Raw genomic sequence first — 56,457 nt, forward strand, 5'->3', positions numbered from 1 at the left:
TTTCATCCTTCGTAGTTCAAAGTCGGGTGGTTGTCAAGATGATTTTTTTGGTTTGGTGTCGTCTTTTTTTAAGCTGCCGCATAACGGTTTGGCGCTTGGCGCAGTGGCGGATTTTGGAGCACAAAACTGTCAATACACCACAAAAGTTGATGCGAGGTAGAATGTTCAATTAACCACGTCACCCGCCATTGAGCCAAACGCCTGTTACCTGCTGGCATTCTTTTAAATTATATTCAAGTCTTTAAATACTTTTTTGGTAATTTCTTTTCTGCAACTTCCGAAATCAGACCTTTTCATTTTTCTGTCTTGTAAAAGTCTTGTTGCAAAAATATAAGTCCCATTTTTGGTCTCAATGTACCCTGTCCACCAACCTGTATTGATGTTATTTTCCCTTGTCCAACCTGTCTTAGCCCTTATAGTATATTCTTCATTTTGTTCCGTAATCATTACGTTTTTAACAATGTCAATATTTCGCTTAGAAAAGGGTAATTTTTCTTCATAAAAAGATTTTACAAATTCGACCTGATTTTTAGGCGAAATTGCAAAGTCTCCAAAATTCCAAAAATCGGCTTCAGTTTGGGATAAATTATTGTTTCCATACTTGCTCTCTGCGAGGTGTTTTCTATAGGTATCTTTTCCGATTTTCTTTGCAAGTTCTACAAAAACCCAACCTGCTGATAATTCAAAGGCTTCTTTGACTGGCATATCGTGATAAATTTCGGGTCTATAACCATACTTAACTGTATCTGTACTACCAACCCATTTTATTATTTCGTTTTCATCTTTGATAGTATTAGTTTCAAGAGCAATCAATAAATTTATAATCTTGAATGTAGATGCTGGAAGCGTTTCAATTTCTAATCCAACTGTGTCCGATACAATCCATTTATCATTTCTAATGTCATAAATAGCAATTGTGCCTTCAACTCCGCAACTGTCAAAATAATTTTGGAAGTCGCCCCGTATATTTATGTCGTTCTTAGCCAAAATATTTGATTTTCCATCTGCTTGTCTGTTAGACGAACATCCATAAATAAGGAAAAGTGTTACAATAAAAGAAAATAAACTTTTTGATTTCATTAGTTTCTTGAATTTACGGTTTGGTTTTTTATGCTTGCAGGTAACGTGCCGCGTATTGGCGATGGGCGGGATTTTTAGCACTGAACTTTAATCGAAGAACAGAAGTTGAATTTTGCACTTCCGTTGATACGAAGCCGTTCAGCCCGCCTATTGCCAATACGATGTTGTACGACGTAGTTATGTTTTGGGTTTTAGTCCAGCTAAATATTTTCGTATGTCATTTTCTAATTTATCCGGGTATTTGTACTCTAATTTTTTTGACAATTCAGTTCCTATTTCTGAAACTAAATCAGTCATTGAAAATAGAGCAGTCCAATTTTCCTTTATATCGCTCCCTGAAAATGTTTGTTCTGTTTTAGCCCACATTTCCTGGTTAAGATACTTTTTGAAAAGCCGTCCATATTTATTGGTCGTTATGTTCCAATTGTGTTCACTTGCAATGTGCCATTCAATTAAAGGAATTAAATATTCTGTGCGAATAACGGTTTCCGACATAAATTTCGCATAGAATATTTCATCTCTCACAAGACACTTTGCCACGTAAGTTGTGTCCCACCAAAAATCGTTTATTAGATTTTGAAACTCTTTTTCAGACGGTTTTTTGATAATGGAAATTTGATAAGTTGGTTTCAGCATTTGCTTTGTAATACCATCTTTATCAATTAAAATTTTATAACCAATATCCCAATCTTCTGGTAATTCTTTCTCTTGCGTTTCCTTTATAAATTTTGATTTGCTGTAAAGTTTAAAATCTACTTTCACACCGTCTTCATAAAGTAGCATTTTCATTGCGTGTTTATGGTTAAAACAACTTTCGTCTTCTTCAATCATAGCAATTGGATTTCCGAATTTAAGCGTCCAGCTTTTGTCTGAAATGTAATTTGTATTATCCTCAAAAACAAATTCAATGTCTAAATCACTAAATTCGTCAACAAGTGCTAAAGGATTTACAAGTGAACTTGTCAGAAGAAGAACTCTTACATCTTCGTTTTTCTCCGACCATTCTATAATTGTTCTTAACTTTTCTTCTCTGACTTTCATTTTGTTTGGTTCGGTTTTACTATGTCGTACAACGTCTTATTTACGCAACAAATATACAACATTCGTAAATACAAACCATATAACATTCGTAAACCGATTTGTGAGTAAAAGTGGAACTCCTTGATATGATATTGATAGAGAGAAGGATAAGCACGAAAATAAACATAGAATTATTTTGCATTTACGAATGTTTTGTTATCTTTGCCACTCACACTTATAACCGGAGGCATGGATGTTGACAGATTGATACTTGAATTTGAGCGGAAGCTCGTCTTGCAGCGCTACAGTGCGAACTCGATCGCTAACTACAAAAGCAGCGCGAGGAGCTTCCTTGATCTTGCGAAAAGGAAATTCTCGCATCCGGCTGAAATCGACGAGTTGGCGGTTGAGAAATATGTGCTGTGGAAAATCGAGAGGCACAGGATCGGCAGTTCTCACCAGCGCATGATAGTGGCGTCGATCGACAAGTTCTACAAGTCGATTTATGGCAGGGAGTTAAAGATAAAACACCTTTATCCGTCGAGGAGGACCTTTGCGTTGCCCAATTGTCTGAATATAGATGAAGTGAAAAGGATCATCGACGGCACCGAAAACATCAAGCACCGTTGCATGATCAAAATGCTTTATGGATCGGGGCTGCGATTGAGCGAACTGATCAATCTGGAGATAGCCGATATTGATTCTGCCAGGATGCTGATCCGCATCGTCAAGTCCAAGGGGAACAAAGACAGGGTTGTGACGCTCCCGGAATCCATTCTGACTGATCTTCGCACCTGTTACATCCTGCATAAGCCCGATGTATATCTGTTTGAAGGGCAGTGGGGCGGCCCATATTCGGCAAAGTCCGTGCAGATGGTTGTCAAGAACGCCGCGTCAAGAGCCGGAATCAGGAAGAGAGTCACGCCTGGATGCGTTCTGAATATTTTTCAACTCCCGACCTCCACCTCAAGTGGGCATCCGAGTCAAATGTCATAAAAAAAAGGGATTGCATTCGCATCGGAACACAAACCCTTTCGAGATAAAGAGAGAATGAAATTATCTTTTATTTTTGTCTGTCGCTCGTTGTGGCTACCACGCCCCTGAAATAACCGATGGATTCGGCAATTCCGATGAACGGATCCTTCATGTTGCGTTCGTGCTCCAAACTGACGACGCCGTCGTAGCCGGTTTTTCGGAGCATCCTCACGAATCCGGGGATATCAAGGATTCCCCGGCCGACCTCAACCGAATATCCCGCTTTTGAAGCTCCGGTGACATCTTTCAGGTGAATGTCGAACACGCGAGAGATGTATTTCTCCAAATCGGCGACCGGGTCTTTTCCGTTGCGTCTGTCATGACCGATATCCAGGCACATGCCGATGCGCGGGTCCAAATCCTTCACGTTTTCCCAAACGTCGTCGGCATCGGGATAGAGCGGCATGTCGGGGCCGTGCAGGTGGATGGCGTAATTGAAATCGTATTCCTTCACCTTTTTATCCAGATAAGGAAGCAGGTCGTAGTTTGGAACGCCGACGATCAGCTTCACTCCAACCCGTTTGGCATACTCGAATGCGTTGTCGATTTCCTGCTCCGTTTTCATGTAAATCGGTCCCACGGCATAACCGGTAACTCCCTTCGATTTCAATTTCTCGTGGAAATCGGCAATCTGTTGGTCGGTGCTGTTGAACGGCAGATGAAAATCCTTGATGCAGAGGTAGTGGACATCGCATTTTTCCAATGTCTGCAAGGTCTTGTCCAAATCGAAATTCACGAAAGTATAACCCGCCATTCCCACCTTGAATTTCTCGTAGGTGTCGGCAGCCGGTTGCGGATCGGGTCGATCTTGCGCGCTGATCATCATCGAAACGACGATTGCGGATAAGAAGAGGAGTAATTTTCTCATGACTTGCAAATGTTTTTACGTGTACGAACACAAATGTACGATTAAATATCATATGCAGGCAATGAATCAAATGTTTGTTATAGATATTTACCTTAATAAATTTAAAAATCACTTTTGTTCAATAAATCCCCGCTTTTTTCGTTACTTTGCATGCGGATTAAACGGATATGTCGGCATGATTGATTTCAATTCTCATCAATGGATCAAGTACGGTTTTGTTGCTTTTGCAGTGGCCATTGCATTGGCTTCTTTGTTGTTCTCCAACAAATTGGTGCGGGAACTGACCATCGAGGAGCGCAACAAGATTGAAATCTGGGCAAAAGCCACCGAGCATCTCGCCACCGAAACCGATAACAGCGACATGAACCTTGTGTTGCGGATCTTGCAGGGCAACACCACCATTCCGGTTATTTTGTACGACAAATCGAACCGAAGTTTCATTGTCAACAACATCAAACTTCCCGACAAAGGGCGGGACAGGTTTCTTCAAAAGAAAATGGAGGCATTTTCCAAAAAACGAAATGCCATTGAACTCACCGAACTCAATCAATCTCTTTATTACGATGATTCCTACACGCTCAAGCAGTTGCAGGTTTTTCCCTATGTGCAGCTGGCGGTGATAGCATTTTTCATCGCGCTGGTGTTCTTCGCCCTTCGCAATTCGTTGAAAGCGCAGCAGAACCGGGTGTGGGTGGGATTGTCCAAGGAGACGGCACACCAGTTGGGAACGCCGATTTCATCGTTGGTCGCGTGGATCGAGTTTTTGAAGCTGAAAGATATCGATCCCGCTCTATTGTCCGAAATCGACAAGGACGTGCATCGCTTGGAGATGATTGCCCGGCGTTTCTCGAAGATCGGTTCCGCCACGGATCTCCGGCAGGCAGATTTGCGCGAGGTTGTCCGCCGATCGTTAGGTTATATGGAAAAGCGGATTTCCGATAAAGTGCGGATCGATCTGGATTTTCCCGAACATGGGGTGACGGTTACCGTGAGCGAGCCGCTTTTCGATTGGGTGATCGAGAACCTGTTGAAAAATGCGGTGGATGCCATGGGCGGCGAGGGAACGGTTTTGTTCCATATTTCCGAAAGGCGGGGAAAGGTGCTTTTGGATATTTCCGATACTGGAAAAGGTGTCCCGAAATCACAGTTCAAAACCCTTTTTTATCCCGGATTCACCACCAAGGAGCGTGGTTGGGGACTTGGCCTGTCGCTTGTGAAGCGGATTGTGGAGGAATACCACAAAGGAAAGATTTTTGTGAAGGAATCGGAGCTTGGGAAAGGAACCACGTTCAGGATGGTGCTGAAATGATTATAATTAATACAAAACAAGAAGAAAATATGAACAAGCAATTCATTATCACGAATTTCGCCGCATTTGCTCTCATGCTGTTCCTGCCGACCGGATGCAGGCAGGCGGACGGCAAGCAGGATGCGGTGCAGAGTTATCGGGTCATAAAGGTCGCGGCAAGTCCGGTGGAAATCTCCGAGTCCTATTCCGCCGCCATACGCGGACGGCAGGATGTGGACATCCTGCCGCAAATATCCGGGCGCATTATCCGTCTGAAAGTGAAAGAGGGTGAACGGGTGAAGACCGGTCAAGTATTGGCTGTAATTGACCAAGTGCCCTATCGGGCGGCATTACGCACGGCGCAGGCCAATGTCAGCGCGGCACAGGCAAAAGTGGAAACGGCAAGAATCGAGCTGCGGGGCAAGCAGGCATTGTTTGACGAGAAGGTCATATCCGACTACGAGCTTTCTCTCGCCCGGAACCAACTGGCAGTGGCGTGTGCTGAACTCGAACAGGCAAAGGCACAAGAATCGGATGCACGCAACAATCTCTCCTATACGGAAATCAAAAGCCCGAGCAACGGAGTAGTAGGCACATTGCCCTATCGCATCGGTGCGCTTGTCGGTCCCAATATGGCACAGCCTTTCACGGTCGTGTCCGACAATGCGGAGATGTATGCCTATTTCTCCATTTCGGAGAATATGCTACGGCGATATTTGGCTCGCTATGGCTCGATTGACAGCATGATAGCCGGGATGCCGGAAGTGGGCCTGCAACTCAACGACGGCAGCCTGTACAAGGCGAAAGGACGTATTGAAACCGTAAGCGGCGTGGTGGATCCTGTTACCGGAACGGTACAAATCAAAGCCCTGTTCCCCAATCCCGACCGCGAACTGTTGAGTGGCAGCATCGGCAATGTCATCCTTCAAAACCCGAAAACGGAGGCCGTAACCATTCCCATGACCGCCACCGTGGAACTGCAGGACAAGATTATCGCTTACCGTCTGAAAAACGGACAGGCGGAAGCCGCCTATCTCACGGTGGACCGCCTGAACGACGGCAACCGGTTTATCGTAAAAGAAGGTCTTTCGGTCGGTGACACCATTGTCGCCGAAGGCGTGGGACTGGTGAGAGAAGGCATGAGCATAACCCCTAAAAACGAAACGAAATGAACCTGCGATTTTTTATAGACCGCCCGGTGTTTTCGGGCGTTATCTCGGTGGTGATTGTACTGTTGGGCATGATTTCCATGTTTTCCTTGCCGGTGGAACAATACCCCGACATCGCACCTCCGACCATCAACGTATTCGCAACTTATCCTGGAGCAAACGCTGAAACTGTGCAGAAGGCAGTGATAACCCCTCTGGAAGAAGCCATCAACGGCGTGGAAGACATGACCTATATGACTTCCACGGCATCGAATACGGGCGATGCTTCCATCAACATCTATTTCAAGCAGGGAACCAACGCGGACATGGCGGCGGTAAACGTGCAGAACCGCGTGAACGGCGCGCTGAGCCAGCTTCCGGCGGAAGCCACCAAGACCGGTGTCACCACTGAAAAGCAGCAGAATGCCGAACTGATGACTTTCGCGCTCTATTCGCCCGATGACCGCTTCGACCAGACCTTCCTGAACAATTACGTGAAAATCAATGTCGAGCCGAGGCTGAAACGTATCAGCGGCGTGGGAAAGGCACAGATGTTCGGTTCCAACTACAGCATGCGACTTTGGCTGCGTCCCGACAAGATGGCGCAATACGGGCTTATCCCCGATGACATATCCACCGTACTCGCACGACAGAACATCGAGGCCGCCACCGGCTCCTTCGGTGCCAATCATCCTACCGCCAATGAATACACGATGAAATACCGCGGACGCTTGTCCGGCGCGGAAGAGTTCGGTGAGTTGGTCATCAAGTCACTGCCGGGCGGCAATGTGCTTCGGCTGAAGGAGGTTGCCGATGTGGAACTGGGCGATGAATACTACAACTATTCCTCCGAAGTGAACGGGCATCCGGCAGCCATGATGCTCATCAACCAGAAAGCCGGGTCCAATGCTTCAAGCACCATCAAGGAGATTCACGAAGTGCTTGACGACCTCAGCCGGGACTTGCCCGAAGGGACGGAATTCGTGGTGCTTACCGATACCAACAAGTTCCTGTATGCTTCCATCAATTCTGTTATCCGGACACTTATTGAAGCGATACTTCTGGTTATCGTGGTGGTATATGTATTTTTGCAAGATATTAAGTCCACGCTTATTCCTACGATATCCATTTTCGTCTCCATTATCGGTACGTTCGCCGTGATGTCCATGATCGGCTTCTCCGTCAACCTGCTCACCCTGTTCGCGCTTGTGCTTGCCATCGGAACTGTGGTCGATGATGCCATTGTGGTGGTGGAAGCGGTGCAGGCGAAGTTCGACGAGGGCTATCAGTCTGCGGTTCTCGCGGCTGATGATGCCATGAAAGGCGTTTCGTCGGCTATCCTGACCTCTACCATCATCTTTATGGCAGTGTTTTTCCCCGTTGCCATGATGGGCGGGACTTCGGGAGCGTTCTACACGCAGTTCGGTATCACGATGGCTGTTGCCGTGGGAATCTCGGCAGTCAATGCCTTCACACTCTCACCGGCACTTTGCGCGCTGCTGCTGAAACCCTATATCGATGAGCAGGGCAACACCAAGAACAATTTTGCAGCCCGTTTCCGTAAAGCGTTCAATGCCGTCTTCGACCGTCTGAGCCGACGCTATGTACGTGGAGTGATGTTCATTATCCATCGCCGATGGCTGTTGTGGAGCATCATAGGCATTTCTTTCGGGTTGCTGGTGCTGCTGGTCAATGTCACAAAGACGGGACTTATTCCCGAAGAGGACACCGGGACGGTCATGGTGAGCATGAACACGAAGCCCGGCACATCCATGGCTCAGACAAGTAAGGTGATGGAGCGTATCAACAGCCGTCTCGACAGCATCGGCGAGATTGAATACAGCGGTGCGGTCGCCGGTTTCTCTTTCAGCGGTTCCGGTCCCTCGCAGGCGATGTATTTCGTGACACTCAAAGACTGGGAGCAGCGTAAGGGAGAGGGGCAGTCGGTCAATGATGTCATCGGAAAGATTTATGCCGCCACTTCGGATATTCCCGATGCCACGGTGTTCGCCATGTCGCCTCCGATGATTGCCGGGTACGGCATGGGAAACGGTTTCGAGCTTTATTTGCAGGACAAGGCGGGCGGAAACATCGCCGCCTTCAAGGAAGAGGCAGACAAGTTTGTCGAAGCCTTGTCGCAGCGACCCGAAATCGGCGAAGTCTATTCCTCCTTTGCCACGGATTATCCGCAATACTGGGTGGATATCGATGCCGCCAAATGCGAACAGTCGGGTGTGTCGCCCGCAGATGTGCTTTCCACATTGTCGGGCTATTATACCGGACAATATGTTTCCGACTTCAACCGGTTCTCCAAGCTCTACCATGTGACCATGCAGGCTCCGGCGGAATATCGTGTGAATGCGGAATCCCTGCACCACATGTATGTGCGTGCCACCGATGGCGGCATGTCGCCTTTGAGCCGGTTCGTGCGCCTGACCAAGACCAACGGCCCGTCAGACCTCACCCGTTTCAACCTGTTCAACGCCATCTCGATTAGCGGGTCTCCGGCTCAGGGCTACAGTTCGGGGCAGGTGCTCGAAGCCATCGGCGAGACGGCACGTGAAGTGCTTCCGTCAAATTACACATACGAGTTTGGCGGCATTTCGCGTGAGGAAAGCAAGACGACCAACAATGCCACGCTTATATTCCTGCTCTGCATGGTTCTGGTCTATCTGATTCTGTGCGCCTTGTATGAGAGCGTGTTCATACCCTTCGCGGTTCTGTTGTCGGTGCCTTGCGGACTGATGGGCAGTTTCCTGTTTGCGTGGCTCTTCGGTCTGGAGAACAACATCTACATGCAGACCGGACTTATCATGATTATAGGCCTGCTTGCCAAGACAGCGATCCTGCTTACCGAATACGCCGGTAAACGGCGGTCGGAAGGCATGACGCTGGCACAGGCGGCATACAGTGCGGCAAAAGTCCGCCTGCGCCCCATATTGATGACTGTGTTGTCCATGGTGTTCGGTCTTGTCCCGCTGATGATGGCGCACGGAGTGGGTGCCAACGGCAGCCGTTCGCTTGCCACAGGTGTAATCGGTGGAATGATTGTAGGTACTTTGGCTCTGTTGTTCCTTGTGCCGTCATTGTTTATTGTATTCCAATATATCCAAGAACGTGTTAAGCATAATTAAATGAAGAAGACAGTAATATATATCATATTGTCGGGATGGATGCTTGCCGGCTGTGGCACATACAGCCGGTATCATCGCCCTGACCTCTCAACGGAGAATCTGTATCGGGACATGCCGGCGGACATTGATACAATGACCATCGCGTCCCTGTCGTGGCGGGAAATGTTTACCGACCCGAAACTCCAGTCCTTGATTGAAACCGGACTTGAACGGAACGCAGACCTCAATGTGGCACGGTTACGCGTGGAAGCGGCAGAAGCCGTCCTGATGACTGCCAGACTATCATATCTTCCATCACTGGGACTGACTGCCGAAGGTAATGCCAATAAACATGACGGAGCAACGGCAAAGACATATAATGTGGGAGCGTCGGCAAGCTGGGAACTGGACATCTTCGGCAAACTTACGGCGGCAAAGCGTGGCGCAGCCGCCGCATTACAAGGAAGCCGTGCCTACCGGCAGGCCGTACAGACACAGCTTGTCGCCACTATTGCAGACAGTTACTACACCCTTGCCATGCTTGACGCACAAATGACAATAAGTAACCGGACTTTGGAGAACTGGCGGACTACCGTACGCACTCTTGAAGCGTTGAAAAAAGTGGGGAAATCAAACGAGGCTGGCGTATTGCAGGCAAAGGCGAACGTGATGCGACTCGAAGCATCCCTGTTATCCATACGCAAGAGTATTTCCGAAACAGAAAACGCCCTGTCTGCGATACTTGCCATGCCGTCACACTCGATTGGACGAAGTGATCTGGCCGAGGCTGCTTTCCCCGATACTGTCTCGATCGGAGTCCCTTTGCAACTGCTTTCCAACCGTCCCGACGTGCGTCAGGCTGAAATGGAACTGGCGCAAGCATTCTACGCCACCAATGCGGCCCGTGCCGCCTTCTATCCCAATATTACCCTCTCGGGAATTCTTGGATGGACTAATAACGGCGGTGGCGTAATCGTAAATCCCGGACAATGGTTACTTAATGCCATCGGTTCCCTGACACAGCCGTTATTCAACCGGGGCGTAAACATCGCCAACTTGAAGATAGCCAAAAGCCGTCAGGAAGAAGCCAAACTGTTGTTCCGGCAATCATTACTGAACGCAGGAAAGGAAGTGAACGATGCTCTGACCGCATGGCAGACGGCAAAATCGCAAATTGAAATCAATGCTCGGCAGGTTGAAACATTATGCGACGCTGTGCGAAAGACAGAATCGCTGATGCGTCATTCCAATACCACCTATCTGGAAGTGCTGACCGCCAAACAGTCTCTTCTCGAAGCGGAAGTGCAACAGTTACAAACTCGTTTTGAACGCATACAAAGTATAATTAAACTTTACCATGCGTTGGGAGGAGGAATGTAACTTTACAAGAATTATAACCTAATACTGAACCATGTTGTGTAATTTTTATATTTCAGTCGTCATAAACTTATAAATAAGTAATTTAGTATGCAAAAACAAATTAAAAAGTCTTCTCTTTTTTTGAAGAGAAGCAACACCTGACCCACTTCGCTACCGAACAGGATGTAGCAGAAGAATTGTTTGAGTTACTCTTAGAAGCGAGAGAACTCTATCTTCAGGATGTGATTTTGAATGGCAAGCGGTATGACCGCTATGTGGATGACTTCATCAACAGTCATCGGTATATCAACTGCAACAGTGCAATTTGCCGAAACTGCCACGAGATGAACATCCACATCGTCAAGGGACTGCTGAACGAATGCGCCCACCTTATCCAGCCTCTTTTTGAGGCATCCGACTTCTCCTTTGAGAAGTGTATGGAGTTACAAAGGAAGTATGACCGCTCGGAACCGTTGCCGCCATACAGTTGGCACGGAGCAAGGGGGCTTTTGTGTATGGCATCTGCAACGTCGTGGGTGCCTCTATCCCAAGAAATACGGATTCCGGGACATACATCCATGTAGGACCTGAGATAGGTGTGGCTTCTACCAAGGCTTTTACAGGACAGGTAACGGTGCTGATGCTGCTTGCCCTCTGCGTGGGACAGATGCGTGGTACTGTGGATGATGCAACCGTAGAGAGGATTGTCCGGGAGTTGAAGAACATGCCCCTATATATAAAAGATGTGTTGGGACTTGCTGACAAAATCAAGAACTTGTCGAAGATATACACCTATGCCCGCAACTTCCTTTATCTCGGTCGTGGGTACAACTACCCCACCGCCCTTGAAGGTGCGTTGAAGCTGAAAGAAATATCCTATATCCATGCGGAGGGTTATCCTGCTGCGGAAATGAAGCATGGACCGATTGCACTTGTAGATAGCGAGATGCCCACGGTGGTCATTGCTCCAACGGACTCGCTGTATGACAAGATAATCAGTAATGTAAGGCAGGTGAAGGCGCGTGGCGGTACGGTTGTCGCCATCATTACCAAGGGCAATGACGCAATGAAGGACATCGCCGACCATTGCCTTGAAGTGCCCGACGTACCCGAATGCCTTACACCTCTCGTTGTTTCCGTCCCATTGCAGTTGCTGGCCTATTACATCGCCATCAACAAGGATAGGAATGTTGACCAGCCAAGAAACCTTGCTAAATCAGTTACCGTAGAATGAATAGAATATTATCACTTATTGTTACCATCCTCTTTGCGTTGTGCATTGAGGCTGGCATCTTTATGCTTATTGCCCACTGGTGGGGCATGACTGCGGCCATTACCGTGATAGCCATTGAATGTGTGTTAGCCTTATGGACAGTTTACGAAATGAGACATGCGAGTGATGAACCAGTTGATGAATAACATTGCAGGCTGTGGTTAGAACGAAAAAGGCTAAAAACAAAAGGACGGGTCGATGATTCGTCCTATTTTTGTGTCTTTTTGGTGGCAAAATGTAGCGATTTAGCAAAATAAACATAAATTCCAGTGATATTCAGCATGAAAATTCGCCCATTTAAGTGAAAATGTGTAATTTTGCAACGCAAAATTGTGCCTAAGCATTTGCATCAAAACAACAATAGTTCAATCGAGGCTGATATGAAAGTAGAGATTAACAAGAAACGTTTAGAATACCTGCTGGCATTATACAAGATGTCGGTGGATGACTTGTTGTCTCTTCTGAACAAAGGCAGGAAACGGATAACAGGAGCCGCAGACATCAGTGGAGATTCTATTGATTTGGGGGTGTTGAAGCGTATAGGTGAGATATTCGACAAAGAAGTCAGTTTCTTTCAAGACTATTCTAAGTTGTCAACCAATGCAAGCAGCAGTATCTTCTTCCGCAAGACCTCATTCGGAACAGAGCTGAACTTGGAGTCGATCCGTACTGTAAACCGATTCGAGAGTCTGAAAAACGCTTTGGATGCATACAACAAACTGTCGCAACTGGATGTGAAGTTTGACATAGAACACTACACCCTACAAGATGACCCTAAGACAGTAGCCGTACGTGCAAGAGATTTTTTTTATCCCGGGGAAACTGTCAATCATAGGCAGTTTCTTGTGAAGATGATAGAAAAAATCGCCGATCATGGCATTTTTGTCTTTGAATACATAGAGACATGGAACAAGAAAGAGAAAACCAACATTGACGGTTTTTACCTTAAGCCCAATGTGATAGTGCTTAAGCATCATAAGCATTACAAGCGAGAAATATTCACTCTGGCGCATGAATTGGGGCATTGTCTATTGGGGATTGAAGAAGTGGAGTCGGTGGACATGATGGACATCTCGGCACAGACTTCATACAGTGATGTCGAAAGATGGTGCAATGATTTTGCATATCAGTTCATTATGGGACAAGAAGCAGAAACACTTGCTAACATAGCATGTGTAGATTCCCGTAACGACTACTGCATTGACCTCTTCAAGGCTATCAGTGCACGGACGCACATTAGCCGTCTTGCCTTATATACAAGGATGTATATCGACAGGAAAATCAGCTATTCGAGCTACAGCAATGTCAAGAGTGAATTGGCAGAGGAATACAGAAGAAGAGAGGAACAGGAAAAGTTGAAAAACTCTGAGAAGAGAGGCGGGCGAACACCAAAGCCCATCATTTCTCCGCTATTCTTGAAAACCATGCAATATGCCTATTTCAATGGAGTGGTCAACGAGACCACTTTCTGTTCGAGACTCAATGTCAAACCAGCAAATTTTGAGAGGGAGTTATGGCGATAGTTGTTGATACATGCTCATTGGTGATGATTGCCAAGAATTATCTTCCCTTGGATAAGGACGGACAGTTGTACTCATTCCTGGAAGAGGCGTTCTCCCGCAAGGATTTGATGCTACTTGATGTGATTCTGGATGAATCAAAACGCACCTCCAAAGGAATTGCAGTTGAAAAGATGCCTTTCCTCAAAGACAAGAAATTGGTCATTCCGACAAAGGATCTATTTCCATGTGCCCCAGAGAGATTCAGCAACATGATAGACAACAATTTCTGTGTAAGACTGAAGAAGCAGGAACTGACTGAAGAAGAATACATAGAGCAAAAGGAAGAATACCTTAAAACAGGTGATGCTAAGATTATCATTTATGCACTGAATGTACGACACTCGGACGCTATCCATCTGGAAGAGATGCAAGTAATGACGGAGGAAACAAGGCAGCAGAATGACGGTAAGTTGTTCAAGAAACTTCCTTTGTTGTGTGAGCAGATAGGGATTGGAACACTAACCGTTTCAGAATATCTGCATAGAAACGGGTTCTTTATTGACAAATAGCATAGATATTAGTATCATCTTATGACATCTTTCACGAAATCATATTATATTCGTGAATAAAACACTTGTTTTTCAAGAATAGAAATTGTTGAGGATTAGATATTTAAGACATTATTGCAATGCGGAAGGGGTGATGTGAACGACAAAAGACAAGGCGTTCTATTAGAGTGGATGCTTGATAAGATTGAGAAGAATGGACGGGTCGATGGCTCGTCCTTTTTTTGTGTCTTTGAGTGTGAGGTGCAGGTGGGGACCAGTACTGCGACCACTGTTGCCTGTCAGCGCGATGATGATGCCGGGACGGACGTGGGTGCCTTTGGTGACGAGAGTTTGGGAGAGGTGGCAATAGCTGACGGTGAAGTCGCCGTGACGGAGGGTGACATAGAGGCCTGAACGTTTGTCCTTGCCTACCTTGATGACCTCGCCGTGCATCATGGCGTATGTGGGTTCGTAATTTGCCTTCAAATCAAGCCCGTTGTGTAGGGCTTTTCTTTTTGTAAATGGGTCTCTGCGGTAGCCGAAAGGGCTGGTGACAGAGATATGACGGAGTGGACTGACAAGTGCCGTGTGGCGGTCGGTCTGCTCCGTTTGGGTTTGTAATGGGGCAAAGGCAAGAGAGTCTCGCCGCTGATGCGGCGAGCACGGAGGCAGTTGTTCGGATGTTGCGGACTGCGTCGTTTTTGGCACAGCCTTGCGGTGTACCTTAGTCTGTGTGACGGTATTGAACTGAGCGCATACTGTTGCTGATGAACAGAATATTGCTGCTATTGTGATGAGTAGAAATCGTTTCATGGTGCAAAAGTAACAAGCAATTCTTTGACTGGCATAAAGAACAAAGGGAAGACAAGAAGATTGTAACATAATATAGCAATCGAGTTTGATTTTTGAGCAGAAATCAAACTCAAATAATAATAATCGTCAAAAATAACACGCATTATCTTATGCAATTCTGCTTGTCTCTGAATAGGTATATAACTTTGCATGAGTTTAATTTCAAATTCAAAGTTAAAGTATGAAGCAAGTACGATTTGAAGAGAGCGAGGTGCCTTATCAGACACTGGCTCGTTTTGGTCTCACACAAGAGAAGATTGAAGACCTGCCCATGTGGGCGTTGGAAGATATTGGTCAGGGACGACGTTCACCGTTGCTGCCCATTCAGGTGAATAATGATGAGGGCGAGACATTGAAGAGCCGCACCCGATTTGCGTTGGTCCGTATGGAGGACGGCAAGGTGGATGTGGTCTTCTATCCGCAGTTGGAGAAATCACCATTGGAGGCTTTTACTCAGGAACAGCAGGAGGACTTGCTGGCTGGAAAGGCTATCCTTGCCGATGTTAAGGATGCTGATGGCAGGAGCAGCAAGGCTTTCGTGCAGATTGACACGGAGACCAATCAGGTGATGTCGGTACCTACGCCTGTCATCGGGCGCAACTTGGAGGTGCTGAAGGATGAACTGAAACTGAGTTCGGCAGAACTGACCGTGATGCAGAAGGGTGAGCCGCTCACGCTCATCATGGAGGACGAACAGGTGACGGTGGGTATTGACCTGAACGATAAGACCGGCATAAGGATTAATCAAGGCGACAGTCAGAAGTGGAAGGAGAACACCAAGCGAGAGTGGGACAAATACACCTTCGGGTGCTATGGCTGTTGGGTAATGGGCGATGACGGTAATCTTGACTATGTGCCTGAAGAGGAATACACGGAAGAACTTTGGAATGAGCAGAAGAAGAATGGAGAGCGCAACCGCGCCTCTTTTTCCATGCACAAATAATCTACACATAATATAATAAGTATATGGCATCAAATAAATATTATCCAGAGGATGTGCTCGTCGAGAAGATACAGAGCGGCGAGTACGGTTGGTTGGAGTATGTCAACCATCATTCTGCTGAATGGCAGGAAGAATATGAGAGCTATTGTCTGAACAACGGACTCTGCATTTGTGAAGAGAGTGCGGAGCAGTTTGTCCATCACAAAGATGAGGAACTGGAGAAGGCAATAGAGAACGGTGAAGCATGATAAATGAAGAGTGAAGAATGAAGAGTGAAGAATAAGTATGGCGATAAGAAAGAATACGAATCCCCAACAGATGGACCTGCAACCAGAGATGCGTGACTTGCTCATGCGCAATGGTATGCAGGCTCATGTGGTGAGTAATGGCAGCGGCTATCAGCTTGTGGTGCAAGGGCATGACAGTCCGCTGCTTACCTATAACATCACCGAGAAGCAGATGTTGGCTCTGACCGACTGGGGTACGAATCATGCCAACAAGTTAGCCTACAATACCTTTACGGGCATTGTGGGCAACGACTTCTATATGCCCAAGAACTTCGTTCATGCACGCAATGCCAACGGTCGTGTAGCTATGGGGCTGCACGGCTATCGTGTTGGTATCGGCGAGTATGGACGGATGGGGCGCATCGATATGCCACCACCCTTTTTAGGTTGGACACCACGCAGTCAGGAGGGATTCCATCTTCGCAGAGTTGGAGGACGATTGTTCTTCCCCGAAGCCCCGATTGTGCCTGAACGTTGGGACGGCAGAATGAAGCCTGGCGAATTGCAGAGCGGCGGTTATGGGTTCTATTATAAGGGACAGCAACAGAGTTATAGCCCTCAGCAACAGGATGTGCTGAAAGATTTGGAGGGAATCATAATGCCTTCCATCAGCCGCACGAGAAGCACGGAGCCAGCCAAGCCTTATAAGGAACTGATTACCTCGCCTGTCTATTTCACCAATGAGAAGTGGCAGGAGTGTCTGGCATCGCATGGCATCATCATTGATGAGAATGCGAAGACGCTGACCATTCAGTCGAACAGCGTCAATGCCGACATGGTGTATGACCTGACAGATGAGGAACTGAAGAAACTCACCTCCAACTCCATCAAGGAAGTGCCCGTCGTTCAACGCTTGGAACTGCTGAATGGCATCATCAAGGACGACTTTGCTGACAAAATCCTGATGGACACACTGAATAGCAAGGAGCGCATCGACCTGCATCTGCATCCCGAACTTGAACAGGAGTTGCAGCAGCGTCAGCAACAAGACGAGGAACGGTTGCTTCCGTTGGAAGAGGACGAGACTGTCAGACGTGACGTGTTGCAAGGCGATGCCATGGTGAGAGGTGAAGACCTTGCCTTGATTAATGAGAACAAGGGTTGGTATCGTGAGGGAGCGCATGGGCGTGAAGTGAAAGTCGGTGACATCATGGTGGAGAAAGTGCCTCCGATGGAGGGAGATAAGAAAGGCGAAGATAAGTATCGCATGACCGCCATTATCAATGGAGAAGCCATCACGCACGAAATCAAGCAGAAGGACTACGACAAGTTCTTGGCGGTGGATGACTACCATCGCATGAAACTCTTCTCCAAGGTTTTCAGTGAAGTGGATATGAAGACACGCCCCGAAACCAACGCCGGACTGGGCACGAAGATATTGGCGGCTCTGACGGCAGGAGCAGTCGTTACAGCAGAGGTGGCGCATGACATAAGCCACCATCATCACCATCCAGCCCCGGAGTTCTATGCAGAGCATCATGGCGGTCCACGTCCTTACTTCAAACCGGGAGTGGATTCGCCACAGGAGATTGCGGCAAGGTACTTTGAGGCAGAAGCAAATCATGTTGCCACGGAGATAAGGAGAGGATATTAACAATGTATAATTTACAATTTATAATTTATAATGAGTAGTGAACTGACATACGATGACTTTCTGGACAGGTTGAGCATACAGGAAGTACTGGTGGACGCAGGGTATCATCTGAACAAGAGAGATGGCTTGCGTTATCCGTCGTATGTGCGTACTGACAGTGAGGGCAGACGGGTGCGTGGTGATAAGTTCATTGTCACGCAGAATGGGAAATGTTGCTTCCAACCACCGCAGCAGAAGGTGTATAATGTCATTTCGTTCATCAAGGAGCATCCAGAAATGTTTTCAGAGAACAAGGTGGGAATGTCTCCTGACCGACTCGTCAACCTCGTCTGCAACCGACTGCTCAACCAACCCATAGAGGACAGACCATCGAAGATTACAGAACCAAGAAAGGACGGAAAGCCATTCAACCTGAATGACTACGACATCCACAAGTTCAATCCGCAGGACAGGGAAACGCAGAAAAGGTTTTATCCCTATTTTAAGTTCCGAGGCATCGACCTCTATACGCAGTATGCTTTTCATCGGCATTTCTGTCTGGCTACTAAGCATCGGACGGATGGACTTACCTTTGCCAACCTTGCCTTTCCGCTTGTACTGCCCAAGACACCCGACAAGACTGTGGGCTTTGAGGAACGAGGACGACCGAAGATGGACGGTAGCGGCGGTTACAAGGGCAAGGCAGAAGGAAGCAACAGCAGTGAAGGACTGTGGATTGCCAACCTCACGGGCGAGCCGTTGGATAAAGCAAGCGAAATTGTATGGTTTGAGAGTGCCTACGATGCCATGGCAGAGTATCAGATAAATCCTGTAAAGATGGTGTATGTATCTACGGGCGGCACACCCACCGAGGGACAGATGCGAGGACTTCTGTCCGTTACTCCCAACGCACGGCACTATTTGGGTTTTGACAAGGACGATGCAGGGCGGCAGTTTGTTGCAAACTTCAGGAAGGTGGCAGCAGAGATGGGCTTCCGTCACGAGCATGTGCAAGCCTATCATCCATTGGGTTGCTACAAGGACTGGAACGATGCGCTGCTCAACAAGAAATCAGCAGAACTGATTGCCAAGGGCGAACCAGATACCTTCGACTATGCCGAGTTTATCGCAGCCGGCAAGGCAGAGAAACAAAGGGAAAAAGAAGAAAAGAACACATATCATAGAAGCGTATGAGACAAGAAGATAATAGCATCATCACCTTGTGCCCCAGCATCGGACAGTTTTTCATCAACGAACTGCCTCTGTTGCTGTTGTGCGTGGCAATGCTCCTAATCGGAGGATTGCCCGGTTGTGCATATAGTACCCTGTTGCTTGTCTTCAGCCTCCTGTTCTCCCTCTGTTTACTCTACCGATTCATCTATCTGAGGAGTATCCGCTACCATATCGGGAGCGAGCAACTCATCTGTGAGCACGGAGTGTTTCAGCGGAGCGTGAACTACATGGAGTTGTACCGAGTGGTGGACTTTGCCGAGCATCAGACATTGATACAACAGTTATGCGGACTGAAAAGCGTGACCGTGTTGTCGATGGATAGAACGACACCGAAACTGGAAATGACCGGCATCAGCAACAGCTATGACGTGGTGAGTGTGATACGAACAAGAGTAGAAACGAACAAACGAAGAAAGGGCGTATATGAGATTACGAATAGATAAGATTTGGTTCATTGTCGTGGCATTGGTACTGAGCGTGCCGTCAGCCCATGCACAGATTGTGACTGCCAACCCTTTGGAATGGATGGCATTAGCAGAGGGCAACGAAGCCATCAACGGTGAGATAGAGAAGGAAATCAAAGGTCAGACCAAGACTGCCCTGTTGCAGAATACCATCGCCGCAGAGTTCACCAAGATACACGAATGGGAGAAGAAGTACAACAGTTATCTGAAAACCGCCAGTGGTTATGCCTCTTCCCTCAAAGCCTGTACCTATCTGTACGACGATGGAGTGAAGATATTCATCACCTTGTGTAAGATGCGCAAGGCCATCAACAATAATCCGCAAGGCATCGTTGCCACCCTCTCGATGAACAACCTGTATATGGAGACCGCCACGGAATTGGTGTCCGTCTTCACACTGCTGAAAGATGCAGTCGCCAAAGGAGGCAAAGAGAACATGCTGACTGGTGCGGAAAGGAGCAAGACGCTGTGGGCACTGAACGACAAGCTGAGTGCCTTCAGCAAGAAGCTGCATCGTCTTTATCTGTCTATACGATATTACACCATGACCGATGTGTGGAACGGCGTGACGGCAGGGATGATAGACCGAAGCAATGGAGAGATAGCCACCCAAGCCCTTAGCAGATGGCGCAGAGCAGGACGTATGACCATCAGTGATTAACGATAAAGGAATCAGTCATGAAGTATTTCATATCAATTGCCATTTTTATGTTTATATCATCTTTTGCAGGAGTGCGGGCGCAGAACGACCCGACTCTTGCGGGGATGATTCTGATGTACACCAACAAGGCGGAGAAAGAACTGAAGAATCAGGAGAAAGTGATGCTGCTACAATCCACCGGCCATATCTGGACCAAGGAGGAAGTGGAAGCCACTACCGACCTGCAGCGGGAGTTCAACAACTATCTGGACTCCTTCCGTTCCATCGTCAGCTATGCCGCACAGATATATGGTTTCTATCACGAGATAGGTCAGTTGGTGGACAATATGGGTGGATTGGTGGCGCAGTTGGATGCCCATCCTGCCAACGGACTTGCCGTAGCCCTGTCAGCCAAGCGCAACAAGATATACCGCGAGCTGATTATGAACAGCATCGAGATAGTTAATGACATACGCACGGTATGCCTGTCGGGCAACAAGATGACCGAGAAGGAGCGTGTGGAGATAGTCTTCGGCATCCGACCCAAACTGAAGAAGATGAACAAGCAGTTGAAGCGACTGACGAGGGCGGTGAAATACACCACCATGGGCGATGTTTGGATGGAGATAGACGAAGGGGCAAGACCCACCAAAGCGAACAAAGCCGAGATAGCAGCGGCTGCCAAGAGGCGGTGGAAGCAGGTGGGCAAGAACGTAAACTGATGGAGCAGCGAGAGCAGAGCCGAACTTGTTCGAGCTATGCCGAGTCGTGACAGAAGAAGACGAAGTCAAACCGTGATTAAAAAACGATAAGATATGGGATTTTGGAGTTCATTATTGAAATATGGTGGCAAGGCGGCACGAGGTACTGGCCATGTCATCGGAGTAACTGGAAAGACCTTAGGCAGTGCGGCACTCCACCCGCAACGCACCCTTATGGGAGCCGGCAAGGCTATGCAGACGGCCGCAGTGGGTAGTGCCGCAGGCTATGTGACATGGGAGAAGCTGACCACAGACAAGAGCGTGGCACGCATCGTAGGTGATGCTGTCATCGGCGAGAATGCCACGGAAGCGGTGGCACAAACCGCCAACGATGTGCAACGTCTGACGGGCAAGGCTGGTGAAGCCGTTGATGCGGTGAACACTGTAGCCGGAAAGATGGACACCCAGTTCAGCGGCATCAGTGATTTCTTTAGGAATATGTTCGGAGGCGTAGGATGCGACATGATAGGCAATCTCTTTGGCAATATCGGCAAGGGCAACGTGTCGGGTATGAGCATCGTCGGACTGGTGGCTGCCGCCTTCATGGTATTCGGACGCTTTGGTTGGATGAGCAAGATTGCGGGTGCCCTGCTTGGAGCGATGATCATCGGGAACAATTCTAAGGTGGCGCAAACTCTGCCTAACAGAGGCGGTACGTCTTCACATGGGCAGAACATGAAAGAAGCAGAGACCCAAAGCAGAGGGATGAAACGATAACCAATATACAGTGATATGAGATATACAGAAGAAATGATACTGCGCTCATCGAGCGGCTACTGTATGCCGTTTGAGGAGCCTATAAAGCAGGACGTGCAGATGTCCTTGGGTTACGGAGAGCAGAAAAATCCCGTGACGGGAGAAACATTCTTCCATCACGGCATAGACTTCTCAGTGAACCATTACCTGCTGTCGGCGGTGGCAACGGGAACCGTCTCTGCCATTGGGTCGGACGCGGAGCATGGCATCTACCAGACCATCCGCTACGGCAAATACGAAGTGACTTACAGGCATCTCTCCAATGTCTTCGCCAACTTCTCCCAAAGCGTCAAGGCCGGTCAGACCATCGCCATCAGTGGCGACCTGCTGCACATGGAGGTGAGGTTTGACGGAGAGGAAATCAATCCGTTGGAGTTCCTCACCATGCTCTACGGCAATATCAAGGCATTGGAGCACAATTCCCAAATGGGCATCAATGAACTGGACATGAACATCCCTTCACCCTACGACACCGACCGTCAGGAGATAGAGGCATTGATGCTCCGCTTCCTTCCCTCCTACTTCGAGGACCTTCAACAAGGAGCATACTCTCTGCCCGAACATACGGAGCAGTCGTTGAGAAACATCTTCTCGTTGGGAGCGAGCAAGCATTATTTCTACGAGACCATGCCGAGCATGGCTAATCCCTTGGGCATCGGCAACCGCTGTATGCCTTTGGCGACTAAGGTGCAGAACCTGCTCATTGCCGACTTTCTCAACTATCTTGCCATGCGACATCAGGTATATCTCTCCACGATGGACGAGGTGTTAAAAAAAAACTCCAAGAGCAAGCCCTGACGCATGACGGCATCATCGACCCTCTTGCCGACTTGGACGTGGATATCCAGAGCTTCGACATTCCGAGGATAGTGAGCGTCTATCCCGACCGGGCTGGCGTGAGATGGTGGACAAAGGCATGGTTCAATGGTAAGGAAGAGGGGGAACCCTCCGTGGAGATTGAGGAACGTATGGCCGTGCAGTTCATCCACTGCCAAGTGGACAAGGACGCATGGTTGGAGGAACACTATCCTAAGCAGATGGAGATATATCACAATGCCATCGAGCAGACAAAGGAACAGATATTACAGCAGTATAATATATAAACAAGGTATATGGCAGTTAAGAACAGTCAGCGATTCGCAGAGATAGAGCGTCTGATGGGCGACTACTTCGGGTGTCACCTTGCCCCCGTGATGGGCAGGGTGCAACGGGACTTGTCCAACAGACAGGCAGACGAGATGCGAGCCTACTCCAACAGTACGGCTGGCATCCTACGCTCATTGGCCACTGCCAATATGCCTGGTGATGACCCATACGCCACGCTGAAGATTACAGGCAAGTGGAACAGCAAGACCACCGAAGACTATCTGGCGATGTGCAAGGAGGCTATTGTCGGCAACAAGGATATGCAGCGTGACCTTGCCGTGATGGCTGAGGAATGGCGCAAGGCGGTGGTGACGGAGATAGGACGAGAGCGGTACGATGCACTCTCTAAACAACTCGGTTGTGATTTGGCATACGCCTATATCGATCACCGCATGGAGCAGCTGATGATAGAAAAAATGGTGAAAGACCGTATGCCAACATCTTCTGCCGACTATATCATCCGCAAGGCGGCACAAAGCAGTCTGTTCGGTCTGCCCTACGAACTGAACAAGTCACCCCTTGCCGCAGAGATAGAAGCCAAAGGAGAGGCAGCCTATAAGCCCTCTCGAACAGAGAAGGCAGCGGGATGGGCAGCCGGAGCGGGTGCCGATGTCGTGGCCATGGGAGGGATTGGCTCATGGGCAACCTTCGCCAAGTTTGTCGGTATCGATATGGTGATGAATGTCGGCATGGAGCACCTAAGCAAGAAAGGTAGCAGCCAAGAGGTCTGTGTCGAGGAGTGTATCAGCAAGGGAGTTTTCGGTACGGGCACCAACGTCTTCGCCTCATTCCGCAAACAGGCAAAAGTCATCAAGAACCACGAGAACAGCTATATCAAGGCTACCAACAGCCATTTCAAGAACAAGATTCCCACGAGCAATATCACTTTTATGGATTGGACGAAACAAACCGAGCAGACCTCTTTTCCTTGGAACAAAGGTACGTTCCTTGACCCTCAGAGAAACGAAGCAACCAAACGTACAGGCAAGTACAAGGATGTGCCCTTGATAGTTGCGCCTGGACAGGAAGACGAGTATCTGGAGGTTAAGGCGAGACTGGATGCAGAGGCTGAGAAGGAGAAGAAGGCAGAACCGAAAGAAACTCCTGATTCATCGACTGAAGAGGCAACACCATCTGTAGTCCAGCAGGAGGAAACAGCCTTACAAACAAACGAAAATGGATGGGACGGGCTGTTGCAGAGTTTTGGACTGAACGGCTTTTCAGACATCGGCAAGAACCTTGGTTATGTGTTGGCGATGCTGCCCGATGTACTGGTGGGACTGTTCACTGGCAAGACAAAATCGCTGAATATGGACAATAGCCTCCTTCCTTTGGCCTCTATCGTGGCTGGAATGTTCGTGAAGAATCCTATACTGAAGATGCTGTTGATGGGTATGGGAGGTGCCAATCTGCTCAACAAAGCGGGACATGAGGTGCTGGGCAGGAAACAGCAGGAAGGCATTGCACCTACAGTTAGTCCTGCTGCATCTCGCATTCAGTACCGCCAATATCCTGATGAACCACTCAATCCTCGTATCAGCAACCCGATGCTGCAAGGGCGGTGTCTCGTTGCCAACATTGACCATGTGCCTTGTACCATTCAACTGCCTGACAGTGTGATTGGGGCGCATCAGTCGGGGGCATTGCCGCTGAATACATTGGCTAACGCCATACTTGCCAAGAACGACCAGATGCGACAGATGGCAGCAATGCAGTACGAAGAGCAGGCACGGGAGAGCGTGGTGCGACCGAGGGGAATACAGTGAAGCCCGACAACAAAATTGTCGGGAACGGTGGCTTGGTAAGCCAATTATAGAATGTGATTGAGATAAACAAAAAGATAAAAGCATGAAAGAGAAATCAGAATTTGAGAAGCGGACGGCGGAGAAGCAGGTGTCGCTGCTCACTGAGGCACTGACGAGTGCGGTGGATGCCAAGGGACATTGGTTGAATGCAAGCGGCAAACTCTATCCGAAGCTCTATCCCAAGGGCTTTTCGGTCAGTCCGTTCAATGCCCTTGTCCTTGCCCTTGACTCCGATGCCAAGGGTTGCAAGAGCAATCTGTTTACGCAGTTCTCCGAAGCGAAGGCACGGGGTGAGAGCGTGAGGGAGCATGAGAAAGGTGTGCCGTTCCTGTATTACAATTGGAATAAGTACGTCAACCGCAACAATCCCGACGATGTCATCACCAAGGAGGCATACGCAGAACTGTCGGAACAGGACAAACAGCAGTACAAGGGAGTGAAAAACCGTGAGATCCGTGTGCTGTTCAATATCGACCAGACGCTACTGCCTATGGCTAACGAAACAGCCTACACTACGGCATTGAAGAAGGATGGCACGGTGGAGGATAGAGGTTATGGCGACAAGGAGGACAAGCAGCTGCATGGGTGCGTCAACGGATTCCTTCAGAAGATGAAGGACAACCTCGTGAATGTACGTCAGGACGGCACGGGTGTGGCGCACTACGACACCGAGAAGGATGTCATCTACCTGCCACGGCAGCGTGACTTCGAGCACTACAATGACTATGTACAGGAGATGATGCGTCAGTTGGTGTCTGCCACCGGTCATCAGCAGCGGTTGGCACGTGAGGGCATGGTCATGAAGAACGGCAAAGCCCCGTCGGAGGATGCCGTGAAGAAGGAACGACTCATCACTGAGATAGCTTCGGGCGTGAAGATGCTCGAACTGGGACTGCCTGCCCGTCTGTCAAAGGACAGCCTTAGCATGGTGGACTATTGGACGAGGGAACTGAAGGAAGACCCTTGTCTGATTGATGCCATCGAGAGTGAGGTGAACGGTGCGCTGAAGGTGTTGAAGAAAGCCGAACTGGGTGAAAAGGTGGAGTATGCCACCGACCAGCATCAGCGAGAGACGGCGCAGATACAGGTGCAGTTGCCCAACCACTACTTCGTAGCAGACGAAATCAAGCAGCATCCCAACGAGGAGCAGCGTACTGTGGTCATCGTGCGTGATGATGCCAGCAAGACCGCCGATGTGGTGCTGCCACAGGGTGCATCGTTGGAGGTGAACAACGAGATCAAGGGCATGAACAAGCAACGCTTCACCAATGCCTTGCAGAAAGAGGGTTATGACAACGTGCGTTTCTACAATCCCGACGGAGCCTTGGGCTTCCGTCCCGACGACAGTTATTTCGCCGACAAGAAAATCACGGTATCAAGACTGCGCAACTGGTCTATCGAAGACCTATCCTCGTTGGATGCTTCTGAGGCCGTAACCCACAGCCGTGACATCGGTTTCGACAATGTGCAGTTGGTAAAGGATGACAAGGAGCGGTGGGCATTGTACATCAAGCCCGAAGGTAAGGAGGGCTTTGCCGTCTATCCCGACAAAGGAGACCTCAATCATTTCTTCACCACCTTGAAGCAGTCGATGGACAACATCGAGCGTGTGCGTGAGGAACTGGCACAGAAGTATTATGCTATGGCAGAGGCGAAACCCGACCTGAAGGTGGACATCTTCGGAGGTAATGAGCAGGAGGTTGATTTGAACCGCATCCAGCGTGTGGCAGTATTCCGTGCCAAATCGGGCGAATGCCTGTGTGCAGCCACTATTGACGGCAAGAAGTTGCAGCCGAGAAGTGTCAGTCCGTCACAATGGCAACGATTGTGGGTGGCTCCTGACAGGGATTCCTACAAGCAGAACCTTGCCGCCTCGCTGTTTGCTGATGTATTGCAGAAAGACAACAATGTCGAGCAAAGTACACAAGAGAAGCAGGAAGAAGCGACGGAGGTGAAGCAAGCGGAGACGGCAATTGTCGATAAGCATGATGAACAGAAGGAAGTGGTACTTAAGGAAGATAAAAGCTCTGAACAAAGGGAAGAGAAGAAACAAGAGGAAAAGAAAGAAGAAAAGAAGGATGAAAAGGCTGTCAAGGCTGCTGTCTCTCCCCTTGTCCAACAATATCTTGACTTGAAGAAGAAGCATCCTGATGCCATTCTTTTGTTTCGCTGCGGTGACTTCTATGAGACCTACAAGGATGATGCGGTGAAGGCATCCAAAATATTGGGTATTACGCTGACAAAGAGCAATGGGCGCAAGGATGATGAAGGCAAGCCGTTGGCAATGGCAGGATTCCCATATCATGCCCTCGACACCTATCTGCCGAAGCTCATTCGTGCTGGTGAACGGGTGGCCATCTGTGACCAGTTGGAAATGCCGAAGCAGACAACATCATCGAAGCGTGGAATTACGGAGATGGTGTCACCTGGAAAAGAGACAGGAAAGCAGATGGCACAGGAAAGTCAAGAAACAGAACAACACACCAGTCTAAGGAGATAGGCTTATGGGAAAGAACGCAGCGTATGCCGCACAATATGCGGAGGAAGCCAAAGAACAGATGCGGATGTATGGGATTCCTGCCTCCGTCATCTTGGCGCAAGCCATACTGGAGAGCAGCAACGGACAGAGCCAACTGTCGCGCGAATGCAACAACCACTTTGGCATCAAGGCTACGGCATCGTGGTTGAAGAATGGCGGAGAGTATGGAGTCTATACGGATGATAGGCCCAACGAGAAATTCTGTAAGTACAAAAGCGTGGGTGACAGTTATGAGCATCACTCGCAGTTCCTGAAGCAGAACAAGCGTTATGCGCAGTGCTTCACGCTGTCGCCTGACGACTACAAGGGATGGACGAAGGGCATTGAGCGTGCCGGCTATGCCACGGGCGGCGGTTATGCTGCAAGTCTGCAGCGCATCATTGAAGCCAACGGACTGGACAAGTATGACAGTGAGGTGATGGCTGAGATGCGGGCAGAAGGTCGGTCGTTCGGGGTGGAGAATAATCCTCGTAGAGAAATGCCTGCTGCCCATGTACCGCAGTCTGCCGGGTATTCCTTTCCTGTGGAGCGAGAGGAGTTTCTCTTCATCACCTCGCCTTTCGGCAATCGCCAGGATCCGATGGATGCCACCAAGCAGCAGATGCACAAGGGCATTGACATCAAGACGAACCATGAGGCGGTGTTGGCCACGGAGAACGGCGGCAAGGTGGTGGCGGTGAACCATAATGCGAACACGGCAGGAGGGAAATCCGTCACCGTGGAATACAGCCGTGAGGATGGCAGCAAGGTGCAATGCTCCTACCTGCATCTGTCTGACATAGCAGTAAAGGTAGGTGACGTGGTTAATGCCAGTCAGAAGTTGGGGGTGTCGGGAAATACCGGCACCAGAACCACTGGCGAGCATCTGCATTTCGGAGTGAAGAGTGTATCGGCTGACGGCTCAAAAAGGGATATGGATCCAGCCGCTTATCTGGCAGAAATCGGACAGAAAGGCAACATCAAGCTACAGGCCCTGCATAACGGCAATGACCTGTTGGCAAAATACAAGAGCAATGCGCCACAGGAGCAGAAGGTTTCGTCGGAGGACTGGATGAAGAAAATCCTTTCCTCGGAGGACAGCGGCGTGGGCATTTCGGGAACGAATGACCCTATACTCGACATGGCGATGACCACCTTCATGTCGCTGATGATGTTGGCAGCGCAGATTGACAGCAATGATGAGGAACGACAAAAAGGACTTATCTCTGCCATGGCAGCCAACCGGCTCGTAGATTTGACCTCGCTTGTTCCAGGCATGAGGCAATGCACCATTACTGTGGGTGAGAACGGCAAGACTGTGCTTCATGCAGAGAGCGGTACGGTGAAGATTGACCGTGAACTGACCTCCTCGGAGATGAACCGCCTGTCGCTCATTTTGGGCAATGCCAATCTGTCGGAAGAAAGCAAACGGACGAAGATTGCGGGAATGGTGACAGGCATCGTGGCGACACAGCAGGCTTCGCAGAACTTCGAGCAAGGGATGGAGGCTGAGAGTCAACAACAAAATCTGCAAAGGAAATGAAAAGGATAGCAAGTCATCTGTGTACATTGCTGGTGGGTATGGTAGCTGTGGCAGGACACTTCATGCTTACCCAATGGCTTTTCGGTCAGACCGTGGCCATCATCTATCTCGGCTTCCAACTTATCATAGCAGCGTGGATAGTCTATGAACTGATACGTGCGCTAGTATATGATGATTGAAAAGAGATTATTGTCATTGCTAAGACATTTCACTTGGACGATGGATATGTATAATTCAAATAGTATCGAGCAATGATCAAATGTAATGTAACAGTGTGCGGAACGGTCAGCAAGGCTGCGACCTGCCGCACGAACAAGGAGGGCAAGGCATTCGTGAGCTTTGCCATGAACGTAGTCATTCCAGCGAAGAGCGGGATTAACAAGACCATCGAGGTGTCGGTCATCAAAGATGGGACACTGACGGAGGTGGGCAGCTGCAACATCGGCGAACGCATTGAGGTAGCCGGTGTATTGGTACCAAGAAAATGGGGCGATGTCCTTTATTTCAACCTGTCGGCAAGCAGCATCAGCCACCAGCCTGACGAGGCAGAGGACTGCATCAAGGGCGTGATGGAGTTCCGCGGCAAGGTGGGCAAGAGCATTGAGGACAAGACGGACAAGAATGGTGTGCCGTACTGCCAGTTCTCCGCTTTCAGCGCAGAGAAAGTACAGGACGGATTTGAATACATCTGGGTAAGTTTCTTCCTATTCGATGGCAAATGCGAGGCATGGCTGCAACCAGGCGTGAAAGCGAACATCAAAGGGGCATTGTCTGTCAGTGTCTTCAATGACAAACTGGACTTCTCCTGCCGAGTGTCTGAAATGAGCGAATATGTTCCGCAGCCCTATAATGGTTAATTGACTATGGGAAAGCCTTATGCTAAGGAAGGTCCGAGTGCCGAAGACAAGGCACTCGACCTGTTTGCCGATATGATGATTGAGCGTATTCAGTCGCTGTCGGGCAAAGACGGATGGAAAAAGCCCTGGTTTACTGAAGGTGCGTTGCAATGGCCGAAAAACCTGAACGGACGAGAATATAATGGCATGAACGCTATGATGTTGCTCCTGCATTGCGAGAAGGAGGGTTACAAGATTCCTCGCTTCTGTACCTTCGACCGCATACAGCAGTTTAACAAAACTGGCAAGAAAGACGAGGAACAGAAGCCCCGTGTGTCAGTACTGAAAGGTGAGCATTCTTTCCCCGTGATGCTCACCACGTTTACGGTGGTCAATAAGGAAACAAAGGAACACATCAAGTGGGAGGACTACAAACTGCTCTCTCAGGAAGAGCGCGAAAAGTACAATGTATATCCAAAGCTTCAGACTTACCATGTCTTCAATGTGGCGCAGACCAACCTGAAGGAGGTCAGACCAGAGTTTTGGGAGAAACTGGAACAGGAATACTCGATGCCCAAGGTAGAGAAGGACGAGCAGTTTGCCTTTGAACCCGTGGATAGGATGATAGCGGACAACCGTTGGATATGTCCCATCAAACCGATGTTCGGTGATTCCGCCTATTTCTCCATCAGCAAGAATGAGATTGTGATGCCTGAGAAAAGGCAGTTCAAGGATGGGGAGTCTTTCTACTCGAACCTTTTCCACGAGATGGGACACTCCACGGGTGCGGAGGGACAGTTAGACCGCATCAAGCCCGCTACCTTCGGCTCGGCAGAGTATGCACGCGAGGAACTGGTGGCAGAACTGACGGCTGCGCTGACCGCTCAGCGGTATGGCATGACAAAGCATCTGAAAGGAGATTCGGCTGCCTATTTGAAGTCTTGGCTGGATTCGCTGAAGGAGTCGCCGCAGTTCATCAAGACCACGCTACTCGATGTGAAAAAAGCTACCTCAATGCTCACGCAGCATATCGACAAGATTGCTATGGAGATAGACCAGGAGAAAAAGGCTGAGCAGGAAAACGGGCAAGGGAAAAGTTATCTATCCATAGATGACGGCGACCATGCAGTCTTGGCATATAATGGTTCTGCTGTATATATCCAGCATCATGAGAAGGAGGACTCTGTAAAGATTGCTGTGCCGACGAGTAACGGTCTGGAAGTGAAACTCTCTGTTCCTTACGACCACGGCAAAGACCTTGACACCAATTATCAGGAGGCTTTTGCCCAGTACAAAAGCCTGACAGAGCCTTCACAATCGAAAGAAAACGTCTATTATGCCTCCATCGCCTATCTCCAATCAACGGATGACACATCGGAACTGGATAAGCTAAAGGAGAAAGGTGACTATCAAGGACTGCTGACGCTTGCCAAGGAATACTATGACGGGAACGGCATGGACGAGGAGCAGACCTACAGGAAGCCGTGCCAGAACAGAGGCGATGACCTGCTAATAGAGGACAAGGACTTTGCAGTGGTCTATAACGGGAGTGTCGGCGGTACGTATGAGGTGTTCCTGAAGCATACGGAGCAAGAAGTGCGTGACCATATCACTCGCTATGGCATAGGACGTGCCAGTGAGGACGTGAAGGCTGTGGCGAGGGAGATGACCGCCGAAGAGTTTTCGGAATTGGCGCAGCGAAAAATGCCGATATTCCAAATGCCGAATGGTGGTTTGCTGAACCTGCAATATAACAAGGATAAGGATAGCCTGGATGTGGGGACTGTGACCAATGCAGGACTCTCTGTGAAGCATACCTTCCCTTTCAGCCACAACCATTCTATGGACGCAAACATCAGCTCTGCGTATGAGCAACTGCTTGACATGGAGGAGTACCAGAAGGAAGAGGTACAAGAGGAGCACGTTGCCAAGTCCGCTTTCCGAAGATGAGAGTAGTATCGTAGTATATACTAATCGTAGGCTTTACTACTCATAGTAGGTACTAACAATAGTCAGCCGCAAGGAGTAATGTCCCTGCGGCTGATTTAATTTGGGGTCATTCCATATTATGAAGGAATGCTTGTAAATCCTCGTCTGGAATGCTCTTCAGTTTCACCGGCTTGAAGCCGTCCAACTGCTCCACTTGAAATATCTCGTCCACTCCATATTTGGAGCCATCCACCTTTACGCTCTCCATTTCATTGACGGAGGTATAGCCATACTCCGTTTCATGCAGACCGCATACGATGGTGAACAACGTGGTGTCGTTACCTTCCGGCTGTCCTTCAAGTACGAACCAACGGACGTGTCCGATGAAGAATATTGCCACACAAACGGCATCCTTGCCTTTGCCGTCCTGTGAATACAGAGGATAGGATTTCAGTATCTCCTCCAATACGGGTGTAATCAATCTGCTTGCCATAGTCAATCGTTGTTAAGTGTTCTGTAATACATTCTGTTCTCTACAAGGTGTTCGATGGCCTCTGCTGCCAATCGGCACACCCACTCGTCACGCTGGTCATAACGACCTTTTTGATAGTCGTTGGCAAGGCGTTCCAAGAAGGCAAACACCACCTTGCCCTTTTCGTTGATAAGATAGCGATGGTCATCTGCAAGGGCATTGCCTACCTTGGCGGCTGACCCCATCTGACCGTTTACGAACCGTGAGAAGCACTCGACAAATGCCTGCTCGTTTTCTGATAATCTGTGTAATTCCATACGCAAAGAAATTATTTGTTCAACTTGTTTTTCTTCCCTCCTTTTGAAGCCTTTCGGCTCCTCTTGTCGGGAACTGATTTTTCGTGCATCAAAAGACTGCGGAATGAGGGCGATAAGGCAAGAAAACAGACGGAGGAGTTAATGAAATACCCAAATCTTTGATTTGCGGAAAGCTGTCGTTCAGTCCTCTGCCTGTTAGCATGGCGGTACTTGACCATTCGCCCGGGCAGTAACTTTGCAAAGAAAAATGGGCATCGGCAAGTGGAATAGACACTACAAAACAGGAAAATCATTGATTTTTAGTGCATTTTTCTTTATTTCTTTCTTTGATTTAGGATAAAATATATAACTTTGCCTCCGAAAAAGTGTCACAAGTGACAGTTTTTCGTAAAATATGATAGTAAACAGATATAGATACATAGAACAGTTGAGCCGTTCAAAGAACAACGGGCTCATAAAGATAATCACAGGATTGCGACGTTCAGGCAAGTCGTTCCTTCTGAAGAAACTCTTTCATCAGCATCTATTGGATGAGGGCGTGAGAGAAGACCATATTCTCGTCATCGACATGGAGAGTAGGAAGAACAGAGAGTTCAAGAACCCGGACTACCTGTTGGACTGGGTGGAAAAGATGATGATTGACTATGAGACTTATTATATCATCATCGACGAGGTGCAGGAGGTGGAAGACTTTGTAGAGGTGCTCTCTTCCTTGTCAGTTACCGAAGGGGCGGATGTGTATGTCACAGGCTCCAACTCGCGTTTCCTGTCCTCTGACCTGGTGACGGAATTCCGAGGCAGAGGTGACGAGATACATGTGTGGCCACTATCCTTCAAGGAGTTCATGACGGTGTATGATGGTTCGAAAGAAGACGGTTGGGCTGAATACAGACTGTACGGAGGTTTGCCGCAACTACTTACACAGGTTGGGGATGAGAAGAAGGCTGATTTCCTGCGTCGCCTTTATCGCACGGTATATCTACGTGACATCTACGAGCGGAACAACATAGAACTGAGACCTGAATTTGAAGAATTGTCGAAGACCGTAGCATCCAGTATAGGAGCACCTGTCAATGCACTGAATATAGCCAATACGTTCAAGTCCGTAAGCAATGTGCAGAGCATAACCGACAAGACAGTGTCGGCTTATCTGGAATATATGCAGGATGCTTTCCTTATCGAAAAATCCGAAAGGTTCGACATCAAAGGACGGAAATACATAGGTTCGTTGTCCAAGTATTATTATCAGGACGTAGGTCTGAGGAATGCTATTCTGTCGTTCCGTCAGAGCGAGCCGACACATATCATGGAGAACGTCATCTACAATGAGATGCGTATGCGAGGATGGCTCGTGGATGTGGGTAACGTCTATCATCGAGTGAGGAATACGGAAGGAAAGCAGCAGAGGGTGACATTGGAAGTGGATTTTGTCTGCAACAAAGGGAGCGAGCGGATCTACATCCAGTCGGCGTGGCGTATGCCCGATGCAGAAAAGATGGAACAGGAGAAACGGTCGTTGCGTCTTGTAGATGACTCTTTCCGCAAACTGCTGATCGTGGGAGAACATACCAAGCAGTGGAGCGACGAAAACGGCATACAGATAATGAGTATATATGACTTCCTGCTTGACTGGTCAAGTACTGAGAAACACGGATAAAAAAAAGATATGCGCATAGAATATGCGTTAATACATATATGATTAAGGGAGGGCCTATCCATCACGGACAAGCCCTCCCTTTCTAAAATTTATCAATGAAAAAAAAGTTTTAGTGCTCTTGTTCGGAGCTGTATGTCTGGCTATAGATACAGCAGGATTCTGGTATGGCGGTTCGCCTCATTGGGCGAGTAATCGTCAATGCCGCCATCGAAAATCTGAGAGATGGTGCCATTTTCCATACCACGTTTCATCAGTTCCTCTGCAATGAATCTGGCACGGGAACGGCTGAGGTTATCATTGATGGCTTCACTGCCTGTGGCACTGTCGGCAGCGCCGATGACCTTAACTTTCAAGCCATATTTCTTGGCGATGCGTGCTACTTCGTCGAGATTGACGAGCTGTGACCTGTTGAGCAACCTGTCAGTGCCAAGTTCAAAGAAGAAATAGATGGGCGCACCTATGCAAGCCTTTCCTGAGTGGATGAGCGATAGGTAATCGTCTTCCGGCTCACCTTCAGCATTGCCATATTCTTCTGTACAAGAGGCGGACTCCATGACCTTTGTCTTTTGACCATTACCATACTTGTCTCTCATTCTTGCACGCAGCGAGTTGAGACCGCTGTAGTCGTTTCGAGGATAGCCATTTGTGACGGAAGAAGCGGCATCGTCAGAAAAGAGGTGGCCGTACTTGTCCAGAAGTCCCTCGATGGCAAGAATCTTGCGCAGCTGCTCCAGAGTCTGACAATCTCGATCGTGCTGGGCGTGATAGCGGCTGTTGCTGTCAGAAAGGGATGAGGCGTATGCCGAAAGCCATTCGTTCTGTGCGATGTACGGGCGAGCGTCTATCACTCGCTTCCAGCCAGTCTTGCCGATGCGGACAGAGAGGCCGAGGGATGCGGACAGCAGATGGTCGCCAAGGCGGTGTGCCTTGCCATAGCCGTCAAAATCCTGCATGGTGGTCATGTTGCCTATCTCTGCCGTAACAGCAATGCGTGGGGAGAGATGATACTGCCCCTGTATGCCGTAGGAAATGGCAAAGGGCTTGTGGGCATTCACCTTGTTGTGCAGCATACCCACGCCCACGTATGGAATGACACTCCATCTGGCAAGAGTGTGTACATCGTCCTTGTAGAGGTTGCCGAGGACATTCCACATGAAATCAGCACGCAGGTACTGGTAGTCCTGCGAGGAGTTGTTGCAGTCGTTGAACTGCATACCGCCATAGTTCAGACGACCGCCGACGGAAGGTGTGAACCATTTGCCGATCGACACGGAGAATGCCGGTTTCATGCGACCGAATAGGTCGTTGCATCCGAGCGGTTTGCCGAGGAAGACCGTAGTTCCTCCTGCCGCTTGGACAAACCAGTTGTCCGTCCATGGCGAAGCTACCAATGCCCCTTTCATGTAGGAAGGTTTAAGCGGACGAAGCATACCGTCTGCCGAAAGTCTGCATACAACGGTGGTGGTGTCCGCCGTGCGGTGATAGTCTTTGGCTTGCGCACCCAATGAAAGGGCGAAGCCAAGGGATAGAATAAGTATTTTTCTCATGTTGTTCAATTTAATCTGGTGAATACTATAACAGGTGATACGTGACAGTGCCGCTTATCGTTTCTTCCTTTTGCCGGAAGAGGGGCGCATCATGCGTGCAGCTTTCATCATGCAACGGCGTGCCCAAGCGCGTTCATCCTCGTCATCGTCACGTCCCCATTTGAGGTCGGACGAACTGCCGCCACCGCCATGACCTTCGGCAAAGGTGGTGGCATCATCGACGTAGCCGAGGAATAGAAGCGTGGCACAGTACATCACCTCCGTTCCATTCTCCGCAAAGGCCTGAAGCAGGGAACCGTCAAACACGTCCTTGCCCTCATTGGAAAGCCGTGCCACACGTTCGGAGAACTCGCTGACCATGTTTTCGAGAAGGGCATTTCTGAGAACGGTGTCCGCACCTTGTCGGATAGTATCGGAATATCTGTGTGCCTCCTGCCGCAACTCCTCCGTGCGCTCCTTCATGGCGGTCATCTCCTCACGCAGGGCATCGAGCTTGCGGTCAGCCTCTGAGAGCTTCTCCTGCTTGTCGTCCAGTTTCGACTGGATAGCGGACAGTTCCTGCTCCAGCTCTTGGACTTGCTGACGGAGAGCATCAGGATTGTCGTGACCTGCAAGAATCTGCCGATGCAATTCAGCAAGTGCCGCCTCCTTCTCAACCTTCTCCTGCAAGAGGTTGTTGACCATTGAGGTGAGTCCTTTTACTCTCCGCTCTGCCAGACGGATGTCCGATTGGAGCGAGGCGAGTGTCCGCTGATGGGTGGCGACGGACTGCTCAATGGTGGTGCACTGTTCTGACAGCTGGCGGCGGTATTCTTCGGTGGTGCGGTGGCGTGCTCCCGTCTCTGAGACGGAAGTTCCGCGCTCCATGCCCCAACGCTTGTTGACATCGGCAAATTCGCTGTGCAGGGCTTTCATCCTGGCAGAAAACTCGTACTTGTCCTTTCCGGCGAATATCTGTTTGTATGCAAACTTGCCGTCCTTGATTGGCAAGAGGGTGCAGTGAACGTGCGGATTGGTTTCGTCCAAGTGTAAGATGAAAGCGACGATGTTCTCCTCACCGTATTTGTCCGCAACAAAGCGGTAAACATCCTTTGCCCATTCCTCAATGTCCTTGCATCGGGTTAGATGCGAATTGTCCGCTCCGTGAGTGAGATTCACCTTCTGGTCACCGAATGCCAATTCTGTCATACGTTCTCGTGAGCCTCCGAAGATGAAATTGACCACTGTGCGGAAGCGTGGCTCTGCCAGTCCCTCGTTGGGGTCTTTGATTCCACGGCTCCGCAGGATGTCTGCCATGCGCTCCGGGATGCTTCGGCTCTTGTCTATAGGACAAACCTTGCCGCCCCGAACCTCGAAGTTGAGCCGCTCACGGCTGCGGTCGTAGTTGCCTGTTGATTCAGCGGATCCCCAACCCTTTTCCGTCCAACGGCGTTGGTGCTCGTTGCTCTGTGCTGTGGTGATTCCCTTAGATGGTCGGAAATCCATAACCTGTTTTGGTGTTGCCATAACCTATTTCCTTTTATGTGTGTACAACTCTCCTGTCTCCAGCTTGCTGCTTGTAAGGACAGCCTCCCGATGGTCGGAGACCAAGAGGGGTATTAGGCTACCCAAATTCCCTCATTTCCGACCAACGGGCAAGCCCGATTATTTTACAGCAATGGCAGACGTGTAAACACTGTGCCAGTAGAAAAGAAGAAGCGTTGTACGGTGATTATTAGAGGTTAATACAGCCTTTTGATGGACAGGAGCCCTCTTGGTTGGCTACAATGGCAAGGAACGGTCGGCAGAGTGACTGAAACTGTGACTTGATGGCTGCGCTTTCCTGATGCAAGGCTGGTGAGCTGCCATCCAATGCCAATTCTGATATTGCCTTTGCCGCCTCGATGAATGAGAGCCAGTCTCCTCCCAGGTCTTTGTAAAAGAAGGGAAGAAGGGAGGTAACGAGGGCGTTATCTGTTTCCTGCGAAAGCACCTGATGGAAGGTGGCTTCGCAGACAGCTGTGAGTGCAGTCATACAAAAGGCGTGTCCTACAGATTCGGGAATGTTTCTTCCGCATGGCACCTTGCCAATTGAATTGCCATTGTCGGCTTTCTGCAAGATAATGGCTACTTCCTCTGTTGCATCTTCGTAGAGTTGTTCACATTCCGAGGCGCAAGCCGATGCGGACATCTTGCCGCTTCGCCATTCGTCCAATGCGGTACACATCTTCTGGCGGAACACATCCAAGGCTGCGTCAATCGGAGAAACGGCAGGTGTCTCAGCCAACATCGGGATGGTGATGATTTGGCTCTTCGTGAGACGGGTGACGGAAATCTGGTTCATCTTCTCCAACTGCTCGATGAAGGTGCGGACAGTGGCGCGGTGCCAATGCCAGCATCCTGCCAGTTCGGTAATGGTGATTACAAACTGCCCGTTGGACAGGCTGAACTCCTGCTTGCACAGATCCTTGGGGATGTACTGTACAGAAGCCTTGTCTACAAGGTCAAGGTAGGCTTCGAGCTTCGACAGCCTTATCCCGGACCTCTCTTTCAAGAACTCCAACAGGGACATCCGTTCAGACATCTTGCCGGAACTCGTTCTATGTTTCTGTTTCTTCATTTCAATAATCTGTTTGGTGAATACTGTTGTTTGTCGCCAGCTCCATTATACAAAAGGAACGGCATGATACAGGTGATACTTAATAGTAGTATATGATGAGCATTTCTGTGTCTTCGAGGAGCATCTTGCGGTCAGCCTTGTTCTTCCACAGCGATATGACTATGCGCGAGGGATAGAACAGTGATGCCAGAAGGACAAAGGAGATGGTGACAGCAAGCGTGAACAGATGAGGAGTGAAGACAAACACCACTGCCGCCAACGCGGCGATGCAGAAGGGTGTCCGCTCCTCGTGCAGACGCTGTAGCCACCTCTCCACATCCATAAAGACAAAGAATATGGCAAACGCTATGGTGGAAGCCACTACGCCTATGTCGTTATAGTGTACACAGAGGTAGAGGAAGTGGAACACGTACAGCAGGATGAGCAGCATCAACCGGTAGAGCTTCCTTGCTGTCACAAGCGCGGTCATGCGCAGATAGAACCGTGTCATAAACTGTCTGCGGCTTCTGTGCAGAATCATCGTCACAAAGAAGAACGCTGACATCAGGATGAGAAACAGTATCTTACTTGTCATAATATGTATAGCATGTGAATAATGGAAGTGGACTCAGGTCGGGCTGGACGACACCGTGTGTGGCAGTGGATATGATACGCTCCACATCCTCCAGTGTCAGTTCTCCCTTGATTATTCTCTGACGGAAAGCTCCGTCGGTTGTCCGAAGGCTCTTGATAGCCTGTTCCAAGTCGTACTCGGCTATCTGCCACACTTGCCCTCTCGTGTAGGGGAAATGATGGTGGATGGCCTTGACCACAAGCACACGGCTGAGGATGTCGGTCATTCTGCCGTTCCTGACTATCGTGTGGTTGCGGACAGTGGCGATGCTCTCAATCTCCAGCCATGTGCGGTGACGGTCGAGAAGATGGATAATCTTCATGTAAAGCGTTTCCTTCATCAGATGGTCGGGAGCTTGTGGCATGACTTTGGCCTTTGTTGTGGACAACAGAATGGAGCGTTGTTGCGGTAGAACAGGACTGTCATCTGGCAAATGTAACTTTCAAATGAAGTCGAGCAGGACTTCCTCCTTGGGCTTCATGTATTTGAAGAACCCGTTCTTGCAATGCAGACTGAGGTCGAGGCATACATCTGCCGACATGTGCTCCAGCGAGTCATAGATGGTCACTTTTATCTGGCTGACCATGCCACGCTCATCTGTGGAGCCGTTGACCTTGAACATCCGTCCGAAAGAAGGGTTGGAATAGGCACAGCAGCTGTGTCCGAACTCCGTATGACGGCTTGGAATGTGGTGATAGAGGATTATCATTTCCATCTCGTCTTCGAGCATATCCATCACCTCCTCTATCGTGAAAGGGGTGTTCAACTGGAAAGTAAGAAGCACGTAATCGTCATACTTGACAGGCTTCTCCATCTTGCGCTTGTCCAGCAGTTCTGGCAACTGCAAAGGCACGACGGCAAGGAAATCATCGCAAAACTGTTCTAACATAATCGTATTCTCTGTTTGGGGTGTTTATAATCTTGTGACATAAATCTTCATCATGAGCATGGGCATATCCGACAGGCGTTGCTTGTCGAGGTGCAGTTTCTTGGCCAGACCGTCCATCTCCTTGGGGAGCGCATCGGCTATTTTGTAGAGGTCTGCCTTGTCCTTGTCGGAGAGCACGCTCACGGAAAGGTCATCCATCGTCATGAACGGCTGCATCATCATCAGGAGGTAGGCGTGCATGGTGTGCTCGTCCTTTACCCTGCCACTATTCAGATCCTCGATAGCCGCTTGTGCGTTGCGCAGCAGACGGTGGTTGGTGCGCATGGAGAGGTATATCATTGCATCCTTGTGGGACAAATCCTTGCGGTCGGCGGCACGGAGTATCTCCCGACAGCAGTGTTCGGTGTTTCGTCTGATGTCACCGATGTCATCGTCAGCAAAATCCGGCAGGTATTGCAGGAAGGATTTGAAATACAAATGCTCTTCCTTGATGAAAGCGAGCAGGTCTTCCTTGCCGTGAATGCCTTGCTTGGCGGATTTTTGCAGGAACAGCAGGTAACGCTTCAGTACCGCCTGTTTACCACCTTTATTATATATAGGCAGGCTATCCAAGGAAGCGAAGAATGGCTGTGCTTCCTTCACGGCTTGCTGTAGTTCCTCATCACCAACATGGGAAGAGGTCTGTTCTCTGAGATAGAGCAGGTCGTGAAAGGTGCGTTGCTTAGACATCGCCATACGGCACAGCTCGATGTGGATGGAGTCGTTCAACTCATGATATACCGTGAACGGGTATGAGTGGGCTTTCCTGACAGTGTCACGTGAGATGCACGATGTCACGGAATCGTCCAACACGCGCCATTCGTTGACAATCTTAACTAATGTCTGAATTGAGACCTTGCCGTTCTGTCGAAGAGTGGTCAGAAAGCCATGATACTCTCTGATGGCTTCATCGCTCGAATGGAACGACTTCGTGCCGTTTCCGTCTGAACATGCTGTCAGCATGACTACGGCAAACGCAGTGGCAATACAAATGGCAAGTCTGATACAGCCATGCGAGTTTGATTTTGCATTATGCAATATTTGCTTCATGCAATGGAGGTTGGTTTGTCCTCCGAAAAGTTGGGTTTCATATTTCATTGTTGTCATTATTTTGAGTCTGATTTTGAAATTGACGGTGCAAAGTTAATGCGTTTCAGCGATATATTTGCAAGAATGACAGTAAGTTTAATCTTATTTGTGTATCATACTTGCGAGTATGATTTTCAATGAAATCAAGTGAAAAGAAAATGGCAAATTATCGTGTTTAAGTATGATTTTTCGTTCAAGTATGATTGTTTCTCGGAAAAATAGTGTACCTTTGCACTTGATTTCATTTAATAGCGTACAACAGTATGGCAAAAGTAGGTTACATCTTTATCGCCACCAATGGCGAAGAGTATGCAGAAGACAAGGCTTGGATGCAGCAATACGGCTGTGTTCAGGTGATAGAGGAACTGTCCGAACACGAGAGGCTGCGCCCGATGTGGAAGCAGCTCATATCGAGTCTGGAGCGCGGCGACGAGCTGGTGGTGTCGAGGTTCAGTAACGCACTGCGTGGCACCCGTGAACTGGCTACATTCATAGAATACTGCCGTGTGAAGGTGGTTCGCATCATCTCCATCCAAGACCGCATCGATACGTTTGACGAACTTTTCCCCGACACCAAGCCCTCACAGGTCATCCGTATGTTCGGGTCACTCTCTGAGGAGTGTGCCGTGCTGCGCAAGGCATCGGCACACATCATCCATCTGCAACAGAATATCCGGCCGCCCAAGAAGTCGGAAAGGGCACTGTCGAAACTGGAGCGTGAGAAGAATATCGTGAACATGTACAACGAGGGGCACAGCATAGATGACATCTTTGCCATCAGCGGCTTCACAAGCCGAAGTTCCGTGTTCCGCATACTCAACAAGCATGGTGTGACGCTGAACCGTGGACCTCATAGTGGACCGCTGAAGAAAAGGAATAAAGAATAAACAAAAAACAGATACAATGAATAAGACATTCAACATCTACTGTGATGAAAGCACCCACATGGTGCATGACGGTCATCCCTACATGCTTTTGGGATGTACAAGTATAGCATACACACAAATCCGCATGGCAAAAGATGCCATAAAAGATATTAAGAAGAAGCACGGCTATAGTGATGAGCTGAAATGGACAAATGTCCACGAGGCCACGTATAAAGTCTATGCAGAGCTTATAGACTGGTTCTTTATGAATGACATGGAATTTAGGGCTGTGGTTGTTGACAAGAGTCAGATTGACGAGAAACGAGAAGACTATACGTTTAATGATTTCTACTTTCGCATGTACTACCAATTGCTGCATCACAAGATGGACATGGATTATACATATAACATATATATGGATATCAAGGACACATGCAGTAGCGATAAGCTGGAGAGGCTCAGAAAAATAATGGAATACAACTCTTCCATTGGCAGGTTTCAGTTTATACGTTCACACGAAAGTGTCTTCATCCAATTGGCAGATGTTCTAATGGGAGCCATCAACTACAACCTTAGATATGAAAAGGGAGAAGTTGAAGGAAGGGTGAGAGCCAAAATGAAGCTGATTGAAAAGATAAAAAAACACAGTAATATCAGTCTCAACACCACAACTCCCAAATTTAGAAAGAAGTTTAATTTGTTTTTTATCGCACTGAAATAGCCAATGAGCAGTTTGAATATTATCAAGAAATACCCTGAGCTGCTGGAACTGGCATATCTCAGTGAACGAGAAAGAGAGCATGATCTTCATGCAATATTCAAGCGTGATATAGAAGATAACTGTCAATTCTCATTCAGAGGGTGGCGCATCTATCCTATAAAGACAGATGGCGAGATTGACATGGCAAGATTGTTCAAGCATCTTACCTGTGAAGAAATCATGGTTGAGAACGAAGACGGTACGACTTATCCAAAGCGAGTATTCGAGATGGCTCGTTCACAAAGGCTTCATTGGATAAATCACCATGTGAGAGAATTGACACCAGACAATCTGGATGTATTTACCATAGAAGAGAGGGACGGCAAAAAGCGTAAGGTCAAGAAAACATACATCTATGATAAAGTGGAAAAGTATGTTATTGTCTTGGAACAACAACGTAGCAACGGATTCTATCTGTTGACAGCATACCATCTTAACAAAGAGTATGGACTAAAGGCTTTGGAAAAGAAGATGAAAAAGAGATTGCAGACACCACTATAAAACGCAAGACCCGAATTGCATCAAAGGCAACCGGGTCTCGAAACTCCTTCTATCTATAGATGAGCGCTGCAAAGGTACGAATATTCTTTGAAATAACGAAGGTTTTTCATTGAATTCTTCTCGATTTTAACATTTGCAGGGCAGTATTGTAAGATAACAGGAAAGAAAATAGCATAATTTTACAGAAAATCGTAATGGAAACATTCAAAGACGTTATATCAAGTGACCAACTTGTCTTGGTCGATTTCTTCGCCACCTGGTGCCAGCCATGCAAGATGATGCACCCCATCCTTGAGCAGGTGAAGGAAGTGTTGGGTGACAGAATCCGCATCATCAAGGTAGATGTGGACAAGTATGGGGTGACTGCAAGTCAGTATGGCATACAGTCTGTGCCCACATTGATGCTGTTCAGACGCGGCGAAGTGTTGTGGAGGACGAGCGGTGTGATGCAGAAATCAGAGTTGCTGGCAACGATTGACCCGTTTTTAAGATAAAAGAGCAGAAATGTCAAAATCTAAATTAAAGTCTGTCCTCATGTCCATGGACAAGAGTGAAATAATAAAAATGGTATTGGAACTTTATTCTGCACGGAAAGAGGCAAAGGAATATCTTGACTTCTATGCAGAGCCGAATGAGGGCCAGAAGCTGGAAGAGTATAAGCACATCATACGGGAAGAGTTCTATCCGAGCAGAAACAGAGAGCCAAAGACACGCTTCTCAGTGTGCCGCAAGGCATTGTCCGACTTCAAGAAACTGAAGCCTTCGGAAGATTCAGTCGCAGAATTGATGGTGTTCTATATGGAGAATGCCTGTCAGTTCACTTATGACTATGGAGACATGTGGGAGCAATTCTATGATTCTGTTGAGAGTAATTTCGACAAGACATTGCGCCACATCGTGCTTTATGACCTTTGGGACAAGTATGATTCCCGAATCAAGCAATGCCTTCGTTGGGCAAGCCCTTGTGGATGGGGATTTCCTGACGCACTGAATGATATGTATGAGGAAATGAAGGCGCAAAATGAGGAACTCCGAAAGAAATACAGGAATTTCAAGATGCCCATCAACGCTGATTATTAAACGAATATACTCAAATGGGGAAACCAAAGAAAAAACATAAGAAAGCGAAACAACTGCCCTTAAGCAAAGAAGAGCAGATTTTTCAAGCGGCAAGAGACCTTGCAGCTGAAATTGGCATATCCTATTCTGAGGCATTAGGGTTTACTTTGGGCATAAAGGACGTAACGTATGGTTGGGAAGAAGACTATACGGAAGAAGAGTTTCAGGCACTGATTGACCACGCTGTGGGAGACACTGATTATGAGCACACCCTCTATTGAATCATCTACACGAGAGGAACGTTTGGATTACGTTCTGAATGAATGGAGATGTCTGCACAACTGTGAGCTGTGCGGTAAGTGCCATATTCTGAAAGGCAGAAGCGAAGAAATACTCTATGCAGACTATATAGACGGCAAGCGGTCATATATGGATATAACATTAGAAATCAGAAGCAACAGATAATGATGTCACAGAAATACATATATCCATCGTTGTTCCAAGAGGAAGAGCCGCAAGAAAGCGTTCCTGGTGATAAGAAAGAGTATGACCTGACGAATCTCTTTGAGAGATTGGCAAAGTCTGATTTTCGCAGCCGGTTCCATCTGTCCAAGCAAGACAGGGAGTATGTAATGGAAAAGGGATTGCCGACGATACGAAAACACGCAGAGGACTTTGTGGCAAAAAGACTTGCTCCGGCTGTCATACCGAACGACGGCAAGCAGACTCCCATGCGTGGGCATCCTGTTTTCCTGGCTCAACATGCCACTGGCTGTTGTTGCCGGGGATGCTTCTTCAAGTGGCATCACATCTCAGCAGGCAGGGCACTGACCAAGGAAGAACAGGAATATGCTGTTGCCGTATTGATGGCATGGATTGAAAAACAGATGAATAAAGGATGAAGATAGAAGAAGCCATAGTATATGTGATGGTAAAGCGAAATGGCGGCATGACAACCGACCAGATTGCCGATGCCATCAATCGTCATAGGCTGCACCTGAGAAAGGACGGTCAGCCTGTGACAAGCAAGCAGGTGTATGCAACAATCTGCCGTTTCCCTGAAATGTTCACAAAAGAAGCTGGCAGAATCATGTTAATGATATGACGTAACGATATGACAATAGATACAACCAACATGTGCTCACACCTTCAGAAGAAGTTGTTTGAACCAGAAGGTGTGTATTATCCTATATGGCAAGCCATGCAGGATGATGAGACCTTGACAGCAGTGGTACGAAGCAGACAGCTGCACATCTACAGAAACGGGAAGAAAATTCTCGTTCTGGCAGGTAAGGCACAACCGAAGATTATAAGGGAAGACAAAATACAAGAGTTAATAACAAGATTATAAACAAAACATCAAATCATCAAAACAATGGACGCAAAAGAAAAAGTATTGGCAACAATGAAAGAGGCTGGTCAGCCTCTCAACGCAGGTAAAATCGCAGAACTCAGCGGTCTCGACCGCAAAGAGGTAGATGCAGCCATGAAGCAGCTGAAAGCAGAGGGTGCAATCGTCTCTCCTGTGCGTTGCAAATGGGCACCTGCAGAGTAAGGTTTATACTGCTGTCTTGAAATATAGGCAGCAGTATCTTTATTTTTATCAAAATGTTAAGGTGAGGAATCTGAATATCCTTGCCTACGGACACAATTATCCGCTGCATCTTTTTGGGGTAAGGTGCAGACGTATGGCTGTCAGCGTATCTTGGTTTAAAGACGCTTAGCGGTCACGGCGGAAGTCGTTTCGTCTCTCTCCGCCGAACAAAGCTCTGAGCACATTGCCCAAAGCTCCGAACACGAAGTAGCAAACGATGATTGCAACAATATCGTCCATAAGCATTTTCTGTTTTATGGGTTATACACTATTATGAAGATTCACTATGTCCAATCCCTGCCTCTTGGCTTCTCTGACGGTGTAGAACGTGCCGCCCTTGGGATTGCCATCGAAGTAGGCTATGAGACGTGAACTGCGGTTGACCATATAGTCGTTGCGCCTCAGAAGGCAGCCATTGTAGTATTGCTCGCTCAATACGACCACGTCATCCACGATGCGCAGGATGGCATCATACTTGGCTTGCTCTTCCTTGCTCCACCGGTCAGACTGACCACGGAACGGCACAACGGCTATCACCTGCAAGTCCTTCAACTCGCATTGCAACGAAAGGGCGGCTTCTGCCGCCAGCAGGTCAAATCCCATTGCCATGCCACAATAGAAATACCGGTAGCCGTCGGCATACGCCTTGGCTATCTCCGATTTGAGACATTGCTTCAACTCCCTCCGCTTGGCGAAAGGTACGCTGCGGTGTCCGCTGAAGCATACGGACACTGCCTTGTCGTACTTTGTCATACTTTACCTTACTTTATAATGTGTGCGTGCGAGGAACATACCGCCAATAACACATGCCCCGAGCCTTTCGAGTTGGTTGGCATACTTGGCATAGCTGAGACCCTTGGTTATCACATCGTCAAAGACCAACACCATTTTGTTGTCGAAGAACGGCTCATCAAACTCAACGACATTCGCCTTGCGGACTTCATCCTCGTTCTTGCGGTTATCGTGGATGGTCTTACGCTCTCCGCATACCCTCACGTGCTCGTAGCCGTTTTCCGCTCCTGTCAATTCACACACCCTGTGGCAGAAAGCCTTGTAGCGGAGTTCGTTGCTCTCGCTTGTGGATGCTGGAACGGGGGCGAAGACGATGTTCACGCAACCCTTGCCGTAGAGTGTCAGCATATTCTCTGCGGTGCGCTGCGCCACTTCCTCGTAGGCTCTTCCGTCCTTGAAGTCAAACACTAATTGTCTGTCGGCAATCTCCTTCTCACCCACATTGCGGATGCGTGCGGGATAGTATTTGCAGAACCAAGTCTGAGGCTTGTCTAACTGCTTTTGGATTTGATAGTCATTCTTGTGTGCCATTGCTCTTATGTTTTTTCTTCCCTTATTTCGGAGGCTTTTCCTGCCTGCCCAAGGGATATTTTTTGCTTTCCAAGAGTGATGGCGATCAAAAAGCCAAATCGGGAGCGAAAAATACGCTCTGCACGCAGAGGAAGATTTTTCGGTCAAATGCAATGGACGATTTGGTGTTTGAACAATCGCCAGCATTACCTTTGCAAAACAATATCCGCAGCGGCAAGGCAGGCGAAAAGAAATCTGTTATGTAAAAGAGGAAACGGGCGGGATGGCGTGGGGCGAAGCTGTATATGGGGAAGGACGATAGTTGATATGAGGGAAAAAGAGAAAATCTTGTAATAGGGAACGACATTGCCTTTTATCAGCATGGAGACAGTCCTACAAGCAGAGAAAACTATTGCCCTAAAAATGAGTTGGATAGTATTGGAAAATCCAGTGTAAGATGCCCCCTAAAACCAAGCGATTCTATCCCCTTGTGCCCAAATAATCCTGCCCATTGATTCCAATATAAAAATGCCCCTGTCAGACAATGTCCGTCAGGGGATTTTTTTCGTAGATTTGATACCCGTCTTGACCGGTGGGATAAAATCATTTCTACTATGACAACAAAGATAGCAAACATTCTCCAGTGTTATGCATTGGGGATGGGGATAAAGCAGATAAGCAGGAGCTTTGAGCTGTCCCGCAACACGGTGCGCAGATATGTGCGCCTGTTTCAAGAGTGTGGCATACCGATAAAGGAACTGGCAGCCATGCCTTCCGCCCGCATCCAGGAGATGTTCTCCGAGGGTGTTGGCCGCAACAGGGTTCCGTCACAACGCCAACTTGAGCTTGAGGCACTTCTTCCTGAGTATGCCGCCCGACTTAGCCGCCGGGGTGTAACAGTGAAAAGCCTGTACGAAGAGTACCGCGAAACACATCCTAACGGATACAGACATGCCAGTTTCGGCAACTATCTCATGCGCTACCGCATGGTAACGCATGTTGTAGGGCATGTCGAGCATTATGCCGGAGACCAGATGTACATCGACTTTGCTGGCGATAAACTAGAGGTAGTTGACAGTGAAAACGGCGAATGCCGCAGCGTTGAAGTGTTCGTGGCCATACTTCCATGCAGCCACTATACCTACTGCGAGGCGGTCTGGTCTCAGTCAAGGCAGGACCTGATCAGGGCGTGTGAGAACGCTCTTCATTTTTACGGCGGGGTTCCGATGGCGATAGTACCTGACAACCTCAAGGCCGCCGTGACCCGTAGCGACCGCAACGAGCCTGTAATCAACGAGGAGTTTACAGCATTTGCCGAACACTATGGATGTACCGTATATCCCGCACGGGTACGTCATCCAAAAGACAAGGCCTTGGTGGAAAATGCCGTGAAACTGCTTTACCGCTCTGTCTATGCTGATATCGAGGGGCTTGTATTCAACTCGCTGGAATCTCTGAATGCGGCCATCTCCGAATCGCTCTCGGCCTTCAACGGGCGCAGGATGAGTGGACGTCCCCTGTCCAGACGGGAACAGTTTGAACAGATTGAATCCGACTGCCTCCGCCCACTTCCCGTCATACGTCATCAGATGAAAGAACGACGCTCCGCAACGGTAATGCGGAACAGCTACGTCACCTTCCGGCTTCACCATTACAGTGTACCAAAAGAGTATATAGGCAAACGTGTCGAGATTGTATATGATGCCGACACGCTGGATATATATCATGGCCTGCGTCTGGTGACCACACATCAGCGTGATGACACGCCCTATGCCTATACGACTAAGGATGCCCACGGATTGCCTGGACGCCATGGAAGTTACGAAAAGGACCTGGAACAGATTTACGAACGAGCCGGTCAGACGGATAACGTCCTGTTGCTGTATCTGCGCAAGGTGGCGGAACTCAAGAAGTATCCTCCCGCGGCATTCCGTTCATGCAAAGGAATCATGGCACTGGAGAAGACCTTCGGACTGGAACGGTTGGTGGCAGCAAGCGCATGCGCCACGCAACTGCGCCAATACGGATATCAGGAAATAAGGCAAATCCTTGAGCGTGGGGATGATGCAGACTTCCTGTCAAAAGAAGACATTGATGATGAAGTCCCAGTAACATCTACCCACAAAAACATCCGCGGAGCAGCCTACTTCGCAAAATCAAAACATTTAAATAAGAACAACAATGGAAACAAATAATCTTACCACCCCAATAGCAGTCGAAAAAGACCGCAATACGTTGACAATCGAGCTGATGAACCGTATGAAGCTACATGGCATGGCAGCCGCCTTCACTGAAAGCCTGGCCTCCACCATGGCCGAAACAATGACAATCGACTCTTTCCTACACATGTTACTTGCCAGGGAATGGGACTACCGCGCCAATGCGGCCATCCAACGTCTTATACGCGGAGCTTCGTTCCGCTACAAGGCCTGCCTCGAACAGATAGACTATACAATCCCGCGTGGCCTTGACCGTAACCAAATGGAGCGGCTTGCTTCGCTGGAGTTCATTCGCCAGGGACAGAACCTCTTCATCACCGGTTCATCCGGTACCGGAAAGAGCTTCCTTGCCACAGCCATGGGGTATGAAGCCTGCAAGAAGGGTATACGGACATATTATGCGAATGCCCCGAAACTTATGGGTACGCTTAAAGTGGCAAAATTAAAAGGCACATTGGAAGCGGAACTCAAGAGAATCGAACGGAGCACACTGCTCATATTGGATGATCTATTCCTTGTGAACCTTGACGCCAAGGAACGTCCCATCCTGCTTGATATAATAGAGGACCGGCATGGACGCAAGTCTATCATCATTACCTCGCAACTGCCGACGGATAATTGGTATGACGCAATCGGGGATCCTACCGTGGCAGATGCCATAATGGATCGTATTATACATACGGCTCACCGAATTGAGTTAAACGGAGAAAGTGTCCGGAAGATGGCGGCATACAGAGGGAAATAAACTAAAATAATAATAACCCCATCGGTCAAGACTTTTTGAGGGGGCATTATTGAATATTTTCAGGGGGTAGAATCTTTTTGGTTTTAGGGGGCATCTTACACTGGATTTTCCAAGTATTTTCTAAAAGTAGTATCGACTACGAATAGTATAATAGTCGAATAGTTTTTACTACCATACTACGGATAGTAAAGTCTGTTTATAGAAGAGATAGCGGTATCATCGTCTGTTCGGCGATGATACCGCGCGGCACTCATGTGTCATGCCGCTTTAGGTATTCTGTCATTGCCTCATTGACAATATCACGCAAGGACATCCCTTTCTTGATGGCGAGGTACTTCATCCTCGTGTGGATGCTCTTGTTGATAAGGAAATTGCAATGCACCGGCACTTCGGTAGTCTCAGAAACAGACACAGGTGGTGCTGGTGTAGTTTCTGTGACTATCTGCTCCTTACTCGGCTTCTTTGTGGAAGAAAGGAGTCCGTTGAGACCGCCTTTCATTCCCTCTTTCAACATACTGCTCTTGCTCATGGCTATGCTATTTTAAGTTTAACACTTCTTTTGCCAAAGACATATAATCACTGGCACCATTGGATTTGGGATTATACTCAAAGATAGTCTTGCCGTTGATGGGTGCTTCTGCCAAAGCCACATTATCACGGATGACGGTCTTGAAAACCTTCTCGTGAAAACTGTCATTGACGATTTCCCTCACGCTTCGGTTCAACGTCTTGCGGCGATCGAACTGGGTGATGACGATGCCGCCCACTTTAAGGTTGGAGTTGAGCCGCTCCTGAACGATGCGGATGATGTCCATCAACTTTGCCATACCTCTCATGGCAAGGTATTGCGCTTGAACAGGGATGATGATGTAGTCGGCTGCGGTGAGGGCATTCAAGGTCAGCAAGCCCAATGACGGTGGACAGTCGATGATGATGTAGTCGAAATGCTCTTTGGCGATGGCTTTGGTGATAAGTCCCTTCAAGATAAGCTCCCGTCCCGGCTCGCTGATAAGCTCTAACTCAGCCGCAGACAGGTCAAGGCATGAGGGTGAGACGGTGATGCCGTTGTGCAACTTGACCAACGGCAAGGTGTACTGTCCACACATTGCGCCATAGACTGTCTGTTCTTCCTCGATGGACAATCCCAAGGCTTCCGTGAGGTTGGCTTGTCCATCCATGTCAATAGCCAAGACGTTCTTCTTACTCAGTTGCAGAGCTGCCGCAAGGCTTACTGCGGTCGTACTTTTCCCTACACCACCCTTGTGATTTAATACTGCAATTATCTGTGTCATAACATGATACTACTATTAGTGAATACTACTTTACTATTCTACTACTGATAGTACATACTAACCATAGTAAAAGCGGATTTACTACGATTAGTACGTACTACTCTCAGTTGATACTACCCTCAGAAGGGAAGGTCTTCGCTCTTGTCCTGCGGTGCATCGGCTGGCGGTACGGGAGCCTCGCCCTCTGCCTTGGCTGCCTTGCGTGCCTTTGTTGCAGGTGTGTCGGTTGCATCCTTCTTCCCTGCATTGACAAAGGCGATGGAGTCAGCTATGATGCTATGCTGTATGTGGTTCTCTCCGTTGCGGTCTGTCCAAATGGAAGAAGTCAGTGTGCCTTCCACAAGCACCATACGACCCTTGGTGAGGTATTCAGCCAAACGGATATGGTTCTCCTTGCTGCTCTTCACCCTTACCCAAGTGGTGATTTGCTTGCCCTTACTGTAGTCGTCCACTGCGATGTCAACAGCCATGAATGTTCCGTGTGTACCTGTGATGACGCGGCAATCCTTTGCTCCGATGCGTCCGATAGTGTGAGTGTAAATCATAATGTGAAAATGTTATAGTGGCAAGTTGGTTAGACTTGCCGTTACCTTGTTATTTAAATGACTTTTCTTGTTGATTGAACATAAGCTATTGCTTCATTCATAATTTCTGCTCGTGACCTACTCTTGTTATCTTGCATCCACTCATCAATTTCAGATTTGAGGAACATGATACGTTTCCCCTTCTTATGGAATGGTATTTGTTTATTGCTTGTCCAACAATAGATTGTGTGTTCAACTGGATGGGTAGGGAGATACTCACTCAATTCGGAAACACTAAGCCATTCCAATCCCTTATCGGGCTGAATTTGAGTCATTAGTGTGGAAAACTTTTCTTCTAAAATCTCCAGCTTGTTTATTACTAATGACAATGCTGATGGCAAGTCATTAAAACTCAATATTTGCTTTTCCATATCAATATATGTGTGGCAAGTTGGTTAGGCTTGCCGTTACCTTGTTATTAATATCCTTTCTTCGTCTGCCTTGTATTGGCGACAAAAGACTTGTTGCTGCCTGTGAGACTGATAGAGCCGCAATTAACAAACTCTCCGTCGGAATAGACTCTGTACTTCTGTCCGCTTACCTCATGCTTCTGTTTGATGCGCTCTCGCATCCACTTCTTGGCTGCGGTCAATGAGCAAAAGGTCTCGCTCTCCTTGGTCGTCTCGTCATATACGATGCACTGGGTCATACATGCTCCTACTTCATCCATGCACCTATACTCGACGTGACATAGTCCAACTGACCGCCAAATATGTCGCTTGGCTCTATGTCGTATTGTCCATCCCTCACTTCCTTGTCCTCTCCAAGAAGCGACAAGTTTCCGTCGGCATCCAAACGTGCTGCGTCTATGACGATGTCACGAGGCTCGTCAAAGAGATAACCTGCCACGATGGGCTGCTCTCCCTCGAAATGCACCTCAAAGCCTCCGTCCACCTCCGTGCCGTACTTGCGAAGAGCCGCTTTCAGCTCGTCCTGCTCCCGGTGCTGCAATGCCTGGAGTTGTCCGTGGATAGTGAGGTCTTGCAGTTCTGCCTCTCGTTTGGTGTGGGTTGCCTCGCCGGTCTTGCAGTCGATGTCATACTTGTGGTAAACCACTGGGATATGGTCTGCCGATGTGACAAGCCATGTGATGTTGTTCACTGAGAAGCCCTGTCTGGTGAGGAACTCCTCGATGTCTGAGCCGAGAAGGTGGTCGGCTACGTCAAGATACTCGATGCGTGCGTCAGCATCATGCAGGATGATAATCTTCATTGCCTTTCTATTTTTAGTGATACAAATAAGTTTGTCGCCCATGTCGCTGGACTTGTTTAACTACGTTGAAGAAACTTACGCTCAGCATAGTGAATAAATTCCCTCTGCGTTCGCTTAACCGTTTCTTTCTCTTCCCTCCTTTCGAGACCTTTCAGCCTGTGGAGGGATATTTTCTGCTCCCACAAGCCGCAAGAAAAGACATAAAGACAAATTATGTGTGAAGAATACTCTTTTCCGAGGAAAAGGAAGATTGTTCACAGTCACAAGACCTCAAGCAGAATTTGACGATTGTCTCAGACGCGGCTAACTTTGCAGGAAATATGCCTACCACTGCGCTGATTGGAAGAAGATTATTGATATTGGCTGCAAGAGGAATGATGTGTTATATATAAAGAGGTAAGAAGAAAGATTGAAACAGTAAGGGTGGGCAGTGAAGTGTTTGCAGGTCTGCTGTACCGACATAAAGCGAGTGTGTTGGCTGACCGGGATGCAAGTCATCAAAGCTTCAGCCTTGATAGCTTGTAGCACGGACAGACAATTCTCTCGCGTCGGTACTTCGGCATACTGTCAGCTTTGGCTAATAGCAACGTGTTGCCATCAGCCAAGGATGTCTGTATGACGACAGACCATGTAACGCTTCGCAAAGGCGTGGGGCAAAGCAGTATAATTTAGAAGTAGATAGTAACGTATATCAGGCAAGAAGAGACAGTTGCGCAACGGACAAATCGGGCACTCCTGTCAGCATGACAAATGTGCCTTGTCCTTGCCGCAGGACACTGAGGCAGATTGGACGTAGCAGACATGTCTGCCACATTCAATATGCCTGAGTGGACAAGAACTGCCTCTTGTATAGCAGAAGAGAAATTGTAAAACAGTTGATTAGTGGTAAAGGTGGTATGGGTGGGCAGAATGGCATTACACGGACATTGCCGAAGCCCGATAATGGGACAGCCAGACAGCAATAAAGGCAGTTATCAGAAGTGTCAGTTTCTGATAGTGACATTGTTGGCTGCCTGTCACATGGGATTCGTGCGGTGTCCGTACAGTAATGCCGTTCTGAAGGTGTGGGGCGAAGCGATACAACGCACTTGGACGAAACCACCGCTTATAACAGAAAATATTTTGCAGTCAAAGAGAAGAAGAATAGTAAAGCAGGTGTGGGTGGGTAGTGAAGCTGTCGCAAGATTGACGGTCTGAATATCAAGGCGAGTGGATAGCCAGTAAAGGACACAATTATCAGAAGCCTCGGCTTCGGCATCTTGTGGCATAGATGGCAGTCCTCTCGCGTTCAGACCTTGGCATACTGTCTTTCTTGGCTAATAGCGACTTTGTCGCCATCAGCCGGGAATATCTGTATGCCAACCATCTTGGTGACGTTTCGCAAATGGTGAGGGACGAAGTGGTTAGAATAAAGGAAGACGGCGTTGCCGTTATGGTTAATAAATGCACATGGTTGTTATTAGAGAAGATTATCACACGCTATAACAGCAGATTGATGTCCCTGAGCAAAACAAAAGCGACCCGAAGGTCGCCTTGTTATGGAGAGGAAAGGCTATTTCTTGCCTTTCTTGGTTGCTGGCTTGGCCGGCTCTTCCGCAGGAGTCTCCTCCTTGTCGGGACACTCGTAGAACTTGGTTGCAACCATGATGATTCTGGAGTGCTTCACGCCATCCTTGTCTGTCCACTCCTCTGGCTTGAAGAAACCCTCGACGGTGAGCAACGTGCCCTTGGTGAGCTTGTCGAATGATTCGGTGTGCTCGTTCTTGCGCCATGCCTCCATATTCATGAAAGCCGATACGCGGTTGGTTTCCTCGCCGTTCTTCTCCTGACGGCCTACTGCCAATGAGAAGCGTGCTACGCTGGCGTTTGCGAACTGACGGATTTCTGCATCCTTACCTACGAAACCTGAAACTGTGAAGTTGTTCTCGATCTTTTTCATTTTGAATTGAATTTAAAAGTGAAACTTAATTTTTACATGCATTCAAAAGCAGGGATGTGGCACCATGTGGGAAGCACCATGAAAATCGTTCGCAATACTCTTTTTGTCGTTGGCGGTAAGGGAGAAAAAGGAAGATTACGCACTATTTTATTGGTCACAGCGATAGCGGCCACACAAGAAGGAGGAAGTCCTTCGCAGCATCACGCTACCTTTGCATGGTAAAAATAAGTGGCTTTCAAATAGCTCAATTCAGAAAAAGACGGGGCCAAACAATGGAACAAAGGTTGTAAGCAAGGAGGCAATCCGTATGCAACAGACAGGGGCACTGCTATGGCTGTATGCCTGGAGAAACGAAGCGGGAAATCCGACCTTACAGCTGTATCATCAGAAGAGTGAGGAGCATGAACACTGATGCACGATGAACGACAAGCCTAAGGGTCAGCTTAGCAATAGAGGCATCAAGCCAAAAGAGGACAGACATCAGAGGATTGGCGATAGCACTGTCATCATGCTAAGACCAAGTTCTGTGTCCGACAAGGAAGAGTCGCAAAAGACAGACGAGTAAAACCAAAAGGCGAAATGACCATTCCTATAACAAGGTACAGAGACGCTTAAAACGGCGAAGGGACTTTGGCGACGTATCGCTATACAGGTGTCGAAGCATCGCTTCTATAACAGGACTGGAGCAAGTGAGCAAACCGCACAACTTGCTCCCAAGGTATTTCAGTTACAACAGCCATAACCTCATTGGAGGATTGTCCTAAAAGAGTTTTTGCAGTCAAAGGAAGAAAGAGTCTGCAAGCCACATAGCCAACAGACTCTCTCCTGATTATTCACAGATGACAACATCATCCTTGTACTCCGTCACTTCCTTGCCGTTGATGAGCTGGACAATGACCTCACAACCCAAGTCCTCGACAATCGTTCCCTCTGTCTGACCTCTTCGGGGATAAAGCAAGGTGCAGAAACACCCTACAACGCCGTCCAACTGCTCCATGTCTATCGTTGCCATATCCGTTCCTCCTTGTTAGCCGAATGTGATTGGATTGATGCAGAAATTCGTGTCCTCTGCCTCATACTCGTATTCATTGATGAAGTCAATCATCTTCTGTTCGCTTCTTCCGTCCTGTGAGACACCAGTCTTCTCACACCACAACTTGATAGCATCACCAAAGGTGGAGTAAGCACCCTCACAATCCTCAAAGAGTTCTCCGTATGCAGTGACGTAGCACTCTTCGGGGAAGAAGTCGTTCTCATCGTGCGTATAGAAGATGTCGCAACCTGGCTCAACCTCTCGCCAACTGATTGAAAGTTCATCGCCAAGTGCCTTGTTCACCTCCTCAAAGAACAAGTCGCATGAAGACCAAGCACTTTCGGTGTCAAAGGACAAGAGGGCATAATCGTCTTCCACGTTCTCCTCATACTCTGCCCAATAGATGTGTCCTCTCACCGAGATGCCTTTCTTCTCGTAGTCAATGCCATAGTGTTCTGCCAAGAGATACAGATACACATTATTACTGTTCACCTCCAACTCTTGGAGTGTGTTCCAAAGGTCTGCCACGGCTTTGCGTGAGCCTGTCACCTTGTACTGAGTGTCGCAAATGTTAGCCATAAGATAAAATTTTTATTTTCTTCCCTTATG

At 48.3% G+C, this 56,457-nt stretch carries 63 protein-coding genes and 2 pseudogenes; 41 read left to right on the forward strand and 24 right to left on the reverse strand.

The annotated features are described in order from the left end of the window. Positions 1-222: 222 nt before the first annotated feature. Both blaOXA and DXA54_RS06125 read right to left on the reverse strand, forming a co-directional pair. Entirely contained in the window at positions 223-1,080 is an 858-nt protein-coding gene (blaOXA, locus tag DXA54_RS06120) for an OXA-1327 family class D beta-lactamase (RefSeq protein ID WP_005938297.1), read from the reverse strand. A gap of 177 nt (positions 1,081-1,257) precedes the next feature. Then, on the reverse strand, positions 1,258-2,121 hold the full coding sequence (locus DXA54_RS06125; protein WP_003013318.1) for an aminoglycoside 6-adenylyltransferase AadS: 864 nt from the start codon (positions 2,119-2,121) through the stop codon (positions 1,258-1,260). A gap of 228 nt (positions 2,122-2,349) precedes the next feature. Here DXA54_RS06125 and DXA54_RS06130 point away from each other — a divergent pair, with 228 nt between their 5' ends. After that, complete coding sequence (locus tag DXA54_RS06130) at positions 2,350-3,096, forward strand: tyrosine-type recombinase/integrase (RefSeq protein ID WP_005938300.1); 747 nt, start codon at positions 2,350-2,352, stop codon at positions 3,094-3,096. A gap of 67 nt (positions 3,097-3,163) precedes the next feature. Here the strand turns inward: DXA54_RS06130 and DXA54_RS06135 are convergent, their stop codons facing one another. Then, a complete protein-coding gene (locus DXA54_RS06135) occupies positions 3,164-3,961 on the reverse strand; it encodes a sugar phosphate isomerase/epimerase family protein (protein ID WP_270530567.1) in 798 nt (265 codons plus the stop codon). Positions 3,962-4,178: 217 nt separating this feature from the next. On the opposite strand from DXA54_RS06135, the gene DXA54_RS06140 reads away from it, so the two are divergent. From DXA54_RS06140 to DXA54_RS06180, 9 genes and pseudogenes are all read left to right on the forward strand, one after another. After that, complete coding sequence (locus tag DXA54_RS06140; RefSeq protein ID WP_018452643.1) at positions 4,179-5,312, forward strand: sensor histidine kinase; 1,134 nt, start codon at positions 4,179-4,181, stop codon at positions 5,310-5,312. Between the two features lie 29 nt (positions 5,313-5,341). Further along, positions 5,342-6,463, forward strand: a complete 1,122-nt coding sequence (locus DXA54_RS06145) for an efflux RND transporter periplasmic adaptor subunit (RefSeq protein ID WP_005816213.1) — start codon at positions 5,342-5,344, stop codon at positions 6,461-6,463. After that, entirely contained in the window at positions 6,460-9,573 is a 3,114-nt protein-coding gene (locus DXA54_RS06150; RefSeq protein ID WP_009291789.1) for an efflux RND transporter permease subunit, read from the forward strand. The genes DXA54_RS06145 and DXA54_RS06150 overlap by 4 nt, the downstream gene beginning before the upstream one ends. Further along, entirely contained in the window at positions 9,574-10,932 is a 1,359-nt protein-coding gene (locus DXA54_RS06155; protein ID WP_005816221.1) for an efflux transporter outer membrane subunit, read from the forward strand. It abuts the gene before it with no gap. Positions 10,933-11,069: 137 nt separating this feature from the next. Beyond that, a pseudogene (locus DXA54_RS28480) lies at positions 11,070-11,384 on the forward strand (hypothetical protein); the annotation flags it as partial. Further along, positions 11,381-12,145: pseudogene (locus tag DXA54_RS06165) on the forward strand (SIS domain-containing protein); the annotation flags it as partial. The pseudogenes DXA54_RS28480 and DXA54_RS06165, both read left to right, overlap by 4 nt. Further along, positions 12,142-12,330 carry a hypothetical protein gene (locus DXA54_RS06170; RefSeq protein WP_005816226.1) on the forward strand — a complete coding sequence of 63 codons (189 nt, stop codon included), beginning with the start codon at positions 12,142-12,144 and terminating at the stop codon, positions 12,328-12,330. The pseudogene DXA54_RS06165 and the gene DXA54_RS06170, both read left to right, overlap by 4 nt. A gap of 234 nt (positions 12,331-12,564) precedes the next feature. Then, a complete protein-coding gene (locus DXA54_RS06175; protein WP_007897423.1) occupies positions 12,565-13,707 on the forward strand; it encodes an ImmA/IrrE family metallo-endopeptidase in 1,143 nt (380 codons plus the stop codon). Continuing rightward, complete coding sequence (locus DXA54_RS06180) at positions 13,698-14,255, forward strand: DUF4411 family protein (RefSeq protein WP_005816230.1); 558 nt, start codon at positions 13,698-13,700, stop codon at positions 14,253-14,255. The genes DXA54_RS06175 and DXA54_RS06180 overlap by 10 nt, the downstream gene beginning before the upstream one ends. Before the next feature lie 162 nt (positions 14,256-14,417). Here the strand turns inward: DXA54_RS06180 and DXA54_RS28785 are convergent, their stop codons facing one another. After that, the gene (locus tag DXA54_RS28785; protein WP_007837448.1) at positions 14,418-15,047 is read right to left on the reverse strand and encodes a M23 family metallopeptidase; all 630 of its coding nucleotides are present in this window, start codon (positions 15,045-15,047) and stop codon (positions 14,418-14,420) included. Between the two features lie 220 nt (positions 15,048-15,267). Between DXA54_RS28785 and DXA54_RS06195 the strand changes: the two genes are divergently transcribed. The 16 genes from DXA54_RS06195 (at position 15,268) to DXA54_RS06270 (ending at position 31,541) form a co-directional block, all read left to right on the forward strand. Further along, positions 15,268-16,029: a DUF4099 domain-containing protein gene (locus DXA54_RS06195; RefSeq protein WP_005816235.1), complete on the forward strand. Its 762-nt coding sequence runs from the start codon at positions 15,268-15,270 to the stop codon at positions 16,027-16,029. 23 nt (positions 16,030-16,052) lie between these two features. Further along, complete coding sequence (locus DXA54_RS06200) at positions 16,053-16,277, forward strand: hypothetical protein (protein ID WP_005816237.1); 225 nt, start codon at positions 16,053-16,055, stop codon at positions 16,275-16,277. Between the two features lie 37 nt (positions 16,278-16,314). Next, on the forward strand, positions 16,315-17,910 hold the full coding sequence (locus DXA54_RS06205; protein ID WP_005816239.1) for a hypothetical protein: 1,596 nt from the start codon (positions 16,315-16,317) through the stop codon (positions 17,908-17,910). Positions 17,911-17,940: 30 nt separating this feature from the next. Beyond that, on the forward strand, positions 17,941-19,083 hold the full coding sequence (locus DXA54_RS06210; RefSeq protein WP_005816242.1) for a toprim domain-containing protein: 1,143 nt from the start codon (positions 17,941-17,943) through the stop codon (positions 19,081-19,083). After that, a complete protein-coding gene (locus DXA54_RS06215; RefSeq protein WP_005816244.1) occupies positions 19,080-19,565 on the forward strand; it encodes a PH domain-containing protein in 486 nt (161 codons plus the stop codon). Before DXA54_RS06210 ends, DXA54_RS06215 begins: the two co-directional genes overlap by 4 nt. Next, on the forward strand, positions 19,546-20,247 hold the full coding sequence (locus tag DXA54_RS06220) for a hypothetical protein (protein WP_005816246.1): 702 nt from the start codon (positions 19,546-19,548) through the stop codon (positions 20,245-20,247). The genes DXA54_RS06215 and DXA54_RS06220 overlap by 20 nt, the downstream gene beginning before the upstream one ends. A gap of 17 nt (positions 20,248-20,264) precedes the next feature. Then, a complete protein-coding gene (locus DXA54_RS06225) occupies positions 20,265-20,948 on the forward strand; it encodes a hypothetical protein (protein ID WP_005816248.1) in 684 nt (227 codons plus the stop codon). A 93-nt stretch (positions 20,949-21,041) separates the two neighbouring features. After that, positions 21,042-21,704 carry a hypothetical protein gene (locus DXA54_RS06230; RefSeq protein WP_005816251.1) on the forward strand — a complete coding sequence of 221 codons (663 nt, stop codon included), beginning with the start codon at positions 21,042-21,044 and terminating at the stop codon, positions 21,702-21,704. A 15-nt stretch (positions 21,705-21,719) separates the two neighbouring features. Further along, a complete protein-coding gene (locus DXA54_RS06235) occupies positions 21,720-22,541 on the forward strand; it encodes a M23 family metallopeptidase (protein ID WP_005816253.1) in 822 nt (273 codons plus the stop codon). A 32-nt stretch (positions 22,542-22,573) separates the two neighbouring features. Beyond that, the gene (locus tag DXA54_RS06240; protein WP_007897422.1) at positions 22,574-22,846 is read left to right on the forward strand and encodes a hypothetical protein; all 273 of its coding nucleotides are present in this window, start codon (positions 22,574-22,576) and stop codon (positions 22,844-22,846) included. 9 nt (positions 22,847-22,855) lie between these two features. Continuing rightward, positions 22,856-24,655, forward strand: a complete 1,800-nt coding sequence (locus tag DXA54_RS06245) for a hypothetical protein (protein ID WP_005816255.1) — start codon at positions 22,856-22,858, stop codon at positions 24,653-24,655. Positions 24,656-24,737: 82 nt separating this feature from the next. After that, entirely contained in the window at positions 24,738-27,194 is a 2,457-nt protein-coding gene (locus DXA54_RS06250) for a zincin-like metallopeptidase domain-containing protein (protein WP_005816257.1), read from the forward strand. A 4-nt stretch (positions 27,195-27,198) separates the two neighbouring features. Next, a complete protein-coding gene (locus DXA54_RS06255; RefSeq protein ID WP_005816260.1) occupies positions 27,199-28,755 on the forward strand; it encodes a glucosaminidase domain-containing protein in 1,557 nt (518 codons plus the stop codon). Beyond that, positions 28,752-28,934: a hypothetical protein gene (locus DXA54_RS06260; protein ID WP_005816263.1), complete on the forward strand. Its 183-nt coding sequence runs from the start codon at positions 28,752-28,754 to the stop codon at positions 28,932-28,934. Before DXA54_RS06255 ends, DXA54_RS06260 begins: the two co-directional genes overlap by 4 nt. 72 nt (positions 28,935-29,006) lie before the next feature. Next, positions 29,007-29,612, forward strand: a complete 606-nt coding sequence (locus DXA54_RS06265; RefSeq protein ID WP_005816265.1) for a hypothetical protein — start codon at positions 29,007-29,009, stop codon at positions 29,610-29,612. Positions 29,613-29,618: 6 nt separating this feature from the next. Further along, complete coding sequence (locus DXA54_RS06270) at positions 29,619-31,541, forward strand: zincin-like metallopeptidase domain-containing protein (protein ID WP_005816267.1); 1,923 nt, start codon at positions 29,619-29,621, stop codon at positions 31,539-31,541. A gap of 106 nt (positions 31,542-31,647) precedes the next feature. On the opposite strand, the gene DXA54_RS06275 is transcribed toward DXA54_RS06270, so the two are convergent. Both DXA54_RS06275 and DXA54_RS06280 read right to left on the reverse strand, forming a co-directional pair. Next, complete coding sequence (locus tag DXA54_RS06275) at positions 31,648-32,013, reverse strand: DUF2958 domain-containing protein (protein ID WP_005816269.1); 366 nt, start codon at positions 32,011-32,013, stop codon at positions 31,648-31,650. 2 nt (positions 32,014-32,015) lie between these two features. Next, a complete protein-coding gene (locus DXA54_RS06280; protein ID WP_005816271.1) occupies positions 32,016-32,309 on the reverse strand; it encodes a hypothetical protein in 294 nt (97 codons plus the stop codon). 394 nt (positions 32,310-32,703) lie between these two features. On the opposite strand from DXA54_RS06280, the gene DXA54_RS06285 reads away from it, so the two are divergent. Continuing rightward, the gene (locus tag DXA54_RS06285) at positions 32,704-33,966 is read left to right on the forward strand and encodes an ATP-binding protein (RefSeq protein ID WP_005816273.1); all 1,263 of its coding nucleotides are present in this window, start codon (positions 32,704-32,706) and stop codon (positions 33,964-33,966) included. A gap of 140 nt (positions 33,967-34,106) precedes the next feature. On the opposite strand, the gene DXA54_RS06290 is transcribed toward DXA54_RS06285, so the two are convergent. From DXA54_RS06290 to DXA54_RS06320, 7 genes are all read right to left on the reverse strand, one after another. Continuing rightward, on the reverse strand, positions 34,107-35,513 hold the full coding sequence (locus DXA54_RS06290; protein ID WP_005816276.1) for an OmpA family protein: 1,407 nt from the start codon (positions 35,511-35,513) through the stop codon (positions 34,107-34,109). A 54-nt stretch (positions 35,514-35,567) separates the two neighbouring features. Continuing rightward, complete coding sequence (gene mobV / locus DXA54_RS06295) at positions 35,568-37,019, reverse strand: MobV family relaxase (RefSeq protein WP_008665034.1); 1,452 nt, start codon at positions 37,017-37,019, stop codon at positions 35,568-35,570. A gap of 208 nt (positions 37,020-37,227) precedes the next feature. Next, positions 37,228-38,112 carry a hypothetical protein gene (locus tag DXA54_RS06300; protein WP_005816280.1) on the reverse strand — a complete coding sequence of 295 codons (885 nt, stop codon included), beginning with the start codon at positions 38,110-38,112 and terminating at the stop codon, positions 37,228-37,230. Between the two features lie 79 nt (positions 38,113-38,191). After that, a complete protein-coding gene (locus DXA54_RS06305; RefSeq protein ID WP_005816282.1) occupies positions 38,192-38,686 on the reverse strand; it encodes a hypothetical protein in 495 nt (164 codons plus the stop codon). After that, positions 38,676-39,089: a hypothetical protein gene (locus DXA54_RS06310; protein ID WP_005816283.1), complete on the reverse strand. Its 414-nt coding sequence runs from the start codon at positions 39,087-39,089 to the stop codon at positions 38,676-38,678. Before DXA54_RS06310 ends, DXA54_RS06305 begins: the two co-directional genes overlap by 11 nt. Before the next feature lie 78 nt (positions 39,090-39,167). Then, the gene (locus DXA54_RS06315) at positions 39,168-39,614 is read right to left on the reverse strand and encodes a hypothetical protein (RefSeq protein ID WP_004319947.1); all 447 of its coding nucleotides are present in this window, start codon (positions 39,612-39,614) and stop codon (positions 39,168-39,170) included. A 24-nt stretch (positions 39,615-39,638) separates the two neighbouring features. Then, entirely contained in the window at positions 39,639-40,751 is a 1,113-nt protein-coding gene (locus DXA54_RS06320; protein WP_005816286.1) for a hypothetical protein, read from the reverse strand. A gap of 254 nt (positions 40,752-41,005) precedes the next feature. Here DXA54_RS06320 and DXA54_RS06325 point away from each other — a divergent pair, with 254 nt between their 5' ends. The 10 genes from DXA54_RS06325 (at position 41,006) to DXA54_RS06370 (ending at position 45,483) form a co-directional block, all read left to right on the forward strand. Beyond that, positions 41,006-41,629 (forward strand): recombinase family protein, encoded by a 624-nt coding sequence (locus DXA54_RS06325; protein WP_005816288.1) that lies wholly within the window; start codon positions 41,006-41,008, stop codon positions 41,627-41,629. Positions 41,630-41,645: 16 nt separating this feature from the next. Continuing rightward, positions 41,646-42,329, forward strand: a complete 684-nt coding sequence (locus DXA54_RS06330) for a DUF3800 domain-containing protein (RefSeq protein WP_005816290.1) — start codon at positions 41,646-41,648, stop codon at positions 42,327-42,329. A gap of 3 nt (positions 42,330-42,332) precedes the next feature. Beyond that, the gene (locus DXA54_RS06335; protein ID WP_005816292.1) at positions 42,333-42,869 is read left to right on the forward strand and encodes a hypothetical protein; all 537 of its coding nucleotides are present in this window, start codon (positions 42,333-42,335) and stop codon (positions 42,867-42,869) included. Positions 42,870-43,063: 194 nt separating this feature from the next. After that, positions 43,064-43,363, forward strand: coding sequence for a thioredoxin (trxA, locus tag DXA54_RS06340; RefSeq protein WP_005816294.1), 300 nt, complete (start codon positions 43,064-43,066; stop codon positions 43,361-43,363). A gap of 10 nt (positions 43,364-43,373) precedes the next feature. Next, complete coding sequence (locus DXA54_RS06345) at positions 43,374-43,949, forward strand: DUF6155 family protein (protein ID WP_007837469.1); 576 nt, start codon at positions 43,374-43,376, stop codon at positions 43,947-43,949. 14 nt (positions 43,950-43,963) lie between these two features. Then, a complete protein-coding gene (locus DXA54_RS06350; protein WP_005816298.1) occupies positions 43,964-44,209 on the forward strand; it encodes a hypothetical protein in 246 nt (81 codons plus the stop codon). A gap of 183 nt (positions 44,210-44,392) precedes the next feature. Further along, positions 44,393-44,830: a DUF4186 domain-containing protein gene (locus DXA54_RS06355; RefSeq protein ID WP_005816300.1), complete on the forward strand. Its 438-nt coding sequence runs from the start codon at positions 44,393-44,395 to the stop codon at positions 44,828-44,830. Next, on the forward strand, positions 44,827-45,033 hold the full coding sequence (locus DXA54_RS06360) for a hypothetical protein (protein ID WP_005816302.1): 207 nt from the start codon (positions 44,827-44,829) through the stop codon (positions 45,031-45,033). The genes DXA54_RS06355 and DXA54_RS06360 overlap by 4 nt, the downstream gene beginning before the upstream one ends. 9 nt (positions 45,034-45,042) lie before the next feature. After that, positions 45,043-45,279 carry a hypothetical protein gene (locus DXA54_RS06365; RefSeq protein ID WP_005816304.1) on the forward strand — a complete coding sequence of 79 codons (237 nt, stop codon included), beginning with the start codon at positions 45,043-45,045 and terminating at the stop codon, positions 45,277-45,279. A gap of 24 nt (positions 45,280-45,303) precedes the next feature. After that, positions 45,304-45,483 carry a transcriptional regulator gene (locus DXA54_RS06370; protein WP_005816310.1) on the forward strand — a complete coding sequence of 60 codons (180 nt, stop codon included), beginning with the start codon at positions 45,304-45,306 and terminating at the stop codon, positions 45,481-45,483. A 300-nt stretch (positions 45,484-45,783) separates the two neighbouring features. On the opposite strand, the gene DXA54_RS06375 is transcribed toward DXA54_RS06370, so the two are convergent. Together DXA54_RS06375 and DXA54_RS06380 are read right to left on the reverse strand one after the other, a co-directional pair. Beyond that, positions 45,784-46,275, reverse strand: a complete 492-nt coding sequence (locus tag DXA54_RS06375) for an SLOG family protein (protein WP_005816313.1) — start codon at positions 46,273-46,275, stop codon at positions 45,784-45,786. 3 nt (positions 46,276-46,278) lie between these two features. Then, positions 46,279-46,845 carry a hypothetical protein gene (locus DXA54_RS06380; RefSeq protein ID WP_005816315.1) on the reverse strand — a complete coding sequence of 189 codons (567 nt, stop codon included), beginning with the start codon at positions 46,843-46,845 and terminating at the stop codon, positions 46,279-46,281. 593 nt (positions 46,846-47,438) lie between these two features. On the opposite strand from DXA54_RS06380, the gene istA reads away from it, so the two are divergent. Together istA and istB are read left to right on the forward strand one after the other, a co-directional pair. Then, complete coding sequence (gene istA, locus DXA54_RS06390; protein ID WP_002558140.1) at positions 47,439-49,019, forward strand: IS21 family transposase; 1,581 nt, start codon at positions 47,439-47,441, stop codon at positions 49,017-49,019. Continuing rightward, positions 49,006-49,788, forward strand: coding sequence for an IS21-like element helper ATPase IstB (gene istB / locus DXA54_RS06395; RefSeq protein ID WP_002558141.1), 783 nt, complete (start codon positions 49,006-49,008; stop codon positions 49,786-49,788). Before istA ends, istB begins: the two co-directional genes overlap by 14 nt. A gap of 250 nt (positions 49,789-50,038) precedes the next feature. On the opposite strand, the gene DXA54_RS06400 is transcribed toward istB, so the two are convergent. The 6 genes from DXA54_RS06400 to DXA54_RS06425 all read right to left on the reverse strand — a co-directional run bounded on the left by DXA54_RS06400 (position 50,039) and on the right by DXA54_RS06425 (position 52,876). Next, positions 50,039-50,317, reverse strand: coding sequence for a plasmid partition protein ParG (locus DXA54_RS06400; protein WP_005816317.1), 279 nt, complete (start codon positions 50,315-50,317; stop codon positions 50,039-50,041). Positions 50,318-50,324: 7 nt separating this feature from the next. Continuing rightward, positions 50,325-51,080 (reverse strand): ParA family protein, encoded by a 756-nt coding sequence (locus DXA54_RS06405; RefSeq protein ID WP_005816319.1) that lies wholly within the window; start codon positions 51,078-51,080, stop codon positions 50,325-50,327. Positions 51,081-51,199: 119 nt separating this feature from the next. After that, positions 51,200-51,625, reverse strand: a complete 426-nt coding sequence (locus DXA54_RS06410; RefSeq protein ID WP_005816321.1) for a single-stranded DNA-binding protein — start codon at positions 51,623-51,625, stop codon at positions 51,200-51,202. A 53-nt stretch (positions 51,626-51,678) separates the two neighbouring features. Then, positions 51,679-52,035, reverse strand: a complete 357-nt coding sequence (locus DXA54_RS06415) for a helix-turn-helix domain-containing protein (protein ID WP_007837478.1) — start codon at positions 52,033-52,035, stop codon at positions 51,679-51,681. Between the two features lie 47 nt (positions 52,036-52,082). Continuing rightward, positions 52,083-52,334 carry a hypothetical protein gene (locus tag DXA54_RS06420; protein WP_007837480.1) on the reverse strand — a complete coding sequence of 84 codons (252 nt, stop codon included), beginning with the start codon at positions 52,332-52,334 and terminating at the stop codon, positions 52,083-52,085. Beyond that, complete coding sequence (locus DXA54_RS06425; protein WP_005816324.1) at positions 52,322-52,876, reverse strand: hypothetical protein; 555 nt, start codon at positions 52,874-52,876, stop codon at positions 52,322-52,324. Before DXA54_RS06425 ends, DXA54_RS06420 begins: the two co-directional genes overlap by 13 nt. A gap of 882 nt (positions 52,877-53,758) precedes the next feature. Here DXA54_RS06425 and DXA54_RS06430 point away from each other — a divergent pair. Continuing rightward, entirely contained in the window at positions 53,759-54,073 is a 315-nt protein-coding gene (locus DXA54_RS06430) for a hypothetical protein (RefSeq protein ID WP_224204806.1), read from the forward strand. Positions 54,074-54,428: 355 nt separating this feature from the next. On the opposite strand, the gene DXA54_RS06435 is transcribed toward DXA54_RS06430, so the two are convergent. Continuing rightward, on the reverse strand, positions 54,429-54,815 hold the full coding sequence (locus DXA54_RS06435; RefSeq protein ID WP_004319910.1) for a single-stranded DNA-binding protein: 387 nt from the start codon (positions 54,813-54,815) through the stop codon (positions 54,429-54,431). A gap of 78 nt (positions 54,816-54,893) precedes the next feature. Between DXA54_RS06435 and DXA54_RS06440 the strand changes: the two genes are divergently transcribed. Beyond that, positions 54,894-55,037 (forward strand): hypothetical protein, encoded by a 144-nt coding sequence (locus tag DXA54_RS06440; RefSeq protein WP_007897403.1) that lies wholly within the window; start codon positions 54,894-54,896, stop codon positions 55,035-55,037. 607 nt (positions 55,038-55,644) lie between these two features. Here the strand turns inward: DXA54_RS06440 and DXA54_RS06450 are convergent. Further along, positions 55,645-55,827, reverse strand: a complete 183-nt coding sequence (locus DXA54_RS06450) for a hypothetical protein (RefSeq protein WP_004319908.1) — start codon at positions 55,825-55,827, stop codon at positions 55,645-55,647. 15 nt (positions 55,828-55,842) lie between these two features. Next, on the reverse strand, positions 55,843-56,427 hold the full coding sequence (locus DXA54_RS06455) for a hypothetical protein (protein ID WP_005816332.1): 585 nt from the start codon (positions 56,425-56,427) through the stop codon (positions 55,843-55,845). Between the last annotated feature and the right edge of the window lie 30 nt (positions 56,428-56,457).

Source organism: Bacteroides sp. OF03-11BH (genome assembly GCF_003604005.1).
Taxonomy (GTDB): domain Bacteria; phylum Bacteroidota; class Bacteroidia; order Bacteroidales; family Bacteroidaceae; genus Bacteroides; species Bacteroides ovatus.

Bases quoted from the DNA above. Each gene is read 5' to 3' on its own strand.
- blaOXA (WP_005938297.1), bottom strand. From the start codon at position 1,080: ATGAAATCAAAAAGTTTATTTTCTTTTATTGTAACACTTTTCCTTATT.
- DXA54_RS06125 (WP_003013318.1), bottom strand. From the start codon at position 2,121: ATGAAAGTCAGAGAAGAAAAGTTAAGAACAATTATAGAATGGTCGGAG.
- DXA54_RS06130 (WP_005938300.1), top strand. From the start codon at position 2,350: ATGGATGTTGACAGATTGATACTTGAATTTGAGCGGAAGCTCGTCTTG.
- DXA54_RS06135 (WP_270530567.1), bottom strand. From the start codon at position 3,961: ATGATGATCAGCGCGCAAGATCGACCCGATCCGCAACCGGCTGCCGAC.
- DXA54_RS06140 (WP_018452643.1), top strand. From the start codon at position 4,179: ATGATTGATTTCAATTCTCATCAATGGATCAAGTACGGTTTTGTTGCT.
- DXA54_RS06145 (WP_005816213.1), top strand. From the start codon at position 5,342: ATGAACAAGCAATTCATTATCACGAATTTCGCCGCATTTGCTCTCATG.
- DXA54_RS06150 (WP_009291789.1), top strand. From the start codon at position 6,460: ATGAACCTGCGATTTTTTATAGACCGCCCGGTGTTTTCGGGCGTTATC.
- DXA54_RS06155 (WP_005816221.1), top strand. From the start codon at position 9,574: ATGAAGAAGACAGTAATATATATCATATTGTCGGGATGGATGCTTGCC.
- DXA54_RS06170 (WP_005816226.1), top strand. From the start codon at position 12,142: ATGAATAGAATATTATCACTTATTGTTACCATCCTCTTTGCGTTGTGC.
- DXA54_RS06175 (WP_007897423.1), top strand. From the start codon at position 12,565: ATGAAAGTAGAGATTAACAAGAAACGTTTAGAATACCTGCTGGCATTA.
- DXA54_RS06180 (WP_005816230.1), top strand. From the start codon at position 13,698: ATGGCGATAGTTGTTGATACATGCTCATTGGTGATGATTGCCAAGAAT.
- DXA54_RS28785 (WP_007837448.1), bottom strand. From the start codon at position 15,047: ATGAAACGATTTCTACTCATCACAATAGCAGCAATATTCTGTTCATCA.
- DXA54_RS06195 (WP_005816235.1), top strand. From the start codon at position 15,268: ATGAAGCAAGTACGATTTGAAGAGAGCGAGGTGCCTTATCAGACACTG.
- DXA54_RS06200 (WP_005816237.1), top strand. From the start codon at position 16,053: ATGGCATCAAATAAATATTATCCAGAGGATGTGCTCGTCGAGAAGATA.
- DXA54_RS06205 (WP_005816239.1), top strand. From the start codon at position 16,315: ATGGCGATAAGAAAGAATACGAATCCCCAACAGATGGACCTGCAACCA.
- DXA54_RS06210 (WP_005816242.1), top strand. From the start codon at position 17,941: ATGAGTAGTGAACTGACATACGATGACTTTCTGGACAGGTTGAGCATA.
- DXA54_RS06215 (WP_005816244.1), top strand. From the start codon at position 19,080: ATGAGACAAGAAGATAATAGCATCATCACCTTGTGCCCCAGCATCGGA.
- DXA54_RS06220 (WP_005816246.1), top strand. From the start codon at position 19,546: ATGAGATTACGAATAGATAAGATTTGGTTCATTGTCGTGGCATTGGTA.
- DXA54_RS06225 (WP_005816248.1), top strand. From the start codon at position 20,265: ATGAAGTATTTCATATCAATTGCCATTTTTATGTTTATATCATCTTTT.
- DXA54_RS06230 (WP_005816251.1), top strand. From the start codon at position 21,042: ATGGGATTTTGGAGTTCATTATTGAAATATGGTGGCAAGGCGGCACGA.
- DXA54_RS06235 (WP_005816253.1), top strand. From the start codon at position 21,720: ATGAGATATACAGAAGAAATGATACTGCGCTCATCGAGCGGCTACTGT.
- DXA54_RS06245 (WP_005816255.1), top strand. From the start codon at position 22,856: ATGGCAGTTAAGAACAGTCAGCGATTCGCAGAGATAGAGCGTCTGATG.
- DXA54_RS06250 (WP_005816257.1), top strand. From the start codon at position 24,738: ATGAAAGAGAAATCAGAATTTGAGAAGCGGACGGCGGAGAAGCAGGTG.
- DXA54_RS06255 (WP_005816260.1), top strand. From the start codon at position 27,199: ATGGGAAAGAACGCAGCGTATGCCGCACAATATGCGGAGGAAGCCAAA.
- DXA54_RS06260 (WP_005816263.1), top strand. From the start codon at position 28,752: ATGAAAAGGATAGCAAGTCATCTGTGTACATTGCTGGTGGGTATGGTA.
- DXA54_RS06265 (WP_005816265.1), top strand. From the start codon at position 29,007: ATGATCAAATGTAATGTAACAGTGTGCGGAACGGTCAGCAAGGCTGCG.
- DXA54_RS06270 (WP_005816267.1), top strand. From the start codon at position 29,619: ATGGGAAAGCCTTATGCTAAGGAAGGTCCGAGTGCCGAAGACAAGGCA.
- DXA54_RS06275 (WP_005816269.1), bottom strand. From the start codon at position 32,013: ATGGCAAGCAGATTGATTACACCCGTATTGGAGGAGATACTGAAATCC.
- DXA54_RS06280 (WP_005816271.1), bottom strand. From the start codon at position 32,309: ATGGAATTACACAGATTATCAGAAAACGAGCAGGCATTTGTCGAGTGC.
- DXA54_RS06285 (WP_005816273.1), top strand. From the start codon at position 32,704: ATGATAGTAAACAGATATAGATACATAGAACAGTTGAGCCGTTCAAAG.
- DXA54_RS06290 (WP_005816276.1), bottom strand. From the start codon at position 35,513: ATGAGAAAAATACTTATTCTATCCCTTGGCTTCGCCCTTTCATTGGGT.
- mobV (WP_008665034.1), bottom strand. From the start codon at position 37,019: ATGGCAACACCAAAACAGGTTATGGATTTCCGACCATCTAAGGGAATC.
- DXA54_RS06300 (WP_005816280.1), bottom strand. From the start codon at position 38,112: ATGAAGAAACAGAAACATAGAACGAGTTCCGGCAAGATGTCTGAACGG.
- DXA54_RS06305 (WP_005816282.1), bottom strand. From the start codon at position 38,686: ATGACAAGTAAGATACTGTTTCTCATCCTGATGTCAGCGTTCTTCTTT.
- DXA54_RS06310 (WP_005816283.1), bottom strand. From the start codon at position 39,089: ATGCCACAAGCTCCCGACCATCTGATGAAGGAAACGCTTTACATGAAG.
- DXA54_RS06315 (WP_004319947.1), bottom strand. From the start codon at position 39,614: ATGTTAGAACAGTTTTGCGATGATTTCCTTGCCGTCGTGCCTTTGCAG.
- DXA54_RS06320 (WP_005816286.1), bottom strand. From the start codon at position 40,751: ATGAAATATGAAACCCAACTTTTCGGAGGACAAACCAACCTCCATTGC.
- DXA54_RS06325 (WP_005816288.1), top strand. From the start codon at position 41,006: ATGGCAAAAGTAGGTTACATCTTTATCGCCACCAATGGCGAAGAGTAT.
- DXA54_RS06330 (WP_005816290.1), top strand. From the start codon at position 41,646: ATGAATAAGACATTCAACATCTACTGTGATGAAAGCACCCACATGGTG.
- DXA54_RS06335 (WP_005816292.1), top strand. From the start codon at position 42,333: ATGAGCAGTTTGAATATTATCAAGAAATACCCTGAGCTGCTGGAACTG.
- trxA (WP_005816294.1), top strand. From the start codon at position 43,064: ATGGAAACATTCAAAGACGTTATATCAAGTGACCAACTTGTCTTGGTC.
- DXA54_RS06345 (WP_007837469.1), top strand. From the start codon at position 43,374: ATGTCAAAATCTAAATTAAAGTCTGTCCTCATGTCCATGGACAAGAGT.
- DXA54_RS06350 (WP_005816298.1), top strand. From the start codon at position 43,964: ATGGGGAAACCAAAGAAAAAACATAAGAAAGCGAAACAACTGCCCTTA.
- DXA54_RS06355 (WP_005816300.1), top strand. From the start codon at position 44,393: ATGATGTCACAGAAATACATATATCCATCGTTGTTCCAAGAGGAAGAG.
- DXA54_RS06360 (WP_005816302.1), top strand. From the start codon at position 44,827: ATGAAGATAGAAGAAGCCATAGTATATGTGATGGTAAAGCGAAATGGC.
- DXA54_RS06365 (WP_005816304.1), top strand. From the start codon at position 45,043: ATGACAATAGATACAACCAACATGTGCTCACACCTTCAGAAGAAGTTG.
- DXA54_RS06370 (WP_005816310.1), top strand. From the start codon at position 45,304: ATGGACGCAAAAGAAAAAGTATTGGCAACAATGAAAGAGGCTGGTCAG.
- DXA54_RS06375 (WP_005816313.1), bottom strand. From the start codon at position 46,275: ATGACAAAGTACGACAAGGCAGTGTCCGTATGCTTCAGCGGACACCGC.
- DXA54_RS06380 (WP_005816315.1), bottom strand. From the start codon at position 46,845: ATGGCACACAAGAATGACTATCAAATCCAAAAGCAGTTAGACAAGCCT.
- istA (WP_002558140.1), top strand. From the start codon at position 47,439: ATGACAACAAAGATAGCAAACATTCTCCAGTGTTATGCATTGGGGATG.
- istB (WP_002558141.1), top strand. From the start codon at position 49,006: ATGGAAACAAATAATCTTACCACCCCAATAGCAGTCGAAAAAGACCGC.
- DXA54_RS06400 (WP_005816317.1), bottom strand. From the start codon at position 50,317: ATGAGCAAGAGCAGTATGTTGAAAGAGGGAATGAAAGGCGGTCTCAAC.
- DXA54_RS06405 (WP_005816319.1), bottom strand. From the start codon at position 51,080: ATGACACAGATAATTGCAGTATTAAATCACAAGGGTGGTGTAGGGAAA.
- DXA54_RS06410 (WP_005816321.1), bottom strand. From the start codon at position 51,625: ATGATTTACACTCACACTATCGGACGCATCGGAGCAAAGGATTGCCGC.
- DXA54_RS06415 (WP_007837478.1), bottom strand. From the start codon at position 52,035: ATGGAAAAGCAAATATTGAGTTTTAATGACTTGCCATCAGCATTGTCA.
- DXA54_RS06420 (WP_007837480.1), bottom strand. From the start codon at position 52,334: ATGGATGAAGTAGGAGCATGTATGACCCAGTGCATCGTATATGACGAG.
- DXA54_RS06425 (WP_005816324.1), bottom strand. From the start codon at position 52,876: ATGAAGATTATCATCCTGCATGATGCTGACGCACGCATCGAGTATCTT.
- DXA54_RS06435 (WP_004319910.1), bottom strand. From the start codon at position 54,815: ATGAAAAAGATCGAGAACAACTTCACAGTTTCAGGTTTCGTAGGTAAG.
- DXA54_RS06440 (WP_007897403.1), top strand. From the start codon at position 54,894: ATGAAAATCGTTCGCAATACTCTTTTTGTCGTTGGCGGTAAGGGAGAA.
- DXA54_RS06450 (WP_004319908.1), bottom strand. From the start codon at position 55,827: ATGGCAACGATAGACATGGAGCAGTTGGACGGCGTTGTAGGGTGTTTC.
- DXA54_RS06455 (WP_005816332.1), bottom strand. From the start codon at position 56,427: ATGGCTAACATTTGCGACACTCAGTACAAGGTGACAGGCTCACGCAAA.